The sequence below is a fragment of the Thiofilum sp. genome, assembly GCF_016711335.1.
GTDB lineage: Bacteria > Pseudomonadota > Gammaproteobacteria > Thiotrichales > Thiotrichaceae > Thiofilum.
The window spans coordinates 1,323,609-1,380,351 of the sequence record NZ_JADJTF010000001.1; the positions used below are offsets into that span (position 1 = coordinate 1,323,609).

At 43.9% G+C, this 56,743-nt stretch carries 61 protein-coding genes and 1 tRNA gene (2 of these 62 only partly in view); 40 read left to right on the top strand and 22 right to left on the bottom strand.

Translation table 11 applies throughout. The features are described from left to right. The 3 genes in view from dapF to xerC are tightly spaced (at most 2 nt apart) and all read left to right on the top strand, a layout consistent with a single transcriptional unit that may run on beyond the window. On the top strand, positions 1-46 hold the final stretch of the coding sequence (dapF, locus tag IPL34_RS06195) for a diaminopimelate epimerase (RefSeq protein WP_296839263.1). 794 nt of this gene lie to the left of the window's left edge; the window shows 46 of its 840 coding nt (coding positions 795-840); its start codon lies beyond the left edge, outside the window; the stop codon is at positions 44-46. Continuing rightward, complete coding sequence (locus IPL34_RS06200) at positions 43-771, top strand: DUF484 family protein (RefSeq protein WP_296839265.1); 729 nt, start codon at positions 43-45, stop codon at positions 769-771. Before dapF ends, IPL34_RS06200 begins: the two co-directional genes overlap by 4 nt. A gap of 2 nt (positions 772-773) precedes the next feature. Beyond that, positions 774-1,688: a tyrosine recombinase XerC gene (xerC, locus tag IPL34_RS06205; protein ID WP_296839267.1), complete on the top strand. Its 915-nt coding sequence runs from the start codon at positions 774-776 to the stop codon at positions 1,686-1,688. On the opposite strand, the gene IPL34_RS06210 is transcribed toward xerC, so the two are convergent. From IPL34_RS06210 to IPL34_RS06240, 7 genes are all read right to left on the bottom strand, one after another. Beyond that, positions 1,685-2,233, bottom strand: coding sequence for an ankyrin repeat domain-containing protein (locus tag IPL34_RS06210; RefSeq protein ID WP_296839269.1), 549 nt, complete (start codon positions 2,231-2,233; stop codon positions 1,685-1,687). The genes xerC and IPL34_RS06210 overlap by 4 nt on opposite strands. Before the next feature lie 54 nt (positions 2,234-2,287). Continuing rightward, positions 2,288-2,632 carry a hypothetical protein gene (locus tag IPL34_RS06215; RefSeq protein ID WP_296839271.1) on the bottom strand — a complete coding sequence of 115 codons (345 nt, stop codon included), beginning with the start codon at positions 2,630-2,632 and terminating at the stop codon, positions 2,288-2,290. Positions 2,633-2,746: 114 nt separating this feature from the next. After that, positions 2,747-3,886, bottom strand: a complete 1,140-nt coding sequence (locus IPL34_RS06220; RefSeq protein WP_296839273.1) for an IS4 family transposase — start codon at positions 3,884-3,886, stop codon at positions 2,747-2,749. Between the two features lie 113 nt (positions 3,887-3,999). Continuing rightward, complete coding sequence (locus IPL34_RS06225; protein ID WP_296839276.1) at positions 4,000-4,755, bottom strand: ATP-binding protein; 756 nt, start codon at positions 4,753-4,755, stop codon at positions 4,000-4,002. 166 nt (positions 4,756-4,921) lie between these two features. Next, a complete protein-coding gene (locus IPL34_RS06230; protein ID WP_296839278.1) occupies positions 4,922-5,701 on the bottom strand; it encodes a YdcF family protein in 780 nt (259 codons plus the stop codon). A 12-nt stretch (positions 5,702-5,713) separates the two neighbouring features. Next, complete coding sequence (gene lipA / locus IPL34_RS06235; RefSeq protein WP_296839280.1) at positions 5,714-6,658, bottom strand: lipoyl synthase; 945 nt, start codon at positions 6,656-6,658, stop codon at positions 5,714-5,716. Between the two features lie 90 nt (positions 6,659-6,748). Next, positions 6,749-8,122 (bottom strand): L-serine ammonia-lyase, encoded by a 1,374-nt coding sequence (locus tag IPL34_RS06240; protein WP_296839282.1) that lies wholly within the window; start codon positions 8,120-8,122, stop codon positions 6,749-6,751. A 228-nt stretch (positions 8,123-8,350) separates the two neighbouring features. Here IPL34_RS06240 and IPL34_RS06245 point away from each other — a divergent pair, with 228 nt between their 5' ends. Together IPL34_RS06245 and IPL34_RS06250 are read left to right on the top strand one after the other, a co-directional pair. Continuing rightward, positions 8,351-8,608: a type II toxin-antitoxin system Phd/YefM family antitoxin gene (locus tag IPL34_RS06245; protein WP_296839285.1), complete on the top strand. Its 258-nt coding sequence runs from the start codon at positions 8,351-8,353 to the stop codon at positions 8,606-8,608. A gap of 1 nt (position 8,609) precedes the next feature. Next, the gene (locus IPL34_RS06250; protein ID WP_296839287.1) at positions 8,610-9,020 is read left to right on the top strand and encodes a type II toxin-antitoxin system VapC family toxin; all 411 of its coding nucleotides are present in this window, start codon (positions 8,610-8,612) and stop codon (positions 9,018-9,020) included. Between the two features lie 41 nt (positions 9,021-9,061). Here IPL34_RS06250 and IPL34_RS06255 read toward each other — a convergent pair whose 3' ends face one another. Continuing rightward, positions 9,062-9,250 carry a DUF2283 domain-containing protein gene (locus IPL34_RS06255; protein WP_296843042.1) on the bottom strand — a complete coding sequence of 63 codons (189 nt, stop codon included), beginning with the start codon at positions 9,248-9,250 and terminating at the stop codon, positions 9,062-9,064. Positions 9,251-9,324: 74 nt separating this feature from the next. Then, a complete protein-coding gene (locus tag IPL34_RS06260; protein ID WP_296839290.1) occupies positions 9,325-10,158 on the bottom strand; it encodes a hypothetical protein in 834 nt (277 codons plus the stop codon). Positions 10,159-10,352: 194 nt separating this feature from the next. On the opposite strand from IPL34_RS06260, the gene yegQ reads away from it, so the two are divergent. Continuing rightward, positions 10,353-11,708 (top strand): tRNA 5-hydroxyuridine modification protein YegQ, encoded by a 1,356-nt coding sequence (gene yegQ, locus IPL34_RS06265; RefSeq protein WP_296839292.1) that lies wholly within the window; start codon positions 10,353-10,355, stop codon positions 11,706-11,708. An 82-nt stretch (positions 11,709-11,790) separates the two neighbouring features. Continuing rightward, positions 11,791-12,372 (top strand): GDP-mannose pyrophosphatase NudK, encoded by a 582-nt coding sequence (gene nudK, locus IPL34_RS06270; RefSeq protein WP_296839294.1) that lies wholly within the window; start codon positions 11,791-11,793, stop codon positions 12,370-12,372. 66 nt (positions 12,373-12,438) lie between these two features. On the opposite strand, the gene argH is transcribed toward nudK, so the two are convergent. Beyond that, positions 12,439-13,845, bottom strand: a complete 1,407-nt coding sequence (gene argH, locus IPL34_RS06275) for an argininosuccinate lyase (RefSeq protein WP_296839296.1) — start codon at positions 13,843-13,845, stop codon at positions 12,439-12,441. A 261-nt stretch (positions 13,846-14,106) separates the two neighbouring features. On the opposite strand from argH, the gene IPL34_RS06280 reads away from it, so the two are divergent. The 11 genes from IPL34_RS06280 (at position 14,107) to IPL34_RS06330 (ending at position 23,121) form a co-directional block, all read left to right on the top strand. Beyond that, on the top strand, positions 14,107-15,147 hold the full coding sequence (locus tag IPL34_RS06280; protein WP_296839299.1) for a histidine kinase: 1,041 nt from the start codon (positions 14,107-14,109) through the stop codon (positions 15,145-15,147). 16 nt (positions 15,148-15,163) lie between these two features. Next, complete coding sequence (locus IPL34_RS06285) at positions 15,164-15,907, top strand: LytTR family DNA-binding domain-containing protein (RefSeq protein ID WP_296839302.1); 744 nt, start codon at positions 15,164-15,166, stop codon at positions 15,905-15,907. A 234-nt stretch (positions 15,908-16,141) separates the two neighbouring features. Next, entirely contained in the window at positions 16,142-16,507 is a 366-nt protein-coding gene (locus tag IPL34_RS06290; RefSeq protein ID WP_296839305.1) for an ATP synthase subunit I, read from the top strand. A 39-nt stretch (positions 16,508-16,546) separates the two neighbouring features. Then, a complete protein-coding gene (atpB, locus tag IPL34_RS06295; RefSeq protein WP_296839308.1) occupies positions 16,547-17,422 on the top strand; it encodes a F0F1 ATP synthase subunit A in 876 nt (291 codons plus the stop codon). 61 nt (positions 17,423-17,483) lie between these two features. Then, the gene (gene atpE / locus IPL34_RS06300; RefSeq protein WP_296839312.1) at positions 17,484-17,771 is read left to right on the top strand and encodes a F0F1 ATP synthase subunit C; all 288 of its coding nucleotides are present in this window, start codon (positions 17,484-17,486) and stop codon (positions 17,769-17,771) included. A gap of 44 nt (positions 17,772-17,815) precedes the next feature. Then, a complete protein-coding gene (locus IPL34_RS06305) occupies positions 17,816-18,286 on the top strand; it encodes a F0F1 ATP synthase subunit B (protein ID WP_296839314.1) in 471 nt (156 codons plus the stop codon). Between the two features lie 10 nt (positions 18,287-18,296). Further along, positions 18,297-18,833, top strand: coding sequence for a F0F1 ATP synthase subunit delta (locus IPL34_RS06310; RefSeq protein WP_296839317.1), 537 nt, complete (start codon positions 18,297-18,299; stop codon positions 18,831-18,833). A gap of 13 nt (positions 18,834-18,846) precedes the next feature. Further along, positions 18,847-20,391 (top strand): F0F1 ATP synthase subunit alpha, encoded by a 1,545-nt coding sequence (atpA, locus tag IPL34_RS06315; protein WP_366931093.1) that lies wholly within the window; start codon positions 18,847-18,849, stop codon positions 20,389-20,391. 15 nt (positions 20,392-20,406) lie between these two features. After that, the gene (atpG, locus tag IPL34_RS06320; protein WP_296839322.1) at positions 20,407-21,261 is read left to right on the top strand and encodes a F0F1 ATP synthase subunit gamma; all 855 of its coding nucleotides are present in this window, start codon (positions 20,407-20,409) and stop codon (positions 21,259-21,261) included. 37 nt (positions 21,262-21,298) lie between these two features. Further along, positions 21,299-22,678: a F0F1 ATP synthase subunit beta gene (atpD, locus tag IPL34_RS06325; protein WP_296839323.1), complete on the top strand. Its 1,380-nt coding sequence runs from the start codon at positions 21,299-21,301 to the stop codon at positions 22,676-22,678. A gap of 17 nt (positions 22,679-22,695) precedes the next feature. Continuing rightward, positions 22,696-23,121, top strand: coding sequence for a F0F1 ATP synthase subunit epsilon (locus IPL34_RS06330; RefSeq protein WP_296839325.1), 426 nt, complete (start codon positions 22,696-22,698; stop codon positions 23,119-23,121). 57 nt (positions 23,122-23,178) lie between these two features. On the opposite strand, the gene IPL34_RS06335 is transcribed toward IPL34_RS06330, so the two are convergent. Continuing rightward, complete coding sequence (locus IPL34_RS06335) at positions 23,179-23,403, bottom strand: hypothetical protein (RefSeq protein WP_296839328.1); 225 nt, start codon at positions 23,401-23,403, stop codon at positions 23,179-23,181. Between the two features lie 240 nt (positions 23,404-23,643). Between IPL34_RS06335 and glmU the strand changes: the two genes are divergently transcribed. The 3 genes from glmU to sulP all read left to right on the top strand — a co-directional run bounded on the left by glmU (position 23,644) and on the right by sulP (position 28,726). Next, the gene (gene glmU / locus IPL34_RS06340; RefSeq protein ID WP_366931022.1) at positions 23,644-25,014 is read left to right on the top strand and encodes a bifunctional UDP-N-acetylglucosamine diphosphorylase/glucosamine-1-phosphate N-acetyltransferase GlmU; all 1,371 of its coding nucleotides are present in this window, start codon (positions 23,644-23,646) and stop codon (positions 25,012-25,014) included. Continuing rightward, positions 25,014-26,852 carry a glutamine--fructose-6-phosphate transaminase (isomerizing) gene (gene glmS / locus IPL34_RS06345; RefSeq protein ID WP_296839330.1) on the top strand — a complete coding sequence of 613 codons (1,839 nt, stop codon included), beginning with the start codon at positions 25,014-25,016 and terminating at the stop codon, positions 26,850-26,852. The genes glmU and glmS overlap by 1 nt, the downstream gene beginning before the upstream one ends. A 110-nt stretch (positions 26,853-26,962) precedes the next feature. Next, entirely contained in the window at positions 26,963-28,726 is a 1,764-nt protein-coding gene (sulP, locus tag IPL34_RS06350; protein ID WP_296839331.1) for a SulP family inorganic anion transporter, read from the top strand. A gap of 25 nt (positions 28,727-28,751) precedes the next feature. Here the strand turns inward: sulP and moaC are convergent, their stop codons facing one another. The 3 genes from moaC to IPL34_RS06365 all read right to left on the bottom strand — a co-directional run bounded on the left by moaC (position 28,752) and on the right by IPL34_RS06365 (position 32,117). Next, entirely contained in the window at positions 28,752-29,231 is a 480-nt protein-coding gene (moaC, locus tag IPL34_RS06355) for a cyclic pyranopterin monophosphate synthase MoaC (RefSeq protein ID WP_296839333.1), read from the bottom strand. After that, positions 29,231-30,688 carry a S41 family peptidase gene (locus IPL34_RS06360; protein ID WP_296839335.1) on the bottom strand — a complete coding sequence of 486 codons (1,458 nt, stop codon included), beginning with the start codon at positions 30,686-30,688 and terminating at the stop codon, positions 29,231-29,233. The genes moaC and IPL34_RS06360 overlap by 1 nt, the downstream gene beginning before the upstream one ends. Before the next feature lie 151 nt (positions 30,689-30,839). Then, positions 30,840-32,117, bottom strand: coding sequence for a peptidoglycan DD-metalloendopeptidase family protein (locus IPL34_RS06365; protein WP_296839337.1), 1,278 nt, complete (start codon positions 32,115-32,117; stop codon positions 30,840-30,842). 254 nt (positions 32,118-32,371) lie between these two features. Between IPL34_RS06365 and IPL34_RS06370 the strand changes: the two genes are divergently transcribed. The 13 genes from IPL34_RS06370 (at position 32,372) to IPL34_RS06430 (ending at position 42,638) form a co-directional block, all read left to right on the top strand. Then, positions 32,372-32,707, top strand: coding sequence for a metalloregulator ArsR/SmtB family transcription factor (locus IPL34_RS06370; protein WP_296839339.1), 336 nt, complete (start codon positions 32,372-32,374; stop codon positions 32,705-32,707). A 116-nt stretch (positions 32,708-32,823) separates the two neighbouring features. Next, positions 32,824-33,249 (top strand): rhodanese-like domain-containing protein, encoded by a 426-nt coding sequence (locus IPL34_RS06375; RefSeq protein WP_296839341.1) that lies wholly within the window; start codon positions 32,824-32,826, stop codon positions 33,247-33,249. Positions 33,250-33,257: 8 nt separating this feature from the next. After that, positions 33,258-33,521, top strand: a complete 264-nt coding sequence (grxC, locus tag IPL34_RS06380; protein WP_296843044.1) for a glutaredoxin 3 — start codon at positions 33,258-33,260, stop codon at positions 33,519-33,521. Beyond that, entirely contained in the window at positions 33,515-33,943 is a 429-nt protein-coding gene (gene trxC / locus IPL34_RS06385; protein ID WP_296839342.1) for a thioredoxin TrxC, read from the top strand. Before grxC ends, trxC begins: the two co-directional genes overlap by 7 nt. A gap of 39 nt (positions 33,944-33,982) precedes the next feature. Continuing rightward, positions 33,983-34,459: a protein-export chaperone SecB gene (gene secB / locus IPL34_RS06390; protein WP_296839343.1), complete on the top strand. Its 477-nt coding sequence runs from the start codon at positions 33,983-33,985 to the stop codon at positions 34,457-34,459. Between the two features lie 14 nt (positions 34,460-34,473). Then, positions 34,474-35,478, top strand: coding sequence for an NAD(P)H-dependent glycerol-3-phosphate dehydrogenase (locus IPL34_RS06395; RefSeq protein WP_296839345.1), 1,005 nt, complete (start codon positions 34,474-34,476; stop codon positions 35,476-35,478). Between the two features lie 12 nt (positions 35,479-35,490). After that, a complete protein-coding gene (gene gshB / locus IPL34_RS06400) occupies positions 35,491-36,471 on the top strand; it encodes a glutathione synthase (protein WP_296839347.1) in 981 nt (326 codons plus the stop codon). Further along, positions 36,468-36,887 (top strand): OsmC family protein, encoded by a 420-nt coding sequence (locus IPL34_RS06405; RefSeq protein WP_296839349.1) that lies wholly within the window; start codon positions 36,468-36,470, stop codon positions 36,885-36,887. Before gshB ends, IPL34_RS06405 begins: the two co-directional genes overlap by 4 nt. A 270-nt stretch (positions 36,888-37,157) precedes the next feature. After that, entirely contained in the window at positions 37,158-37,889 is a 732-nt protein-coding gene (locus IPL34_RS06410; protein WP_296839352.1) for a C40 family peptidase, read from the top strand. 301 nt (positions 37,890-38,190) lie between these two features. Next, complete coding sequence (locus IPL34_RS06415) at positions 38,191-38,610, top strand: rubrerythrin family protein (protein ID WP_296839357.1); 420 nt, start codon at positions 38,191-38,193, stop codon at positions 38,608-38,610. Positions 38,611-38,702: 92 nt separating this feature from the next. Then, positions 38,703-40,058, top strand: coding sequence for a heterodisulfide reductase-related iron-sulfur binding cluster (locus tag IPL34_RS06420; RefSeq protein WP_296839364.1), 1,356 nt, complete (start codon positions 38,703-38,705; stop codon positions 40,056-40,058). 10 nt (positions 40,059-40,068) lie between these two features. Then, a complete protein-coding gene (locus IPL34_RS06425) occupies positions 40,069-40,650 on the top strand; it encodes a DUF3501 family protein (RefSeq protein ID WP_296839368.1) in 582 nt (193 codons plus the stop codon). Between the two features lie 173 nt (positions 40,651-40,823). Further along, positions 40,824-42,638 (top strand): SUMF1/EgtB/PvdO family nonheme iron enzyme, encoded by a 1,815-nt coding sequence (locus tag IPL34_RS06430; protein ID WP_296839374.1) that lies wholly within the window; start codon positions 40,824-40,826, stop codon positions 42,636-42,638. 330 nt (positions 42,639-42,968) lie between these two features. Here IPL34_RS06430 and IPL34_RS06435 read toward each other — a convergent pair. Beyond that, positions 42,969-43,044: transfer RNA gene (locus tag IPL34_RS06435), tRNA-Asn, on the bottom strand. Positions 43,045-43,271: 227 nt separating this feature from the next. Between IPL34_RS06435 and IPL34_RS06440 the strand changes: the two genes are divergently transcribed. Next, the gene (locus tag IPL34_RS06440; RefSeq protein ID WP_296839379.1) at positions 43,272-44,165 is read left to right on the top strand and encodes a hypothetical protein; all 894 of its coding nucleotides are present in this window, start codon (positions 43,272-43,274) and stop codon (positions 44,163-44,165) included. Between the two features lie 156 nt (positions 44,166-44,321). On the opposite strand, the gene IPL34_RS06445 is transcribed toward IPL34_RS06440, so the two are convergent. Then, positions 44,322-44,933 (bottom strand): HAD-IA family hydrolase, encoded by a 612-nt coding sequence (locus tag IPL34_RS06445; RefSeq protein WP_296839384.1) that lies wholly within the window; start codon positions 44,931-44,933, stop codon positions 44,322-44,324. Between the two features lie 136 nt (positions 44,934-45,069). Between IPL34_RS06445 and IPL34_RS06450 the strand changes: the two genes are divergently transcribed. From IPL34_RS06450 to IPL34_RS06465, 4 genes are all read left to right on the top strand, one after another. Then, positions 45,070-45,435 carry a DUF971 domain-containing protein gene (locus tag IPL34_RS06450; protein ID WP_296839388.1) on the top strand — a complete coding sequence of 122 codons (366 nt, stop codon included), beginning with the start codon at positions 45,070-45,072 and terminating at the stop codon, positions 45,433-45,435. Then, on the top strand, positions 45,435-45,827 hold the full coding sequence (gene hisI / locus IPL34_RS06455; protein WP_296839391.1) for a phosphoribosyl-AMP cyclohydrolase: 393 nt from the start codon (positions 45,435-45,437) through the stop codon (positions 45,825-45,827). The genes IPL34_RS06450 and hisI overlap by 1 nt, the downstream gene beginning before the upstream one ends. After that, the gene (gene yidD / locus IPL34_RS06460; RefSeq protein ID WP_296839395.1) at positions 45,824-46,066 is read left to right on the top strand and encodes a membrane protein insertion efficiency factor YidD; all 243 of its coding nucleotides are present in this window, start codon (positions 45,824-45,826) and stop codon (positions 46,064-46,066) included. The genes hisI and yidD overlap by 4 nt, the downstream gene beginning before the upstream one ends. 188 nt (positions 46,067-46,254) lie before the next feature. Continuing rightward, the gene (locus IPL34_RS06465; RefSeq protein WP_296839398.1) at positions 46,255-47,934 is read left to right on the top strand and encodes a hypothetical protein; all 1,680 of its coding nucleotides are present in this window, start codon (positions 46,255-46,257) and stop codon (positions 47,932-47,934) included. A gap of 34 nt (positions 47,935-47,968) precedes the next feature. Here IPL34_RS06465 and IPL34_RS06470 read toward each other — a convergent pair whose 3' ends face one another. The 3 genes from IPL34_RS06470 to IPL34_RS06480 all read right to left on the bottom strand — a co-directional run bounded on the left by IPL34_RS06470 (position 47,969) and on the right by IPL34_RS06480 (position 51,370). Continuing rightward, entirely contained in the window at positions 47,969-48,418 is a 450-nt protein-coding gene (locus tag IPL34_RS06470) for a hypothetical protein (RefSeq protein ID WP_296839402.1), read from the bottom strand. Between the two features lie 103 nt (positions 48,419-48,521). Next, a complete protein-coding gene (locus tag IPL34_RS06475) occupies positions 48,522-49,133 on the bottom strand; it encodes a hypothetical protein (protein ID WP_296839404.1) in 612 nt (203 codons plus the stop codon). A gap of 170 nt (positions 49,134-49,303) precedes the next feature. Then, entirely contained in the window at positions 49,304-51,370 is a 2,067-nt protein-coding gene (locus IPL34_RS06480; RefSeq protein WP_296839406.1) for a M1 family aminopeptidase, read from the bottom strand. A 59-nt stretch (positions 51,371-51,429) separates the two neighbouring features. Between IPL34_RS06480 and IPL34_RS06485 the strand changes: the two genes are divergently transcribed. Further along, entirely contained in the window at positions 51,430-52,659 is a 1,230-nt protein-coding gene (locus IPL34_RS06485; protein ID WP_296839410.1) for a ChaN family lipoprotein, read from the top strand. Here the strand turns inward: IPL34_RS06485 and IPL34_RS06490 are convergent. From IPL34_RS06490 to IPL34_RS06500, 3 genes are all read right to left on the bottom strand, one after another. Next, positions 52,646-54,460: a SulP family inorganic anion transporter gene (locus IPL34_RS06490; protein WP_296839413.1), complete on the bottom strand. Its 1,815-nt coding sequence runs from the start codon at positions 54,458-54,460 to the stop codon at positions 52,646-52,648. The genes IPL34_RS06485 and IPL34_RS06490 overlap by 14 nt on opposite strands. A 128-nt stretch (positions 54,461-54,588) precedes the next feature. Beyond that, complete coding sequence (locus IPL34_RS06495; RefSeq protein ID WP_296839416.1) at positions 54,589-56,496, bottom strand: ATP-binding cassette domain-containing protein; 1,908 nt, start codon at positions 56,494-56,496, stop codon at positions 54,589-54,591. A 17-nt stretch (positions 56,497-56,513) separates the two neighbouring features. Then, positions 56,514-56,743, bottom strand: partial view of a hypothetical protein gene (locus IPL34_RS06500; RefSeq protein WP_296839419.1) — the 3' portion only. Its footprint extends 154 nt past the window's final position; the window shows 230 of its 384 coding nt (coding positions 155-384); its start codon lies beyond the right edge, outside the window; its stop codon occupies positions 56,514-56,516.

A 56,743-nucleotide genomic window follows, 5' to 3' on the forward strand; every position in this document is an offset into this window, starting at 1 on the left:
GACCGGTCCTGCCACCACTGTTTTTTCGGGTGTAATAACATTATGAGTGGAACAAGAGCGCCTCAGGCGAACTTGTCTGTGGAACCACAGCAAGTGGTTGAATTTTTACAGCAGCATCCTGATTTTTTCACCGAACATGAGGTGTTGCTTGATCAATTAGTGATTCCTCATCCTAGTACAGGGAATGTGGTGTCGCTGTTAGAGCGTTTAGTGCAACGTCAGCGGGCGCGTCAACAACAATTAGAGCAGCAATTAGAAACCCTAGTGCATGCGGCACGTGGCAGTGAACGTATGGTGGGCGGGCTACACGTTTTAGCAGTAGAGTTATTGGGCTGTCATAGTCTAGAGCAAGTAATTCAAGTTTGTAATCGCATTATTAAAAATGAATTTAAAGCTCATAGTGTCGTATTTCGTTTAATTGGGCAGGGGCAAGCACAAGAGGGTTTGAACTTTATTAGCCCTGAAGATCGAGCTTTAAAACAACTCTCGCATCTCTTTACCAAGCGTCAACCGGTATGCGGACGTTTAAGACCTAAGCAACAAGAGTTTTTATTCGGTACACAAGGAGCGGTTATTAAGTCAGCCGTATTAATACCCCTGTTTTCCCAATATGAATTAGGGGTTTTAGCTTTGGGGAGCGATGATGAAGGGCGCTTCTATCCCGGTATGGGAACTTTATTTATTAATCAACTAGGAGCTTTGGTATCGAGTGCCTTAGCGCGTCATGTCACACCCGTACCGCTTAGCTCAGTTGAGTCTACAGGACATTAAAGGTGTCAGTGATTCCTGATGAGTACCTACGTTATCTTAAGACTGAAAAGCGTTATGCGGTTTTAACCGTTAATGCTTATTGTATTGACCTTAATGAGTTTTTTAACTGGTTAGCTGAGCGGCGCATTGACTATATCAAAGTCCAGCCGGATCAGGTTAGACAATGGTCAGCTCATCTGCATCGAGGTGGATTAGATGGACGTAGTATTCAACGTAAACTCTCCTCCTTACGCCGCTTTTATCATTTCCTCTTACGTGAGCATCAAGTTAAGTTTAATCCTGCTATTGATATTCGTGCACCACGCTTTACCCTCAAGCTGCCAGCTACATTAACCGTTGACACTATTAATAACTTTCTAGATGTGCCCTCACACTCTTGGTTAGAAACGCGTGATTTGGCGATGATGGAGTTATTTTATTCTTCGGGTTTGCGCCTATCCGAGTTAGTGAGTGTGAATGTGCAAGATATTGATTGGTACACGCATCAAGTCAAAGTTTTAGGTAAGGGTAGTAAAGAAAGGATTGTTCCCATAGGCAGTAAAGCGATGCTTGCTTTGGAAAAGTGGCTACCGCTACGCTTAGGCTTAGTGGATGAAACAGAAGATGCGTTGTTTTTGAGCCAACGCGCTAAGCGTATTAATCCCCGTACTGTGCAAGTACGGCTAAAAGTCTGGCAGAAAAAACATACCCTGACGCAAAGGTTGCATCCGCATAAATTACGTCATTCGTTTGCCAGCCACATTCTGGAATCATCAGGTGATCTGAGGGCAGTGCAAGAGTTATTGGGACACTCGAATATTATTACTACCCAAATATATACGCACTTAGATTATCAGTCACTGGCTCAGGCGTATGACAATGCCCATCCTCGAGCACGTAAACGCCGTGAGCCAACCGATACAGATAGTTCGTCTTAACGCTGATTAGGGCGTGGACGATAGCCTAACATCATGGCTATATCGATATGATTACCATCAACCGCCATTTGCATCGGGGTTTTATTACCACGATCATTGGTGCGCATATGGGGAATAGCGCCCATTCTTAATAAATAACGTACCGCTTCACTGTGACCAAAGCGTGCTGCATGATGCAGCGGAGTCCAGCCTTTGGAGGTGCGGGCATTAACATTGCCACCGTGATTCGCCAAATAAATCAGTGGTTCTAAATGACCACGCGAAGCCGCCGCATGTAGCGCGGTTTCTCCAAAGCGCGTACCAAAACTAGGATCAGCACCTTGCTCGACTAAAGCCCGAATCCGTCCGGTATTGCCACCTAATGCGGCTAGCCATAGCTCCTCATTCTGATCACGTTGATTTTGCGCGGAATTAACCGGAGCATCAGTAGCAAATAACTCCATTGAGTCATTGCCTGCGGAACCATTGTTGGTTCCGGGGGCAGCTTGTAAGGGTAAGGTAGTGGCTAACAGGACAAATCCAAAAGCCAAGATCGTAGATTTCATAGCATCCATTCACTCTATGGGGGTTGTGAGAATGGATTTACCCGTTAACAGCGTTTAATTGGGGCTTTCGTAAAATACATACGAAGTAGAGTAATCGCTGATTTCAAAGTAAACCCGTTTTTCACCAGCATCAGCTACACCATTAAGATTGGCATCTAAGACACCATAGCCAAACCGATAGGGACGATCAGAATTGCTAGTAGTGCCGCTGGCGGTAGTTAGTTTATCAACTTTCAGGAAGCGTTTTGCTAATTTATCAGCAGCGTATACCTCTAAAACCCCATTAGTACCCGTCCAGTTTTGAATGGATCGACCAATTTGGTTTTGGGTCTCTTGAGTACACGCTGATAGTAGACCTAATGTGACTAATAGTGCGGCTGCTAGTTTAGTACCTTGCATGAAATTCTCCTTAGATTAAATCGAATCTGAGTATTGTTTGATGGCAGGACAGGACTAGAAAGGGCCCTTGTGCTGCTGAGCAATACTTCAAATCCTCTGTACACGACAATTCGCTTAACTCATTGAATCTTTTTCAAAAGAAAATCGCCTGAGTTTCATCCGTCCATCCTCGATCGCCATGAATTGTGGTGGACAAAGGAACAGAAGCAGCAGCCTAAGCCTATCCACTTTTTCCCGTACCCTTCCATTCAATAAATCGGTCAAGTAGTCCAAGCCGTAACGGAAGACACTTTGCTCTTTGCGTCCATGTTTTTTCGTCTTCAAAGGCTTGACGGCTTTTTCCTTCCATTCGCCGACTTTGTGCGCCCAACAGAAGCCAATGGCAAGCAACGCCATCATCTTTTTGATGCGAGGGGGTTTGGTGAAGTGAGTGGCTTCCATGTGAAAACCACGCCCTTTCAAGCATTGGAACAGGTTTTCAATTTCCCAACGTAGCCGATAAGTGCCAATGGGATCAGCCGTGTAGTGGTTGCTGGCGATAATCAACAACTCACCACTGGGCAGCTTTGAGCCACTGAGCCAAACCCATTCCCCGCTAACGTCGCGACGGTGACGGAGAACGCGCCGTTTACCCGGCTTGAGGTTGGCAAACAGCGAGCGGACATGCGCCTCTTTTTTGTGTTTGTCGGTCATCAACTGATTACCCTTGATACGAATCAAGTAGGGAATCTCTTTGGAAGACAACCACTTCCACCATTGACCACCAATAAACTCACGGTCAGCCAACACACCCAAGATGTTGTTGCGCCCGAATTGGCTGATAAATCGTTGCAGCAGGGCAATACGTTCACGTTGGTTAGAATTACCGCGTTTGTTCAACACCATCCAGTAAACGGGGATAGCCGCACCTTGGTAAACAACCGCCAAAGTCAGGAGATTGAGGTTGGATTTGCCCCATTTCCAGTTGGTTCTGTCGAGTGTGAGGTAGTATTGTTGACCACTAAAGGCGAACATTCCCATAAGAAAATGGGCAATGTCATTGTAATTAAAGAACACTTGGCTAAAAAAGCGTTGCATCCGTCGATAGCGGGAACCAATGTCGGTGTCAGAATCTATGTGTACCGCCAACAACGCCAAATTCATTTGTCGCGCACTCAGCAAAGTATGCAGCATTCCCACAAAACAATCCAAACGGGGCTTGCCCCAACTCAAGTGGGCTTTTAAACTGTCACGTAGTCCATCGCTCAGATCCATTTTGCTCTCCTGTGTGGTAACTAGAGAGTAAAACATAGGAGCGGTGGACTTTCACCATCTCCATGACAAACATGCTAAATCAATAAGTTAGTGGTTTTGTCGTGTACAGAGCTTCAAATCATACTGTGGTTATAAAATTGACGGGCAATCCGTCCACTCTTATCACCACGTTCGGTTGCAAAGCGCAATGCTTCCTCGTGTAATGTATTGGGATCAATACCGCGCCCTTTAAATAAACGATCTACTATTTGTAAGTAAACGGCTTCATCCATAGGCGCAAAGTTGAGGGTTAAGCCAAACCGATCCGCTAATGATAAACGCTCATCTTGGGCTTCGTCACATTTACCCGTGAGATTAGCAGTTACCCCTGTATTGGACATGAGATAACGCCGATTAGAGGTGGCATAAATCAGAATATTTGCGGGTGGTTTCTCTAGGTTACCCTCCATCATGCCTTTGAGTTGCCGATGATCACATTGCCCATCATCAAAAGATAAGTCATCACAAAAGACTATAAATTTATGTTGGTTATCATGTAGATCATCGGTAATGTCTTGGAGTAGGTGTAAATCATCCCTAGGAATTTGAATCATGCGTAGACCATAAACATGATAACGAGTCAGTACCGCCTTGATTAAGGATGATTTCCCCACACCCCGCGCTCCCCAAAGCAACACATGATTACTGGCTTTACCGCGTAAGAAATTTTCGGTGTTTTTATAAATAGCATTCTTTTGTTCTTCTATTCCTAATAGGCTTTCAGGGTCTACTAAATCTACATTGACTATGGGTTTTAAATAATGACGATTAGAACGCCACACGGCTGCCACGGTAGAGCGCCAATCAATGCCTGTTTTGCCAAATGCCATATTAGTTTCCGCTATTAATTAGGGTTTAAGTCATGCCTGTCGTGGAGCGCTAGCACAGGACTTAAACGAGTGGGTGGGATGTGTTATTTTCAGTTGGTATACAGTTTAAAACGAAGCTGAGTTTTTTTCATGCGCCAAATGCATTAAATGGCATCGATCTGTGCTCTTAATTTGAGACCTTGCGTTGCAGTGTATACCAAGCTAGACCGAAGTATTCATGCAAAGCGAGCACACTGCGCTCTAAAGCGCTAGATTGCGGTGTCCAATTAGTCAAACCATAGTGCCAAGCAATACTTCCGCCAAACGAACAAGATGCAGGAATATAGTTTACCTCACGCTTTTGAAAGGCTAATAAGGAGCGTGGCATATGCCAGCTTTGCGTCACCAGCCACGCAGACTTGATTTCAGCGTTTGCTAAGATTTGATCGGTGAACTCGGCATTTTGTAGCGTGGTATGGCTTTGGGTTTCTACCCAGCGCACAGGGACTTTAAATTCGTTCTCCAGCACTGAGCGCATCATTTCGGCTTCACTCAGTTTTTCGGGTTGAGGCGAGCCACCGCTAATTAAAATCGGTAATTGAGTTTCACGATGCAAGAGTGCGGCATAGCGCAAACGCTCTAATCCCGTATTGCTACTGGTTTCACCGCCATATTCCGATGCAAGCTCATTACGCCCCGCGCCTAAGACCACAATGGCTTCGGGGAGTGGTGTGGTTTTCCATAACTCCGCTTGGGCGGGATAACGGTTTTGTAGATCGCGTAACAACCACGCGGAAGTAGCAGGTGTCGCAAGTAGTATGATTTGCAGCCAGCCTAGCACGACTAAAGTCACTGCTAGGCGTGGACGTTTGAATAACCACAGCAATAAAGCCATGAGGGTAATCAAAAGCAGATTACCCGGTGGCAAGATTAAAAACTCAAAAGAGCGTACCCAAAGAATCGACATAAAGGATAGGTACTAATTAATCACATGGGCGGCTTGTTGGTCGGCATGATAAGACGAGCGCACCATAGGGCCACTCGCCACATGCGAGAACCCCATTTCCATCCCTAAACGAGCGAGTTCAGCAAATTCGTCAGGATGTACAAAGCGCACGACAGGTAAATGATCACGGCTGGGTTGTAAATATTGCCCTAAAGTCAACATATCACAGTTATGAGCACGTAAATCGCGCATCACGGCTAGTACTTCATCCATTTCCTCACCTAAGCCCAGCATTAAACCGGATTTAGTCGGTACATGAGGAAATAAGGCTTTGAATTCCTTAATCAGCGTCAAGGAGTATTGATAATCTGAGCCCGGACGAGCCTTTTTGTATAAACGCGGTACTGTTTCGAGATTATGATTAAACACATCAGGAGGTGCTTTTTTCATAATATCTAAGGCTATCTCCATCCGTCCGCGAAAGTCTGGGGTCAGAATCTCGATTTGAATAGTCGGAGAGAGGGCGCGGGTCTGCTCAATACACTTCACAAAATGCTCAGCACCCCCATCGCGTAAGTCATCACGATCTACCGAGGTAATCACCACATAGCGTAAGCCCATCGCTTTAATGGTTTGCGCCATATTCAGGGGTTCGTCTTCATCTAGCGGTTGGGGGCGACCGTGAGCCACATCACAAAACGGGCAACGACGGGTGCAAATATCGCCCATAATCATAAAAGTCGCTGTGCCTTTGGTGAAGCACTCACCCAAGTTGGGGCAAGCCGCTTCCTCGCACACGGTATGCAGCTTTTGCTCACGTAAAATTTGCTTAAGATTTCTGACTTGCGGACTAGTGGGGGCTTGGGCTTTGATCCAACTAGGCTTGCGTTTAAATTCGGTGGTAGGCTCGACTTTAATGGGAATACGCGAGACTTTATCGGCGCCGCGTTGTTTGACGCCTACTTCTTTGGTTGACATATCCTAGGTATCTCACTCTGGTGAAGGCGTCATTATAGGCGCAATTGTGAGTTAGTTGCACGATTTGCGCTAAGTACTAGGGACAAGTAATCAACATTCAATCACATTTACCGCTAAGCCACCGCGTGCCGTTTCCTTATATTTAGTTTTCATATCCGCTCCGGTGTCACGCATAGTTTTAATCACTTTATCGAGTGAGACAAAATGACTACCATCACCACGTAATGCCATGCGTGCGGCATTAATCGCTTTCACCGCGCCCATCGCATTACGTTCAATACAAGGTACTTGCACTAAACCACCAATCGGGTCACAGGTAAGCCCCAGATTATGCTCCATACCGATTTCAGCCGCATTTTCGACTTGGGCGGGAGTGCCTCCCAATACCTCAGTTAAAGCGCCCGCAGCCATTGAGCAAGCGGCTCCCACCTCGCCCTGACAACCTACTTCTGCACCGGAAATCGAGGCATTTTCCTTGTATAAAATGGCAATCGCGCCTGCGGTGAGTAGAAAACGCATCACGCCTTCCTCATTCGCGCCGTGAATAAATTTGGTGTAATAGTGCAATACGGCGGGAATGACACCTGCTGCTCCATTGGTCGGCGCTGTTACCACACGTCCGCCAGCGGCATTTTCCTCATTCACGGCTAGTGCAAATAGATTGACCCAATCCATAGTCCCTAAGGGAGCGTTATGTAAGTTGGTATCGAGTTGCAGTTGGCGATAGAGCAAGGGAGCGCGGCGTTTGACCTTTAAGCCGCCGGGGAGAATACCCTCGGTATGACAACCTGTATGAACACACTCCTGCATTACTGCCCAAATTTTGAGTAGTTCGGCACGAGTTACAGCCTCATCACGCCAGCTTTTTTCATTAGCCAACATCAAGGAGCTGATACATAAACCTGTGTCATGGCAGAGCTTGAGTAGTTCGCGTCCGGTTTTAAACGGGTAGGGGAGTACGGTTTGATCCTCAACAATGCGCTCTACACCCTGTGCGTCGGGATTCACCACAAAGCCGCCACCGACCGAGTAATAGGTGTTGGTTTTGAGCAGGGTTTCATCAGCATAGGCATAAAAAATCATCCCATTGGCATGATAGGGTAGGGCTTGGCGCTTAAATAAAATCAGGTCGGTGTCCGTATTAAAGGCTATGGGTTGGCGTTGCAGGAGTTTGAGCGTGTGAGTGGTTTGAATCATAGCGACGCGTTGGGCTAGGGTTTTGGTGTCGATGGTGGCGGGATCATCGCCTTCTAAGCCCATGAGTACTGCTTTATCCGAGCCGTGTCCTTTGCCTGTTGCGCCGAGGGAGCCATAGAGTTCGACTTTGATACGGATGGTTTGAGTAAGTAAGCCTTCACGCTCTAAGCCCTGAGCAAACCATAAAGCGGCTCGCATCGGGCCTACGGTATGGGAGCTGGACGGTCCAACACCGATTTTAAAAATATCCAGTACACTGATAGCCATAAGTACTCCTGAACGTTTTGAGGTAGGGGTAAACCTATGTGTTTACCCTCTTTATAGGTGTGTAGAGTACCTGCGGATAAGAGGGTAAATACGTAGGTTTACCCCTACAAGGATACTGCGTTGGATTAATGAGTACGAATTCACTATAAAAGCGATTGGGTTTGAGTTGTTATTTCAGATATTCAATACTAGACTGGTCAGATAACCAGTCATTAGAGGGTTTTTAGGATGCAAACATGGGCAGTACAAGACGCGAAGGCGCGGTTTAGTGAGTTTTTGGATGCGTGTTTGGCACAAGGACCGCAAATGGTGAGTCGACGGGGTACTGAGGCAGCGGTACTGGTTCCCGTAGAATTGTGGCGACGTTTGCAAATTACGTCTAAGCCTTCATTGAAGGACTTATTATTATCCGATAAAGGTCGCGGTGATTTGGTATTGCCACCACGCGGACAGGCACGTCGTCGACCCGTTCAAGAGGTTTTGTAAAATGTATCTTTTGGATACTAATGTAGTTTCTGAATTACGCAGAAAAAAACCTCATGGGGCTGTTTTGGCATGGCTGGAGTCAGTCGATGATAAGGATTTGTATTTGTCAACGGTGACATTGGCTGAAATTCAGGCGGGTATCGAGTTGACTCGTGACCAAAACCCTGAAAGAGCGGAGGAGTTAGAGGAATGGTTGGATGCGGTAGCAGCGACTTATAATATTTTGGTATTGGATGGTGTGGCTTTTAGGGCATGGGCAAGGCTGATGCATAAAAAATCAGATACCTTATATGAGGATGCGATGATTGCAGCCATTGCCCAAGTACATAAACTGACAGTAGTTACTAGAAATGTAACGGATTTTGAGTCTTTTGATGTCAAGTTATTCAATCCGTTTGAATATAAGGGGTAATTTTGACGTGAACCCCTTATATTGTTTAAACGCTTGTAAAGTTAGGCTGCGGCTTTCATAGGAATAATGGGGTATAGCCCTTTTTCTTTGGCTTCTAGTATAACAATTTGCACAATGTTGTTGTCTTTGTCGTAGCTAATATTGATATTCCAGCCTTGCGAAACTTCTCGAACAATAGGGTTGTTGCTAAAGCGCTGTACTAGAATATCATCATCTTCGTAGTATTTAATGTTCGCCGTTTAAAAAATTTTTAGTGAATATCATAAATTTAACAATCAACCAAAATTGATAGAGCGGCTGTTTATCAAGCAAGAACTATATTTACGTTAAACCTTTTGCCATTAATTTCTTGTGTAGAGGAAAGTTTTTCAAAAGCTTCTGCATCTCTTAGGTCAGCAGAGTTATATATTAAGTAAATTAAACTCTTTAGTGGAGACCATTGAGCATATAAAACTAAATCTTGTGAATATTCCTCAAACAGACGCTTTTGATCTTCGGGCTTAGATACATACTTAATTTCAATAAGTACCCCTAGCTCCTCTATTGATATATCTACTCTACTAGACTTTGCTCCAGCAACTTTGGGTAATGTATCCTCCTGAACCGAATATTTTAAATAACCTCTAAGCAAAGCATGTAATAAATCTTGGACATCATATTCATCAGAAATTGTATAACCCGACTTTCCTACGCGAGAGCGTATTGCTAAAACACGCGCTGCTTGTGGAAGTCTTTTGCAAAGTTGCTCGATTAACTTTATATCTGGCTCAAGATTTGCTTCTTGTACCCCTGAGAATAATAGATCATATGTATAATCTGTTCCTTTATCTACGGGTAGCAAACTACGATTTGTAACATAGTCTCCTATGCCTTGTTCTGCCATGCGTTGATTATGGGATTCGACATAAAACAAGCGATTGTATTCAGTATGACTTATTTTAATAGACTCAACGGCGTCACTAGAGCGAATTAACCTGCCTGATATGGTAAATGTTTTTCCCAACTTCCATGGATTAATGATTTTTTGTTCTAATTCTTGAAAGGTAAGATCATTAACAATGGAGTATTCTTGTTGATTAACAAACTTTACAGCACAGTGCCAAAATTTTTCAGGAAATAATATAGAGTTAGTGGTCATAGTAGGAGTATTTACTCAAATAGTTAGCCTACTAACTATACTATCTCCTTACTAAAGATCACAGTAAGTTTTATTTGTTTTATTAGAAAGCACCTTACTGATTATTTATTCTGGTCACCCCCCCCCATCCCTAGTACAATCCCCCTTCACATTTTTTAACACCTCTCGATCTGCAATCGGGTTTAGGAGTCACCATGAAAAAGCCAGAATTACTCGCGCCTGCGGGTAGTCTCAAAATGATGCGCTATGCGCTCGCCTACGGAGCCGATGCGGTCTACGCCGGACAGCCGCGCTATAGCCTTCGAGTACGCAATAATGATTTCCAAAACGACGTACTCGCGCAGGGCATTAACGAAGCGCACGCAATGGGCAAACAGTTTTTCGTCGCCGCGAATACCATGCCGCACAATAGTAAAGTCAAAACCTTCATTCGTGACCTCGAACCTGTAGTCCAAATGAAACCGGATGCCTTTATTATGGCCGATCCGGGGCTAATTATGATGGCACGCGAAACATGGCCAGATTTAACGATTCATTTATCGGTACAAATGAATACGGTTAATTATGCCAGCGTGAAGTTTTGGCAAAAAATGGGAGTAAAACGCATTATATTATCGCGTGAATTATCTCTGGATGAAATTGCTGAAATTCGCCAAGAGTGTCCTGAAATGGAATTAGAAGTATTTGTGCACGGTGCACTCTGTATTGCTTATTCTGGGCGTTGTTTATTGTCTGGTTATTTTAATCACCGCGATCCCAATCAAGGAACTTGTACTAACTCCTGCCGTTGGGATTATAAAACGACGGCGGCGGCTGAAACCCCCGATGGTACTTATGTCCCTACTGAAGCCATTTTATCTATGGATGCCTTTAATCAAATGGCGAGTACTGCCGATTGTGGTAATCAACAACGTCATCCATTAGCCGACCGCGTGTATTTCTTGGAAGAGGCGAATCGTCCGGGCGAGTTAATGCCTGTTATGGAGGATGAGCACGGTACTTATATTATGAACTCCAAGGATTTACGTGCCGTCGAGCATGTGCAGCGTTTATGCGAAATTGGCGTGGATAGTTTAAAAATCGAAGGGCGCACTAAATCACATTATTATGCCGCCCGTACTGCTCAAGCTTATCGTCAAGCGATTGATGATGCCGCTGAGGGTCGTCCATTTGATCCTAAGTTATTAGGGATTCTAGAGAATCTAGCTAATCGCGGTTATACCGATGGGTTTTATGAGCGTCACCATACGCATGAATATCAAAATTATATTCACGGTTCGTCACAAAGCCATCAGCAGCAATTTGTAGGTGAAATGCTGTCTTATGATGCAGCAAGTGGCTGGATGGATGTAGAGGTGAAAAACCGTTTTGGCGTGGGTGATCGTTTAGAATTAATTATTCCCGATGCACAAAATCGTGAAATTACCGTGGAAGCACTACGTAATAAACGCAATGAACCGATTGAGGTAGCCCCCGGCAGTGGTCATCATGTACGCATTCCTGTGCCCGATTTAAAAGCTGATAAAGTATTAATTAGTCGGTTTTTATAATCGCCATTTTTGAAATCGGTAGGTAACTAAGGGTTTTATACTGACTCTTAGTTACCTCTCTTATTGCTTAACAAGGATAATTATGAATCAGCGCGTTAAAATCCACAGTTTCGAGGTGCTCTCAGATAATTGGTATATCTTGCGCAAAGCCACATTTGACTATTTACGCAATAATGGTGAATGGCAAACCCAAACCCGTGAAGTTTATGACCGAGGTAATGGGGCGACGATTTTACTGTATAACCTTGAACAACAAACGGTGATTTTAACGCGTCAATTTCGTTTTCCTACTTATATTAATGGTTTGGCGGATGGTTTATTAATTGAGACCGCAGCGGGATTATTAGATCAGGCTAGCCCTGAAGAGCGGATTCGGCTGGAGGCAGAAGAGGAAACGGGTTACACAGTACAAACGATTCAGAAAGTGTTTGAAGCCTATATGAGTCCGGGGTCAGTTACTGAAAAGCTGTATTTTTATATAGCCGAATATCAGTCCAAAGATAAGCTTACTACAGGCGGTGGTATTGAAAGTGAAGGGGAAGATATTGAAGTGCTTGAGTTACCGTTTCAGCAGGCTATGCAGATGATTACGACGGGTGAGATTCAAGATGGTAAAACGATTATGCTCTTACAGCATGCAGCTTTAACGGTCTTTAAGTGTTGAGTTGTAGGGTGGGGGGGCACGGTTTGTGAGTATTAGGGTAGACACTTAGGTCTACCCCTACAGCTACTATTGATTAATCAAGGTCTTAGCCAGCGCAATTTGTTTGCGTACTTGCTCAGGGGCAGTACCCCCCAAATGATTACGAGCGGCTACTGAACCTTCTAGTGTCAGTACCGCAAAGACATCTTCACTAATTATCTCTGAAAAGCTTTGTAACTCTTGCAGGCTCATTTCGCTTAAATCACGTCCGGTTTGTACCCCTAGACCTACCGCTTTACCGACCACTTCGTGTGCATCGCGGAAGGGTAAACCTTTACGTACCAAATAATCGGCTAAATCGGTTGCGGTTGAAAAGCCCTGCATTGCCGCTTTACGCATTTTCTCCGGTTTGGTTTGTACATGTGGCATCATATCGCCAAAAGCACGTAAGCAACCGAGCACGGTATCGACCGTATCAAACAGCGGCTCTTTGTCCTCTTGATTATCTTTATTATAAGCCAGTGGTTGCCCTTTCATTAATGTGAGTAGCCCCATTAAGTGACCAAACACACGCCCACTTTTACCACGCACTAACTCAGGTACATCGGGATTTTTTTTCTGCGGCATGATGGAAGAACCCGTGCAAAACCGATCCGGCAAGCGAATAAAATCAAATTGGGCTGAGGTCCAAAGAATTAATTCTTCGGAAAAACGGGATAGGTGCATCAAGAGCAGTGAAGCAAATCCGGCAAATTCAATCGCAAAATCCCGATCACTGACCGCATCTAGTGAATTACGTGCAGGGCGTTCAAAGCCTAATAACTCAGCCGTGTAATCACGTTCAATAGGGTAGGTCGTACCTGCCAGTGCAGCCGCACCCAAAGGCATAATATTGACGCGCTTACGACAATCTAATAAGCGCTCATAGTCACGTTGCAGCATTTCAAACCATGCCAGCATATGATGACCAAAGGTAATCGGCTGCGCGACTTGTAGATGGGTAAAGCCCGGCAGAATCGTATCGGCTTCGCGCTCAGCCACACTCACTAAGCCCGTTTGTAGGCGGCGAATTTCATGGGCAATGTGATCGATCTGATCTCGCAGCCATAAACGAATATCAGTAGCCACCTGATCATTACGCGAGCGCCCCGTATGTAAACGTTTGCCTGCAATGCCAATGCGGTCGGTTAAGCGTGCCTCAACGTTCATATGTATATCTTCTAAGGACACTTTCCAATCAAAGTTGCCTGCTTCAATGTCAGCTTCGATTTGGTTAAGACCGTTTAGAATCGCTTCTACATCGGTGGAGTTTAAAAGACCTACTTTACCCAGCATACGGGCGTGGGCGCGTGAACCAGCAATATCATGTTTGTAAAGACGCTGATCGAATTGAATGGAAGCAGTAAATTGCTCCACAAAGGCGTCGGTGGATTCGGTAAAACGACCACCCCAAGATTGATTTTTGCTCTCACTATTAGACTGTGAAGTACTCAACGGTTAACCCTCGTTTGCATTAAGTTGGGAGTATTTTAAACAAATTTATGCCATAAATACTAAAAAAGTTGCGTTATATAATGGCATCGTGTAAGAATCAATTAAATGCTTTTATAATTGAGCAGTAATTAATATAATAAATAATTAAGCAGCTCGGTTGTGTAGTTCACACCATAAAAAATAACAATAACGTTTAACTGAACTAAACTATCATTCAAACACTCTAGATTTTCTGGGTTTGATAGGTAATGAGCTAAAACAATGTCACAATCCCATACAAATACTTTAGGTTATATGCCTAATATCTGTTCACCACAAGCGCTTTTACGTTCAGTAATTGCTGCGTTGATATTGGGTTCGATATTAGCTATATCAGTAGCCTCTGATTTAAAACAATTACCTTGGCTTTTAGGGTCACATACGTTATTTACTGCGTGGGTAGTGTTAATAGGTGTCTTTGCCATATGCTTAATAAGTCGCCTAGTGGAAAATGCTTCTAGCCAAAAAACCACCATTATTGTGATGAGTGTGAGTGTTATTCTGACTATTATTGCCTCTTTTATTGGCATGGCGGTGATTAAAACAGCAGGTCAGGAAGGCTTTATTTTTGATGGTTTGTTTTTATTTAAAAATATTTTAATTAGTGTAGTAGTGACAGCGGTTTTATTACGTTATTTCTTTATTCAAAAACGTTGGCAGCAAACGGTAGAAGCCGATACCTCAGCTAAGTATGATGCACTACAATCAAGGATGAGACCGCATTTTTTATTTAATAGTTTAAATACGGTGGCTCATTTAGTACATAAAGATCCTAATCGTGCTGAGGAGGCGATTTTAGATCTTGCCGATATTATGCGCACCACTCTAGATAAGCGTACAAGAATTACTTTACAAGAAGAAATTGATTTAACCATGCGCTATTTAAGAATGGAAAGTCTACGTTTAGGTAAGCGCCGATTAACGGTTTTGTGGGATATGGATAAGAATACCTTGCCGTTTAACATGAATATTTTACCTTTGATCTTACAGCCTGTTGTTGAAAACGCCATTTATCATGGAATACAACCTCGTAAAGACGGCGGAACCCTAAGTATTGGGTTATATGATGCTGGTGACCATTTAAAAGTTTCGGTAACGAATCCTTTACCACCTTCTGATGCTAACCCCCATCAAAAGGGTAATCATATTGCCCAAGAAAATATGAAAAATCGTTTGAAACTAGCCTATGGAGAACGCGCTAATCTGCTAATTATAAAAACAGATCAGCAATATCGTGTCAGTTTCTCCATACCAAAAGAGTAAAGAAGAGAGAGTATCAATGGCTATCAAAGTTTTAGTTGTAGATGATGAAGAATATGCCCGCGAAAGAATTTTGGGCCTATTGAATAAAACCTCAGATTATGAAGTTTGTGCTGAAGCCGAAAACGGGGCTGAGGCTATTTCCTTGGTCGAGAGACTTCAACCGGAGATTGTGTTAATGGACATTTCAATGCCCGGCATGGACGGGCTTGAAGCGGCTCGTTATCTGTCTACGTTGGAGAATCCGCCCGCCGTCATATTTACCACAGCGTATGGTGAATATGCCTTAGAAGCATTTTCAACAAAAGCAACAGGTTATCTCATGAAACCAATAAGACAAGAACAATTATTACAAAGTCTGGAACAAGCCCGTTCGCTAAACCGTGTACAACGCTTAGAAATGTTGGAGCAACGTGAGGGCGTTAAGTCTAATCGTCGCCATATTTGTGCACGCATGAGGGGTAATTTAGAGTTAATTCCTATTGAGGATGTTGTCTACTTCCAAGCCGATCAGAAGTATGTGACAGTGCGCCATAACAAAGGTGTGGTGATTATTGAGGAGTCGTTAAAGTCACTAGAAAATGATTTAGCGGATCGTTTTATTCGTATTCACCGTAATGCTTTAGTGGCTAAAAGCTGTATTACGGGTCTAACCAAGTCAGATATGGGGCGCACTCAGGTGACTCTAGATCGCATTACTGATCAGTTAGAGGTTAGTCGGCGTCATTTGGCGGAAGTACGGCGTTTTGTGCGCGGTCGTTAGTGAGTTTTAAGCTCTAGAACCTCGTCTGACAGTTAAAAGCCCAAGGAGCAAACCTTGGGCTTTTTTTATGCTTCTCAATTGTAACGTTCCAATTCATAGTGTCGGTTTCTCTCTCTCCTAGGTTTCATAGAATATTCACTTAGCTCTATGGTTTGTGGTTGACCGTATATTCGACTGTCTCTATACTCCAAGGTCAATTTTGGAAGGCACATCCCCATATAGCGCGGTGGGTTAATGAATAGGTTATTTTATATCCAAGTTGTGTTAGTACTCTTGGGTGTTGTTATAGTTTGGGTTACGTTAGGTGAGAATGCTATCACCGCTACGTTATATGGAGGAGCAGTTGCATTAGTCAACACAGCATTGCTTTCTCTACGGATGAATAAAAAGAGTGAATTAACACCATCCGATCCTCACACCACAGTTATATTACTTTATGTTAGTGCCGTTGGCCGTTTTGTGCTGGTATTAGTGGCTCTATCAATCGGTTTAGGTGTGTTAAAGCTAGCACCCCAACCCTTGTTAGGTATGTTCATTGCTGCACAATTGGCTTATTACCTTGCGGCTTTAGGTTCACGTAAACAGATTGAACCAACATGAAGTCTACAGATTTTATTAACTTTATTTACGGGGTGAATTGTGAGCGAAGCAAATGCGCCAGCAATTTCTAATCCTGTTGAGTATATCCAACACCATCTGACCAATTGGAGTATTGGCACTGAGCACGGTGAAGCAGTCAAAATTATTGACTTCAGTGTGTTCCATGTTGACGTATTCTTATTCAGCGTGTTACTCGCAGGTTTATTTGCATATATAGCATGGAAAGTCGGTAAGAATTTAAGTGCTGACACGCCATCAGGTACGCAAAATGTCATTGAGACCGTGGTTGAATTTGTCAATCAACAGATTCAAGATATTTTCCCTAATGCAGATCGCTTAGTAGGGCCGTTAGCACTTACTATTTTTGTCTGGGTGTTCTTAATGAATGCGATGGATCTACTTCCTGTAGACTTAATTCCTGCCTTATGGAGTGGTCTCTACGGGTTATTTGGTGGTGATCCTCATCATGCTTATATTAAAGTAGTGCCTACTACTAATCTTGACACTACCTTCGCTTTAGCCTTAACCGTATTTGCATTAATCATTTATTACAATATCAAGAGTAAGGGTCTAGTAGGTTATTTAACTTCCTTCTTCTTTCATCCTTTCTCTGCCAAAAACATAGTAGTGAAGATTATTCTTGCCCCGATTAATTTCCTCATGACACTCATCGAAGAAGTCGCTAAGCCCGTAAGTCTTGGTCTACGGCTATTCGGTAATATGTTTGCAGGCGAGTTATTATTCTTATTAATTGCTTTATTAGCCTTCTCAGTGTGGGCTATGCCAGCACAAATTGTTTTAGGTTCATTATGGGCGATTTTCCATATTCTAGTTATTACCCTACAAGCATTCATTTTCATGCTGTTGACCGTAGTATATCTAGGATTGGCTAGCCAACATGGTGAGCATCATTAAATAACTGAATTTTGGTTCAATTTTTACTTTTTAACTTTTAATTTTCTCTGGAGATTCCACGATGGATGCACAAAGTATTGCAATGATCTATTCCTACACAGCTATAGGTGTGGGTATTATTCTGGCGGCTGCGGGTTTAGGTTCTGCATTAGGTTGGGGTTTAATCTGCTCTAAGTTCTTAGAAGGTATCGCTCGTCAACCTGAAATGCGTGCTCAATTAACCGGTCAAATGCTATTCACTGGCGGTTTGATGGAAGCGTTCCCGATGATCGTTCTCGGTATTTCTATGTGGTTCATTTTTGCTAACCCCTTCATCGGTGCAGCAAAAGCGGCCTTAGGTGCTGGTTAATACTCCCGATTGTTAAACGTTGTTAGTAACACTCGGAGGTTAACATGAATGTAACACTAACGCTGATCGGTCAAGTGATCGTATTCTCGATCCTGATTTGGTTCATCAAGGGTGTACTATGGGAACCGATGCTTAAAGTGCTTAATGACCGTAAGCAGCGTATTGCTGATGGTCTAGCCGCCGCTGAAAAGGGTAAGCACGAAGAAGAGTTGGCTCGCCAAAAAGCACTCGAAGAACTGAAGAAAGCCAAAGTTGAAGCTGCAGAAATTATTGCTCAAGCACAACGTCGTGCTGGTGAGATTGTAGATGAAGCTAAAAACGCTGCTTTAGATGAAGCAGGTCGTGTGAAGCAAGCAGCTCAATCTGAAATCGAGCAAGAAGTTTCGCGTGCACGTGAAGGTTTGCGTGCTCAGGTAGCTCAATTGGCTGTAGCAGGCGCTGAGAAAATTCTTGGCAAAGAAATCGATGCTGCTGCACATGCAAAAGCACTGGATGAATTAGCCGCACAAATTTAGGTGGTGAACAATGTCTGAATTGACAACCGCTGCACGTCCTTACGCAAAAGCTGTGTTCGAGATGGCACAAGAATCAGGCAACCTCGCGGGTTGGTCTGAGCAACTTGCTGCTTTAGCACAGGTAATCAGTACTGAGGATTCAGCGGCGCTGCTGAATAATCCACGCCTTTCTCAAGACCAAAAGATTCAAGTTTTAACCGAAGTACTCGGTTCAACTGTGAAAGATGATGGCAGTAATTTGCTTAAGGTTTTGGGTGAAAACAATCGCTTTGTGTTAGTGCCTGAAATTTCTCGTTTATATGAGGAATTAAAAGCACAAGCAGAGGGAGCGATTGAGGCTGAATTAACATCTGCTATGGAATTAACAGCAGATCAGCAAAACGCCATTGCTGCGGCGCTCCAGAAGCGTTTGGGACGTGAAGTCAAACTGGTCGCTAAAGTAGATCCCTCACTGATGGCGGGTGCTGTCGTGCGAGCAGGTGATTTAGTGATAGATGGTTCGATTCAAAGTCGTCTGAATGAATTGAAGGCGGCGTTGAGCCGATAATTGAGGAATTAGCATTATGCAACTAAACCCAACTGAAATCAGCGATCTGATCAAGAAGCGTATTGCAAGCTTCGACGCCAGCGCTGAAGCACGTACAGAGGGTACTGTTGTTTCCGTTATGGACGGTATCGTCCGCATCCACGGTCTTGGCGATGTTATGTCCGGTGAGATGATTGAGTTTTCTAACGGAACCTTCGGTTTAGCGCTCAACCTTGAGCGTGACTCTGTGGGTGCGGTTGTTCTAGGTGATTACAAAGGTATCACCGAGGGCAACACTGTAAAATGTACTGGTCGTATTTTAGAAGTACCTGTTGGACGTGGCTTATTAGGTCGCGTAGTCAACGCTCTGGGTACGCCTATTGATGGTAAAGGTGCGGTTGAAAACGACGGTTATGCTCCAGTAGAGCGTATTGCCCCCGGCGTTATCGATCGTAAATCAGTTGATCAACCGCTAGAAACCGGTATCAAAGCACTCGATGCGATGGTTCCAGTCGGTCGTGGTCAACGGGAATTAATCATCGGTGACCGCCAAACGGGTAAAACAGCGGTAGCTATCGATGCGATCCTGAACCAAAAAGGCAAAGATGTTAAATGTATCTACGTTGCAGTAGGTCAAAAAGCATCTTCTGTGGCTGGTGTAGTACGCAAACTCGAAGAGCACGGTGCAATGGAGTATACCATTGTAGTCGCTGCTAATGCTGCTGACCCAGCGTCCATGCAGTTCTTGGCTCCCTATGCGGGCTGCGCTATGGGCGAGTACTTCCGTGATCGCGGCGAAGATGCGTTAATCGTATACGATGACTTAACCAAGCAAGCTTGGGCGTATCGTCAAGTATCACTATTACTACGCCGTCCTCCCGGACGTGAAGCTTACCCCGGTGACGTATTCTATTTACACTCACGTCTATTAGAGCGTGCTTCACGCGTTAATGCTGAGTATGTAGAGCGTTATACCAATGGTGCAGTAACCGGTAAAACGGGTTCTTTAACCGCTCTGCCTATTATCGAGACTCAAGAGGGTGACGTTTCGGCCTTCGTTCCGACTAACGTTATCTCTATTACCGACGGTCAAATCTTCTTAGAAACCGATCTTTTCAACTCTGGTATTCGTCCTGCGATTAACGCGGGTCTGTCAGTATCACGGGTAGGTGGATCTGCACAAACTAAGATCATCAAAAAGCTCGGTGGTGGTGTACGTCTTGACCTTGCACAATATCGTGAATTAGCGGCATTCTCTCAGTTTGCTTCTGATTTAGATGAGTCTACTCGTAAGCAATTACAACGCGGTCAACGTGTTACTGAGCTTATGAAACAGCCTCAATACTCTCCAATGTCAACTGCTGAAATCGGTTTTGCTCTGTTTGCAGCAAACAATGGTTTTATAGACGATGTTGAAGTAACTAAAGTCGTTGATTTCCAAGCGGCATTATTAAGCTACTTACGTTCAGAGCAATCTGAGCTATTAGCAAAAATCAATAATGGCGGTAAGTTTGACGACGACATCGCAGCAGCGATGACTCAGGCTTTAAAAACGTTCAAATCCAAAAACACCTGGTAATGGGAGGTAAGTCCCATGGCAGGCGCTAAGGAAATTAAGACTCAGATCAAGAGTATTAAGAACACTAAGAAGATCACTAAAGCAATGGAGATGGTGGCAGCCTCCAAAATGCGCCGTGCGCAAGAGCGTATGATTGCTACCCGCCCTTATGCAGAGAAAATGCGTCAGGTCGTCAGTCACATTGCCAATGGTCAATTAGAGTATCGTCACCCTTTTACCCAAGAGCGTGATGTGAAGCGTGTAGGCTATATTATTATTTCTACGGATCGTGGCTTGTGCGGTGGTTTGAATGTGAACTTATTCAAAACCGCTTTACAAGATATTGCTAAGTGGAAGCAACAAAACGTTGAAGTGGATCTTGCTGTCTTTGGTACTAAAGCAGCCAATGCCTTTCGTCGTTATGGCTTAGTCGCTGAAAAAACTCACTTAGGTGACGCTCCTCAATTGGCTGATTTAATCGGTACGATTAAGGTGATGCTTGATGCTTATGAAGAGGGTCGTATTGATCGTCTCTATTTGGCTGAGAACGAATTCGTTAACAGCATGACCCAAAAGCCTAAAGTAACTCAACTGATACCTTTGGTAGCGGCTGAAGAAAAGGATATTAAGTATCACTGGGATTACCTCTATGAGCCAGACGCTAAAGAAGTAATTGATTTAGTGATGCAACGTTATATCGAGTCTCTCATCTATCAAGGTGTGGTTGAAAACGTGGCCTCTGAAATGGCGTCGCGGATGGTAGCAATGAAAAGTGCTTCTGATAATGCCGGTAATCTCATTCATGAGTTACAACTGGTGTATAACAAAGCACGTCAAGCTGCGATTACGCAAGAGATTTCAGAAATTGTCGCGGGTGCGGCAGCGGTATAAGCTGTTTGGAAAGTAAAATTTAAGAGGTACTGTTTTAATGAGTACTGGACACATCGTTCAAGTAATCGGTGCGGTTGTTGACGTGGAATTCCCGCGTGACTCTGTGCCGAAAGTATACGATGCCCTATCCGTTGCCGATCAAGGTGGTTTGACCTTAGAAGTTCAAACCCAGCTAGGTGATGGTGTAGTACGTGCGATTGCCATGGGTGCGTCCGATGGTCTTCGTCGTGGTATGGGTGTTGCAAATACTGGTGCACCAATTTCTGTACCAGTAGGTAGAGGCACTTTAGGTCGTATCATGGACGTATTGGGCACTCCAATCGACATGAAAGGCGACGTTGAAGCTACTGAAAAATGGCCTATTCACCGTGCTCCTCCTAGCTACGAAGAGCAAGCGAGTGGGGTTTCAATTTTAGAGACGGGTATTAAAGTTGTTGACTTAATTATGCCTATCTCTAAGGGTGGTAAAGTAGGTCTGTTCGGGGGGGCGGGTGTAGGTAAAACCGTTACTCTGATGGAACTGATCAACAATATCGCTAAAGCACACTCTGGTTTATCCGTATTCGCTGGGGTAGGTGAGCGTACTCGTGAGGGTAACGACTTCTATCACGAAATGGCCGAAGGTGGCGTTCTGGACAAAGTAGCCCTAGTCTACGGTCAGATGAATGAACCTCCTGGAAACCGTTTACGGGTGGCTTTAACGGGTTTGACTATGGCGGAGTTCTTCCGTGACGAAGGTCGTGACGTATTATTGTTCGTTGACAATATTTATCGCTATACCTTAGCGGGTACTGAAGTATCAGCTCTCTTGGGGCGTATGCCTTCTGCGGTAGGTTATCAACCTACACTAGCTGAAGAGATGGGTGCGTTACAAGAGCGTATTACTTCTACCAAGATTGGCTCTATTACGTCTTTCCAAGCGGTATACGTACCAGCAGACGACTTAACAGACCCATCACCTGCTACTACCTTCGCTCACTTAGACGCGACACTCGTATTGTCACGTAATATCGCTGAGTTAGGTATTTACCCTGCGGTTGACCCATTGGCCTCTACTTCGCGTTTATTAGATCCTCTAGTAATCGGTGAAGAGCATTATAATGTGGCTCGCGGTGTACAAGGTGTTCTGCAACGTTATAAAGAATTACAAGACATTATCGCCATTCTAGGTATGGATGAATTGTCTGATGAAGATAAGAAAGTGGTAGGACGTGCGCGTCGTATTCAACGTTTCTTATCTCAACCTTTCCACGTTGCGGAAGTATTTACAGGTTCTCCGGGTAAATACGTAACCTTGAAAGAAACGATTGCAGGCTTTAAGGCGATTCTGAGCGGTGAGCATGATGCTCTACCAGAACAATCGTTCTATATGGTCGGTAGCATCGAAGAGGCTATAGAAAAGGCCAAGAAACTCTAATCTGAGGAGGTATTCTTATGGCAATGACTATACGTCTTGATGTAGTAAGTGCGGAAAAAAAGCTATTTTCTGGTAGCGTTTACGAAGTCAGTGTGCCGGGTGTTATGGGTGAGTTAGGTATTCACCCCCGCCATGCACAATTGATTTCGCCACTGCGCCCCGGTGAGTTACGTTATAAGCCGGAAAATGGTGATGCTGCGTCTTTGTTCGTTTCAGGTGGTGTTGTTGAGGTTCAACCCTACGTGGTCACAGTATTAGCTGATACGGCGATTCGTGCGGATGATCTTGATGAAAAAGCCGCTTTAGAGGCGAAAAAACGTGCTGAAGATGCGTTAGCAGGTAAAGATCCCGAAGATCTTAACTATGAAGCGCTCCAAGCCGAACTAGAAGCAGCCAAAGCACAAATTGAAATGCTACAGCGTATTAGTAAAAACCGTCGTTAATCTGATAGGTGCTACTAAATTAAAAAGCGACCCTTGGGTCGCTTTTTAGTTATCAGGCTATTTAGTTTTCTCGCTAGCCCAAAATTCTTTATCACATTCCATACATAAAAAACGTTTGCGACTAGGAAAGAATAGCCGTTGCCACCAGCTACGATGTACACGAGCAACATAACCACCTTTCGTATTACAATGAGGGCAAGTTACTGACGCCTGTTGTACTTGTTGAGCATGATCAGCCATTGCGGTGTTGCCATAAAGTAGTTGTAATCGATAATCGGACATAGCGTCTTCCTTCTATTTAGCACACACAAAAATGATTGCAGAAAATTATTCCTGAATAAGTTCAAACAATAGGGATGATTCCGACAGGTGGTAATTTACCGGGAGTAAGCTGAATAGAGTGCTATATAATTCGCATTTATTAAGCTACAAATCTACTACAATGACAGCAGCATAGGGCCTAGCCTAATTTTAGTATTATTATCTTTAACTCATTTATTCATTAAGCGCTGACTATAATCCATGATGAAGTTATTTCCTATTATTCTTGCGGCGGGTCAAGGGACTCGTATGCGTTCTGCTTTGCCTAAAGTATTGCATCCTATTGCGGGTAAACCGATGTTGCAGCATGTGATTGATGCTTGTGAGCAATTAACGGTGACTAAAATAGCAGTTGTCTACGGACATGGAGGCGAACAAGTTAAACAACAAGTAGTAGGAAAACAGCTATTATGGGCGCTACAAGCTGAGCAAAAAGGTACAGGTCACGCTGTGCAGCAAGCTATTGATTTAGCTGAGGATAGTGATCTAGTGCTCATCGCTTATGGTGATGTTCCGCTGATTCGTGCCGAAACCTTAAATAAGTTATGTCTAGGCTTAGGGCAAGCGACCTTATGCGTCCTAACTACTAAAGTACCTCATCCTAAAGGCTATGGACGGATTGTGCGCGATGCACAGGGCAAGGTAAAAGCCATTGTTGAGGAAAAGGATACGAATGACGAGCAGCGTTTAATTAATGAGATTAATACGGGTTTTATGGCGGCACGAGCGAGCGATTGGAAGCGTTGGCTGAAACAACTTACGCCTCAAAATGCTCAAGGTGAGTATTATCTAACCGATTGTGTAGGTTTAGCCGTTGCAGAAGGTTGGGTAGTCAGTAGCGTGTTATGTGAGGACTCCCAAGAGGTTGAGGGCGTAAATAATCGTATTCAGCTTGCCCAATTAGAACGTGTAGCGCAAAAGCGTCAAGTAGAGCAATTAATGCTAAATGGCGTCACTATTGTAGATCCAGCTCGTCTGGATATTCGTGGCAAAGTAAGCGCACAAATCGATACTTATATCGATGTCAATGTGGTACTGCAAGGAGAGGTGGTACTAGGAAAGAATGTCGTCATTGAACCCAATTGCATTATTAAAGACTCTACTATTGGTGATTTTTGCCATATTAAAGCCAATAGCCTGATTGAATCAGCAGTGATTGCACGCGATTGTGATATTGGGCCTTTTGCACGGGTACGTCCGGGTACGGTCTTAGAGCCGGAGGCTAAAATTGGCAATTTCGTGGAAACTAAAAAAGCTTATATTGGTTCTGGCAGTAAAGTGAGTCACTTAAGCTATATTGGCGATGCGACAGTAGGTGCGAATGTTAATATAGGTGCAGGTACGATTACCTGCAATTACGATGGTGTTAATAAGCATCAAACCATTATTGGAGATGATGCGTTTATTGGTTCATGTACCCAATTAGTAGCCCCAGTGAAAGTGGGCGAGGGTGCGACGATTGGTGCGGGTTCTACAATTACTAAAGATACCCCACCTCATCAATTAACACTCACTCGCGCCCCACAAAAAACGATTGAAAACTGGCAACGCCCAGTTAAGGAGCCAAAGTAATGTGTGGAATTGTTGGTGCAGTTGCGCAACGTCCCGTCACTGAAATCCTACTTGAAGGATTACGTCGCCTTGAATATCGTGGTTATGATTCCGCAGGTTTAGCGGTGATTGATCAACAAGGTAAGTTAGTGCGTAGTCGGGCTTTAGGTCGAGTAGCCCGCTTACAAGAGCGCCTCCAATCTGAACCTATTGAAGGACATATCGGCATTGCTCATACGCGCTGGGCCACTCATGGCGTACCTGCCGAGCATAATGCACACCCGCATTTTAGTACCGAGCGTGTCGGCTTAGTCCATAACGGTATTGTGGAAAATCATGCAGAGCTAAGAGCTGAGCTTAAGTCACAAGGTTATGTGTTTACCTCCGAAACCGATACTGAGGTAGTAGCACATTTACTCAATCGTTGCTTAGAAAAGGGCGATGACGTACTGCAAGCAATGCTTAATACGCGCTCTCAATTAACGGGAGCCTATAGTTTTGCCGTCATCGCGCATGATGATCCCGAAACCTTAATCGTCGCGCGTCAAGGCAGTCCGTTGGTTATAGGTTTAGGTTTGGGCGAAAATTTTGTTGGCTCCGATATTCAAGCCTTATTACCAGTGACTTCGCGCTTTATCTATTTAGAAAATGGCGATGTAGCGCGGGTAAAGCGTTATGGCATTGAAATTTTTGATAGTAATAATGAGCCAGTAGAGCGTCCGGTTAAGCAATCTAATGTCAGCTCATTTGCGTCTGATTTGGGTGAATATCGCCACTTTATGCTCAAAGAAATTTTTGAGCAGCCTAGTGCATTGGCGGCTACTTTAGAGGGGCGGATTGGGGCGAATGGGATTGAGTGGAGTGCTATTAAAGGGCAGCAAGTACAAGAGCGTCTGGCTCAGGTAGAGTCGATCCAGATCATTGCATGCGGTACTAGCTTTCATGCGGGTTTAGTAGGGCGTTATTGGATTGAAGCCTTAACTGATATTCCTTGCCAAATTGAGGTAGCTAGTGAGTATCGCTATCGTCGCCAAGCACCGCGTAAAAATCAATTAGTCATTACCATCTCTCAATCCGGCGAGACCGCCGATACTTTAGCCGCACTAGAAAAAATTAAACAAGAGCAAAGTTGCCTAGCCTCGCTGACTATTTGCAATGTACCTGAGAGTTCACTGACACGGGAATCTGATTGGTCTTTAATGACGATAGCAGGACCTGAAATTGGGGTGGCTTCAACAAAAGCTTTTACTACTCAATTAGCAGCTTTGCAATTATTGGTAGGACTGCTAATTCAAGCTAAGGGTGGCGATACTGGTAAAGTAGAGCAATTAAGTAATGAATTACGCCAGCTACCTCTATTAATTGAGCAAACCTTAAATCTGAATGATGCGATTGAGCAATTAGCCGAGCGCTTTTTAGAAAAGCACCATGCCTTATTTTTAGGGCGCGGTGAAATGTATCCCATTGCTATGGAAGGGGCATTAAAGCTTAAGGAAATTTCTTATATTCATGCCGAAGCTTACCCAGCGGGTGAGTTAAAGCATGGTCCGCTGGCTTTAGTCGATAGTGAAATGCCTATTGTAACGGTAGCGCCTAATACCGTTTTATTAGAGAAATTAAAGTCTAATTTAGAGGAAGTGCGTTCGCGTGGTGGTGAGCTGTATGTGTTTGCGGATAAAGAGGCGCATATTCAAGCATTGAGTAATTTACACGTACTAGAAATGCCGCATGTGCCGGAATTACTAACCCCGATTGTTTATACCATTCCCTTGCAGTTATTGTCCTATCACGTAGCTGTACTGAAAGGAACCGATGTCGATAAACCACGTAACTTAGCGAAATCGGTGACAGTAGAGTAAGTTACCTATCTTTAAAGTGATACTGACAGTTGTGAGGTAAGTGCTAATATAGCTCCAACTCAATAGCCTCTTTTAGAGGCTATTTTTATATGAGATGGAGGAGATTTCCTTTGGCTTGGCTATATCAGTTATTTAAAGATATACCGTTGCGGTTCACCCCTTTTTTAAGCTGGATTGGTGAGCTAAAGCAATTCAGTGTGCTAAAAGCGGATGCCTTAGCAGGTTTAAGTGTTGCTCTAGTACTCATTCCGCAGTCGATGGCGTATGCCTCGCTGGCGGGTTTGCCTGCTCAAGTAGGGCTGTACGCTTCGTTTTTACCCGTCATTATTGCAGCAGTATTGGGTTCCTCACGCCATTTAGCGACCGGTCCGGTGGCGGTGGTATCATTAATGTCGGCTGCTGCTTTGCAGGGAGTGTTGGGGTCAAATCCTGATCCTACTACCTTTATTGCTTATTCAGCCTTTTTAGCTCTTATTGTCGGCGTTATCCAACTCTCACTGGGGCTGTTGAGGTTAGGCGTATTGGTCGACTTCTTATCACATCCAGTAATTGTCGGTTTTACCAATGCCGCTGCGCTGATTATTGCTTCCTCACAATTAAGCAAATTATTTGGCTTAAAAATCCCCGACCTTGAGCATCAGTATGAGGTGGTATGGCACACGATTAAATCATTAGGTCATTCCCACTGGCCGACCGTAGCGATGGCGGGATTTTCTTTATTTACACTGCTAGTGTTACGGCGCTATGCCCCTAAATTACCCAATATTCTTATTACAGTAGTGATAGCAACTGTATTAGCGATGTTGACAGGTTATGAAGAAATGGGGGGTAAAGTGGTGGGTAAAATCGCCGCTGGTTTACCAGAACTTAGTATTCCTAGCATTTCTGCGCATCATTTAGTGCAATTAATTGCCTCTGGTCTTGTTATTGCTTTGGTAGGCTTTGTGGAGGCTATCTCTATTGCTAAGTCTATTGCTGCGCAAACTCGCCATCCACTATCGGCTAATCAAGAGTTAGTGGGGCAGGGGTTGGCTAATATGGTGTCAGGTATTTTTCAAGGTTATGCCGTTTCTGGTTCCTTCTCGCGCACGGCGGTCAATTATGCTTCCAAAGCACGTACCGGATTTTCATCGGTAGTCACAGGGTTATTAGTGGCTTTAACGTTATTATTTTTTGTTGACTGGTTATACCACTTACCTCAAGCGACCTTAGCGGCTGTCATTATGATTGCGGTACTAGGGTTGATTAAGTTTGAGCCATTACGTCATGCATGGAAGGTGACTTATCATGATGGAATCGTGGGTATTGTCACGTTTATTACGACCTTAGTGGTAGCGCCACATCTAGAGTATGGGATTATGGCTGGGGTGTTATTGTCACTAGGGCTATTCTTATATCGCACTATGAGTCCGCATTTTGCTGAAGTATCACGGCATCCAGACGGCTCTTTACGAGATATTAATCGCCATAACTTAGTTAGTAGTGAGACGGTAGGTATTTATCGTTTTGATGGGGATCTATATTTCGCTAATTCAGGCTATTTAGAAGGGAAACTACTCAATAGTGTCGCCCAGAAGCCGAAAATGAAAGTGTTAGTGCTCGATATGGAATCAGTCGATCAGGTGGATTCAACTGGAGAGGAAATGCTCATTCGTGTTGCTGACCGTTTAAAAGGCTTGGGCATAGAGTTTTACTTAGCACGGGTAAAAATGCCAGTGTGTAAAGCGTTCCAGCGCTCTGGTTTAACGGCTCATATTGGTGAAGAGCGCTTTTTCCGCGAGCGCACCGAAGCGGTGTGTCATGCTAAAGAAGTGTTGGGAGATGCGATTGATATTACGCCCATTTTATTCTACACCCAGCCTAAGACGGCTTAGTGTTTAATGTGCGTTTACTAGAGACTCAGGTTGCTTGCCAGTGACCTGAGCGCCCGCCTTGTTTTTCTACCAGACGAATATTGCTCAATATCATCCCCTTATCCACGGCTTTACACATATCATAAATAGTCAATAAAGCGACATTCACGGCGGTGAGAGCTTCCATTTCAACGCCTGTTTGTCCTGTCGTTTCTACTTGCACCGAACAGGATACTCGCGTGTGGGGACTACTTTCAGGAATAAAATCGATATGAATATGGGTCAAAGCGAGAGGATGGCAGAGGGGAATGAGTTCAGCCGTCCGTTTCGCCGCCATAATGCCTGCAATGCGGGCAATGCCTAAGACATCGCCTTTTTTATGCTCACCTGCCAAAATTTTATCTAAGGTGGTAGGTTGCATATGGATTTCGCCCTTGGCAATCGCTATACGGTGGGTCGCTGCTTTAGCACCGACATCCACCATATGAGCTTCGCCTTGAGCATTGAAATGGGTTAAATCACTCATTAAAGCGTCTTAGCGGGGGGCGTAGCGTCTTTATTGCGTTTAGTAGCAAGATCAATACCTTTTAGGATATTAAGTGCTTCAAATAACTGGTAATCGGTCTCCGCTAAGGGCTTATCCTGATCCGCTTTAGAGGCATCAGTCTGAGGCTGGCTCGTTTCTTTATCCGTAGTACTGCCGGTAGTTTTATCCTTGGTAGGCTCAGCCGGTTTGTTCTTTGCCTCTTCTTCTTTTAAAGCCTCATCGGCTTCCTTAGCGGCTTTTAACGTAGGGTTACTTAAATGCTTGCTTAAATCGGCTTCGCTTAAGAGATCCAAGTCTTCATTGGCATTAGTATCAGCACTGACCTTGAGCGCTTTCAATTCAATATCAGGTTTAATGCCTTCTGCTTGAATGGAGCGTCCTAGGGGGGTGAAGTATCGTGCGGTAGTGATTTTAATCGCGGTCTTTTCGTCTAAAGGTAATACAGTTTGGACTGAACCTTTACCAAAGGTTTTTTGCCCAACGATGACAGCACGCTTATGATCCTGAAGTGCACCAGACACAATCTCAGAAGCCGAGGCTGAACCACGGTTGACCAGTACCACAATGGGCGAGCCATTAAGAATATCGCCCTTTTGAGCGCTGTATTCCATTTTGGCATCTTCAACACGCCCTTCGGTGTAGACAATTTTACCTGCATCCAAGAAGGCATCGGATACACCCACCGCCGCATTTAATACGCCACCCGGATTATTCCGTAAGTCCAATATCAGACCACGTAAAGCACCTTTATTATCTTTTTGTAAAGCAGCAATAGCCTCATTCAGTGAGTCAGTGGTTTTAGATTGGAAGCTACTGATGCGCACATAGCCGTAGCCGGGTTCTAATACCCGTTGTTTAACACTATTTACCTTGATAACGGCACGAGTAATAGTGACTTTAAAGGGTTTAGGTTTACCTTCTCGCACTATTAATAAATTAATATCGGTATTAGGCTTGCCACGCATGATTTTGACTGCATCATTCAGTGACATGCCTTTAACAGGTTTGTCATCGAGCCGAATAATTAAATCGCCTGCCTCAAGACCTGCTTTCTGAGCCGGGGTATCATCAATAGGGGAAATGACCTTAACAAAGCCATCCTCCATACCGACCTCAATCCCTAAACCACCAAACTCACCCGTCGTGCCGACTTGAAGCTCTTTATATTCTTCTTCATTGAGATAGTCAGAGTGAGGATCTAAACCGGTTAACATGCCACGAATCGCATTCCCGATAAGTTCTTTGTCTTTGACGGGTTCGACGTAATCTTCTTTAACGCGGCTATACACTTCGGTGAATTTTTTGAGGTCGTCTAGCGGCATAACCGCAGCATCGTCTGCACTTTGTTTAAAGGCAAATACATTGATACTTACCGTTGCGGTCACACCTAATAAGACGCCTATTAAAGTGCCGAGGACGAGACGTTGTGATTGCATAAATTTAATTCTCTCTAAGGGGCGCTAGCCACCCACCCTTGTCTGTTATTAATAGTAGCAGCTCTGCTATTCAATAATGGATTTAAAGTACAGGATAGTTTACTAAATCTAAAGCTGCTTAAGTAAGTTCAGTTATCATACTCGCAAGTGCTTAGCGACACCAAATAGCCGGATTCATTGGGGTCACCCCTTTGCGAATTTCAAAGTAAAGACCATTTTGGTTTTGTCCCCCTGAGTTCCCTACGGCGGCAATCACTTCATTGGCTTTAATCAGGCTACCTTCCTTTTTATAAAGTACGCGATTATAACCGTAGAGACTCATGTAGTTACGATCATGTTCAACCATAATCACATGCCCATAACCCGGACGCCAATCCGCAAAAATGACTTTACCCGCTGCTATGCTGCGTACAGGTGCGCCGCCCTCTGCTTTGATCACTACACCATTCCATTGTAGTTTTTCATTTCGTCTAGAACGATAGGCGTGCAGAATGCGCCCACTGGTGGGCCAAGCCAATTTACCTTTCAGTTGGGTAAAAGGGCGATTATTACTATAACTCACTGTCTCAGCATTAGTTTGAGTGCGTTTGGGAGTAGGTGTTGGTGTTGCTGCCCCCATCAAGGTTTCTAGGGTTGCTTTAGTGGTTTGTTTGACCGAAGTAGGGGGGGGAGCAGCTTTAGCGGCTGCTTGAGCAGCTAATGCGGCTTGTTCGCGTTGTTCGGCAAGACGCTCGATAGTGCGTTGCAGTTGAGCTTCTTCTGCTTGAAGTTTAGCTAATTGGCGCGACTGGGTGCGCATATCACTCTTAAGTGTAGTTAATTTGCCTTCTCGCTCATTGAGTGTGGCTTGGAGTTGTAGTTGTTGGTTTTTAAGTGTACTAGACAATTCGGCTAGTGTTTGTTGTTCTGTATGGGCGGTTTCACGTAAGGTTAAAAGCTCAGCGCGAGTCTTGTGTAGGCGTTCAATGCGCTCCATACGATATTCATTAAGATAGTTAAAATAACGTAAATTGCGGCTAATATCGGAGGGGGCATCTTCACGCAACAGCAGACGCAGATGGGATTGTCCGCCGGTGGTGTACATCGCTTGTAATTGTTCGGCTAGAGCGGCCTTTTGTTCATCTAAGTCACGGTCTAGAGCTGCGCTTTTAGTATTCGCTTCTTGTAAGCGTTGTTGAGCAGCCTCAATTTTAAGCTCAGTTTTGCGGTAGTTAGTGGCAATATCACTGAGTTTTTTCTCTAATTGAGTGACTTCATCCGTCAGATTTTGATAGCGATCTTTGGTATTATCTAAAGTAACCTCTAGTTGTCGAATATCGCGCTGAATAGACTGTGTATCCGTAGGGGCAGCAGTCGCCATAAACGGATAGGCTACTAAAGGTAATAAGATGATGTTGAGTACTAGCAAACGTTGTAAATAAATGTTCACGGCTGGTCACAGTTAATAATTGGTGTGATGTTATACGATCAGCAGTCGCATTTTGCATAATAAGTAGCTTCTAGTGCTTTGTCTAGCCTTAGCAAGTTTTAAAAACATCTATTCCTATCTGGTATTCCCCCATTATTTTACTGGTAAAATCTAAGTTTTCTTATTAGGTTATGTTAATATTGGATCATAGTAATATTCTGATGCTAGACAAGAAGTAATTTTAAATTATCCACCTCTTTTAAAGATTAAGTACCATGATGCAGGAAGATTATAGTTTACCATTCGATATGTTAGGCAAGGATGAGGATATTGATCGTGCATCGCGCTCACTCAAGGCTATTTCTCATCCTTTGCGCCTCAAAATTTTATGTGTCCTAGGTGAGGATGAAGTCAACGTCCAAGATATTGTTGAGAATGTGGGCACTTCGCAGAGTAATATCTCACAACATTTAGCCATTTTGCGTGATAAAGGTATTCTAACCTCGCGCAAGGACGCTAATAAAGTGTTTTATAAGGTCGGTGATTACCGTACTTTACGTTTAATTAGTATGATGCAAGAGGTGTTCTGCACCCCAGCGGTTAAACGTTAAACTCAGTATTAGCATTCAGGTATCGCATAGTAATTACAGGCTAAAGTATTGTTATGCTTTACCATGAGCGCGGGTATGTATATCTTTAGGGACATTTTAGCTAACAGGATAGTGTTGTGAACGAGTACGTAGCATTTGTGCAAAATCATTTACTACTGGTGGTAGGGTTTGTTGGGGTCTTGGGGTTTACCATTTGGTTAGAGTTTAATCGCTTGACTCGCAAATATAAGCAATTAGACACCACACAGGCGGTACGCCTACTCAATGATGATAATACTATTGTCATTGATGTGCGTGAGGGTAATGAAGTAAGTGCTGGCAAAATTAAAGGTGCACGTCATATTCCGCTAGGGCAAGTAGCTACTCGCGTGGGCGAACTGGAAAAATTCAAAGATCAACCTATATTAGTATATTGTCGTTCCGGTAATCGTTCAGCCATGGCTGCCAATACCTTGACTAAGAAAGGCTTTACCAATGTCAATAATTTGGCAGGAGGTATTACGTCTTGGGAGAGTGCCAATTTGCCTGTGAGTAAGAAGTAATGAGTACACTGCCTGCGGTTAAAATGTATGCTACCCGTTTCTGCCCTTACTGCATGCGGGCGCGATCCTTATTAAACCGTAAGCAAGTACCTTTTACTGAGATTAATGTGGGTAATGATGGCGAGCTATGGGCTGAAATGGAAGCGCTTAGCGGACGCAATACCGTTCCACAAATCTTTATCGGTGAGCGTTCTATTGGTGGTTATGATGATATGGCTGCCTTAGAGCGCTCAGGTGAACTCGATCAATTATTAGGATTAACATCATGTTAGTGGTATGTCCGCATTGTCAAAAAACCAATCGCCTACCCAGTGATAAACCCGCCGATCAAGCTTTATGCGGCTCTTGTGGGCAAGTATTATTGACGGGCACGCCCATAGAGCTAGATTTTGCGCAATTACAAAAGCACATTAGTCGCAATGAAATGCCCGTTTTAGTGGATTTTTGGGCGCCTTGGTGTGCGCCTTGCCGCATGATGGCCCCCGCTTTTGCCGAAGCCGCCGCGCAATTATCACCCCATGTACGTTTAGCGAAAGTCGATACCGAAGCCCATCAACAAGCAGGTGCTATGTTTGGTATTCGTAGTATTCCGACTATGGTGCTGTTTGTGGGCGGGCAAGAAAAGGCGCGGGTTTCAGGCGCGATGAATACTTCACAGATTAAGGCATGGGTTAATCAAGCCCTTGCATCATGATTTAATTTAACAACAATGACTACACTCAGGGTTTACAACATGAGCGATACCAATACTGCCGCCGCACAAGAAGAACAACAATTTATTATTCAGCGCATCTATTTAAAAGATGTGTCTTTTGAAGCACCTAGCTCGCCTAGCGTCTTTACCGAGACTTGGGACCCTGATACCGATTTAGATCTCAATACTCATGTTAATACCTTGCAAAACAATAATTACGAAGTAGAGCTAATGCTGACTATTACCGTAAAAAGTAATGGCAGACCTGCTTTCTTAGTCGAAGTTAAACAAGCAGGTGTATTTTTTATTACCGGATATGCTCCTGAACATTTGAATCACTTATTAGCCGCTTATTGCCCGAATACTTTATTCCCCTATGCGCGTGAAGTGATCGCAGGCTTAGTCTCTAAAGGTAGTTTCCCTGAATTACATCTTTCACCGATTAACTTCGATGCTTTATATGTACGTCGTTTGCAAGAGCAAATGGAGCGTACTACTGAAGCTCAACCAGCTTAATTATTTGACGCTAAGTGGATATTATTCAATCAATCGCAGTGTATGGTGCAGGCTCTTGGGGTACTGCACTGGCACTCCAATTAGCGCGTAATCAGATTGCAGTACAATTATGGGATATTAGTCCAGAGCATATCCAAGTACTGCAAACTGAAAAAGAAAATAAGCGCTATCTTCCCACTATTCCTTTGCCTTCCTATCTCACACCTAATGCTGATTTAGCCAAGGTTGCGAAGTCTAGTCATTACCATTTAATCGTAGTACCGAGTCATGGCATGCGTTCTTTATTACAACGCTTAAAGCCCTTATTGACTGACCAAGATGCGATTATTTGGGCTACGAAAGGGATTGAGCTAGACACAGGTAAGCTACTCCACGAAGTTGTAATAGAAGAGTTACCCTTTTGCCAACATTATGCAGTCGTTTCCGGTCCTACCTTTGCCGCTGAGGTGGCGAGTGGTTTACCTACCGCGATGACCGTGGCCGCTAACTCGCAAGTACTTGCAAAAACCATTGCTAAAGCCTTTAGTGCTAATAACTATCGTGTTTATACCAGTACCGATGTTATAGGTGTGGAGCTAGGGGGCGCGATTAAAAATGTGTTGGCGATTGCAGCGGGTATTTCCGATGGTTTGGGCTATGGTGCGAATGCACGCGCTGCCATTATTACTCGTGGTTTAGCCGAAATTAAACGCCTGAGTGAAGTACTCGGCGCTCAACCAGAAACCTTAATGGGATTAGCCGGTTTAGGCGATCTAGTACTTACTTGCACCGATAATCAATCGCGTAATCGACGCTTAGGTCTAGCCTTGGGGCAAGGTAAAGATTTAGAGACGGCCATCGCTGAAATTGGTCAAGCAGTAGAGGGCGCTAAATCGGCGCATTCGATTGGCTTATTAGCCGAACGCGCTGGCGTGGAAATGCCCATTTGTCAGCAAGTGTATCGTATTTTATATCAAGGTTTAGCGCCTGCGGATGCAGTCAAAGCCTTAATCACGCGTGATCTTAAAGCAGAATTCTAGGAGTAGTGTCTGATGAGTACTGGTACTTTAAAGTACTCGGTCGCCATTGTGATGGACCCGATTCAAAGTCTAAATATTAAAAAAGACACGACTATAGCCATGATGCGCGAGGCTCAAGCACGCGGTTTGACGCTGTATTATTGTCAACCGCGTGATTTATTCGTGCGTGAGGGAGTGGTGTATGCCGAGCTTACGCCCTTTAGCATTGATTTAACCGCTAGCCCTTTTTATAGCTTAGGTGAGCCTATTACTGTGCCACTACACACTATTGATGTAGTGCTGATGCGCAAAGACCCGCCTTTCGATATGGAGTATGTGTATAGCACTTACTTACTTGAAATGGCTGCTCGCAAAGGAGCTTTAGTGGTCAATCGCCCTGATAGTATTAGAGCGGCGAATGAAAAATTATTTGCGACTTGGTTTGCTGAGTTTTGCCCACCGACTCTAGTCACCCGTGATATGAAACGTATTAAAGCGTTTATTGCGGAGCAGCAATTTATTGTGGTGAAACCTTTAGATGGCATGGGTGGCTCACAGGTATTTCAAATCAAGGCGGGTGATCCCAACCAAAATGTGATCCTTGAAACTATTACTCACTACGGGCAACGTACTGTAATGGCGCAACGCTTTTTACCCGAATACAAGCAAGGCGATAAGCGTATTTTGATCATTAACGGCAAACCCTATCCACATGCGTTGGCACGTATTCCCGCCGAAGGTGAAGCGCGTGCGAATTTAGCTGCTGGAGGCAAAGGGGTTGGAGTCGATTTAACTGCGCGTGAGTATGCGATTTGTAATGCTATTGCACCTACTTTGATTGAGATGGGATTAATGTTCGTGGGCTTAGATGTGATTGGTGACTATGTGACTGAAATTAATGTCACCAGCCCTACGGGAGTGCGCGAATTAGAAGCGCAATATGGGGATAATATTACCGCTTTAATGTGGGATGCCATTGAGCAAACCTTACAGCAACGAGGAGCAACAGTATGAAAGCACGCGTCAAATGGCTAGACCATATGAGTTTTGTTGGGGAGTCTGAAAGCGGTCATTCGGTGGTTATGGATGCTGCACCTGAAGTAGGGGGGCGCAATTTAGGGGTGCGCCCGATGGAGATGTTGCTACTAGGTTTGGGGGGGTGCTCCTCCATTGATGTACTAATGATTTTACAAAAGTCCCGTCAGCAAGTGACGGATTGTCATGTAGAATTATCCGCAGAACGTGCGAGTTCCGACCCCAAGGTCTTCACTAAGATGCACCTACATTTTGTAGTCACAGGCAAAAATCTAAGCCCTGAAAAAGTCGAGCGTGCGATTAAGCTGTCGGCTGAAAAATATTGCTCCGCCTCTATCATGTTTAGTAAAACGGCTGAAGTGACGCACGACTTTGAAATCATTGAAGTGGCATAACCTGATAAGGATTTTTTAGTCTAAAAATAGCCCTGTTTTTATAGAGCAGTGATTAAATGAGGCTTAGCAATAAAACATCGGTGGTTTAGTGGTAAGAAACTAATCAGATAGGTGATGGATTTAGCTATTAGACTGGTTAGGTAATAAATACCGCCAATTTTCCATTTTTATATTGTATGGGCTAGGGAAAAGCGGTAATTTTGGGCATGCAGGAATAGCGTAACAACTAAGTGAGAAAGGATTTCTCCCGTGTTCTGAGGAATTCAGTTAATGAGTAGTGTTTGTTCTCATGTGAATAAGCTCCTAGCGATGGGGCTGATCATAGCAGGGGGCTTAAGTGGGGTAAGCTACGCGGCTAGTGTGCATCATAGTGTGAAAGTACAAGCCAGTTTCCAACAAGCTTCCCGTTTAGGTACTCTCAAAAGTAATAACTTTGCTTCACATCGTTATGGCTCAGTGCTTAATACGCTTAGCCAGTATGTACCATCATCTCAGCAGCCAGTAGCCAATAGTGCTAGTGCTGAAACACGTCGTTTTGTTCAAACCGGCCGTTATGTCGCCAGAGCTAGAACGGCTCCCGCCCCACGTGGGCATATCGATCCCGCTGAGCGTGTGATTCAGGTGGGTAGTAATCAGATTGGCAAAAAATATCGCTGGGGAGGAGAAAGTCCTTTAAATGGCTTTGATTGTAGTGGTTTAGTACAGTATTCAATGAAAACCGGAGCAGGCGTGGTACTCCCCCGTACTGCTGCTGATCAGTATGCTATTTCTACTAAAGTACCACCTAATCGAGCGATGCGCGGTGATTTAGTGTTTTTTAATACCTCAAAGCGTAGACGCATTAGTCATGTGGGCATTTATTTAGGCAGTAATAAATTTCTCCATGCGCCGCGAGCGGGCAAGCGTATTGAGCGTGCTGAAATTAAAGGCTATTGGCGTAATCGTTTAATTGGATTTGGTCGTATTCCGGGGGCTTGTAAGATTCCCGCTTATTACGGCTAACTTTAGGCTCTATGTTGTTTACGATTTAAGCCTAAGCATGCTCTGCTTAGGCTTATTTTGGGTTCAAAACTTTTATATTAGTCCTTTCTTATTTTTGTAAAATAGATCATTGCATCCAATATATTCTATTGGATTTCATTGGCTAGAATGCTTACAGTCCTACTAGCTAATAGACCACTGCTTAATCCTATATATTTCAATTTTAAGTAGACTTGAAAGCTTAATTCATTTTTACTCACTTAAAGCTTTCAATAGGCATTAGCGCCCGCTTTGCATAATCGCTAACAAGAGGAGATTCATTATGGAACTGAAAGGTAGCCGTACCGAACAACATTTGAAAGATGCTTTCGCAGGCGAATCCCAAGCCAACCGCCGTTATCTCTACTTTGCTAACAAAGCCGACGTTGAAGGCTATAACGATGTCTCCACTGTATTCCGTTCTACCGCTGAAGGTGAAACTGGACATGCTCATGGTCATCTAGAGTACCTAGAAGCCGTGGGTGATCCTGCAACAGGTTTACCTATTGGTGGAACAGCAGATAATCTGCGCTCCGCTATTGCGGGTGAAACGCATGAATACAGCGATATGTACCCCGGCATGGCAAAAGATGCGCGTGAAGAGGGTTTTGATGAAATTGCTGATTGGTTTGAAACGCTAGCTAAAGCCGAGCGTTCACATGCTAATCGCTTCCAAAAAGCGCTAGATGCTCTAGACGCCTAAGCATCGTGCTCTCTAAGGGTTATAGCACTGGCTATAACCCTCTCTAAACGAGTCTAACACTCGCCTATCACGCGTCAGCAGGAGTATGTTGTATGGCTATAAGCAAACGCGAAGGTAGTCTAGAAGCCCCTACCCGTCATCCCTTAGATTGGAAAAATCCCGACTTCTATAATGAAGACTCTTTAAATAAAGAATTAGAGCGGGTATTCGATATTTGCCACGGTTGTCGGCGCTGTGTCAGCCTGTGTAATTCATTCCCTACTTTATTCGATTTAGTCGATAATTCCAGCACTATGGAAGTGGATGGAGTGGCTAAGTCGGACTATATGAAAGTCGTCGATCACTGCTATTTATGTGATCTGTGCTATATGACTAAATGCCCCTATGTGCCACCCCATGAATGGAATTTAGATTTCCCGCACTTAATGCTAAGGGCCAAAGCGGTGAAATTCAAAAAGGGTGAAACCAGCACACGCGATAAAATTCTCAGCTCCACCGATTTAATGGGGACATTTGCAGGCATACCCATTGTGTCTCAGGTAGTGAATGCGACTAATAAAAATCCTACCTTCCGCAAAGGTTTAGCCAAAGTGCTGGGCGTGCATGTGAATGCTAAAATTCCCAGTTACCACAGTAAAAAAGGGCGTCATTACGTCAAAGCTTTGAGGGATACCTCATTACCTGTGACACCCGCTGGACGTACTACGGGCAAAGTAGCTATTTTCACCACTTGCTACGGTAATTATAACGAACCCCATATCATCGAAGATTTAGCCAAAGTCTTTCAACATAATCAAATTCCGGTCACTTTACTCAATAAAGAGCAATGCTGCGGTATGCCTAAACTTGAGTTAGGCGATTTAGAGGCGGTGGCTAAGGCGAAAGAAGTCAATATTCCTGCGATGATGCAGCTTATTAACGATGGCTGGGATATTGTCGCTCCTGTGCCCTCGTGTGTGCTGATGTTTAAGCAAGAACTACCCCTAATGTTCCCGCATGATGCTGATGTGCAGTTAGTGAAAACGCGCATCTTTGACCCGTTTGAATATCTGATGCTGCGCCATAAAGACGGACAACTAAAGACTGAATTTAAACAATCCTTAGGTAAGGTCAGTTATCACGCTTCTTGTCATCTACGGGTACAGAATTTGGGGTATAAAACGCGTGAATTATTAGAATTAGTGCCGAATACCAAATTTGATTTAATTGAGCGTTGTTCAGGGCATGATGGAACCTATGCAGTGAAACAAGAGTTCCATGAAACGGCGATGAAAATCTGTCGTCCGGTAGTGACTAAGGTACAACAAGCCAAAGCGGATTATTACGCCAGTGATTGCCCGATGGCAGGGCATCATATTGAAAATGGTCTACAACAAAAAGAACCTGACACTACCGCGAAAGCCCCCACGCATCCCTTAACTATGTTACGCATTGCGTATGGTTTATAGGAGAATAGCTATGCAAGCCTTATCTCGTGCGGATTTAATGAGCTTAGAACAGTATTCAGTAGCGCGTCCGTCCTTTAGAAAGCAGGTGTTAGAGCATAAAGCGGCGCGTAAAGTGCATCTAGGGGCTAATGCTACCTTGTATTTTGAAGATCGCTTAACCATTCAATACCAGATTCAAGAGATGCTGCGTATTGAGCGTATTTTTGAAGCGGAAGGGATTCAGGATGAGTTAGCGGCTTATAATCCTTTGATTCCCGATGGCTCGAATTGGAAAGCTACCTTTATGCTGGAGTTTCCTAATCCTGAAGAACGCAAGCGTCAGCTCGGACAGTTGATTGGGATTGAGCGCCAGATGTGGGTGCAGATCGAGGGCTTTGACAAGGTGATTGCCATTGCTAATGAAGATCTACCGCGTGAAACGGATGAAAAAACCGCTGCGGTGCACTTTTTGCGCTTTGAGCTAAGTCAGGGTATGCGCCAAGCGGCATTGAATGGTGCAGCAATTCATATGGGTGTGGATCATGCTAATTACACTCACTCGATTACGGTGAGTGAGGCAACCCGCCAGTCCTTAGTAGCTGATTTAGTTTAATCACTTCAAAAGTAGTACTTACTCGCTTGCCAACAGTCTTAGAGTAGGTACTGCTTTCTAGCATAATCATTGTTATCAGTCCTGTTCTTTAATTCTATAACTCAAAATACCTACCCCTATTGAGTTAAAAATTCGGTATCATTCCTCTCGTCACCCCTAATCGACCGCTTGCTATGACCGATATTTTTATTAGCTACAGCCATAAAGACGAAGCGTGGAAAGATGCGCTGCGTCAGCAATTGCAGGTGTTGCAACTGCATACTGAATTTGCCATTTGGGATGATCGTCAGATTGAGGTGGGGGCGAGTTGGTTGCCTGCGATTGAAAATGCGATAGCGCAAGCACGGGTAGCGATTTTGTTGGTGAGCAGTGATTTTTTGGCTTCGGAGTTTGTGACGCGCCAAGAGATTCCTAAATTTTTGCAGCGTCGTGAGCAGGAAGGGTTGCGCATTGTTCCGGTGATTGTGCGTCCGTGTGCGTGGAAAACCGTGCCGTGGTTGGCGAGTTTGCAGGGGGCGGTGAAGGATAATAAGCCACTGTCTGCTTATCCTTTGGGTTCGTTTGAGCTGGAGGAGGCGTTTAGTGCGATTACTGAAAAGGTACATGCGCTATTAATGGCAGCGAAGCATGAGGATGAGGTGAAGCGGATTGAGGCTGAGCGTGTGGAGCGGGAGCGTTTGGCGCGTGAGGCTGAGCAGCGGCGTTTGGAAGAGGAACGGGCAAGGCAAGAGGCAGAGGCTAAACGGATAGCTGAGGCAAAAGCTGCACAGGAGCGGGAGACTCAACGCTTGGCGGCTGAACAGGCACAACGAGAAGCAGCGTTAAAGCGCGAGGCGGAGTTGAAACGTCAGGCTAAGATCAATGCACAAGAGTTAGAGTCTCGACAGCAAGCTATTAATCAACAACGCATTGCTATTCTGAGTGAGAAGTTAAGCAAGCTGTATTTGCAACGCGATACGGAAACGCGGGTGGAGGAGAAATTTCGCCTTGATGCTTTGATTCAAGAGACGGAAGGTGAGTTGGCAGGTTTGGGGGTGAGTACTTCACATACTCCACCGCCTAAGAAGTTAGAAGTGGTTAAAGCTGATGCGGGCGGCTTGAATAAATGGCTTTTAAGTGGTGTAGGTGTGGTGGTATTAGCGAGCGCAGGATGGGTGTTCATCAATAGAGATAAACCCGCGCCTATGCCTTCTGTACCAGCAGTGCAAAGTAATCCAGCAGCAGTTGAAGCACCTGCACCCGTAGTAGTCACTAAACCACCTACTGAGCCAATAAAACCAGAGCGTTTACCCTTTGAGCCAGAAATGGTCACTATTCCCGCTGGCACATTTACGATGGGTTGTGTGCCAAAGCGCGATCTCGTAGAGGGCTTAAAAGAATGTCCTAGTGATGAATTGCCCGCTCGTGAGGTCAAAGTAGACGTTTTTCAAATCGGCAAATACGAGGTCACCTTTGATGAATGGGATGCGTGTGAACAGGCTAAGGTTTGCCCTCATGCTGAAGATGAAGGCTGGGGGCGGGGCAAGCGTCCAGTGATTAATGTGAGCTGGGATGATATACAGGTTTATTTAAAGTGGCTCAATGAGAAGACGGGTAAAAATTATCGCTTACCGACCGAAGCCGAGTGGGAATATGCTGCACGGGGTGGCAAGAATTCTGCCTACTCTTGGGGGACTAACAAGATTGCTTGCACTCAAGCACGTTATGGCAAATGGGGTGATGAGTGCAAAGATTCTGATAAGACTGTCACCATAGGCTCTTATGCCGCTAATGGTTATGGTCTATATGACACCGCTGGTAATGTATGGGAATGGACAGCCAGCAACTACAGTGACAACTACCTCGCTGCGGAGCAGAAAACGTATCGTGTGTTGCGCGGTGGTTCGTGGTACTACAGCGGCTGGTACTGCCGTTCTGCTAACCGCTACAGGAGCACGCCCGACGACCGTGACTACTTCGTGGGTTTTCGTTTTGCCCTAGGTCAGTGAGCTAAACAGGTCAGGTCAGCGGAGCGCAGTAGCCGCGCAGGGGGTTACGGGCTGGCGGGCGCGTCGCGGAGCAGCGCCTGACCGACCGTGACACACTGCGCAGCGGTCAAAGCCCTCACCCTAAATGCCTCTCATGGTATCGCAGTATTAATATCTCAGAGGTTTGCCCAAGCAGATAAACAGATACAAATAAGTAGGGTAATCACTGGTTGGCTACCCCTAGCACCTCAAGATAATATTTTTGAGGGAGTCAAAATGCCAAAAGTACACCGTAAAACGCCAAAAGCAAAAAAGGGCTGCAAGTATGTGCTTGCAACCCTTTGAATTTGTTGGCTCCTCGAACTGGACTCGAACCAGTGACCCAATGATTAACAGTCATTTGCTCTACCGACTGAGCTATCGAGGAACTGCTAAATGTGGGGCGTATAATATAGATCGTTTTTCTGAGAGTCAACTATTTTTTTAGTCTATCAAACTAATTTTTACTCCAAGGTAAGTTTACAGCATAAAATAGAATTAACTTAGGAGCGAGGGTTTATTAAGCACCTCGTTCTCATGAGGTGAGTAAAGGATGCCCCACCATTGACCACCTCGGCTGTTATACTTAATACACCTCACTCCAGAGTACTGGTCATGGCTGAAAAAGATATTGTTAGTAAAGACGTACTCCAACTCTTAGCGGCTGATATTGCTAATATTCTGCTGCATTTGGATGTGGATAGAAATTCGGTAGAACTCTTACAAACTGAGCAACAACGCATTGAAGTACGCCGTGCCGATATGGTTGCGCGTATGAAAAAACGTGAGTCGGGTGAGTCGTTTATCCTGCACGTTGAGATTCAAAACGCTAATGACTCCACTATGTCGGTGCGTATGTTGCGTTATGCCAGTGATATTTTAATGGCATATCCTGACGAGCCGATTTATCAATATTTGGTCTATATTGGTAAACAGCGGCTGACTATGCCCAATACCTTAGTACTGCCTCAATTTACCTACCACTATGCAACACTCGATATGCACACGGTGGATTGTGGAGTGTTGATTGCTCAAGACACACCCGAAGCGTTAATCCTTGCCATCTTATGCGATTTTAAGCAACGTCCTGCACAAGAGGTGGTCAATTATATTGTGACCCGTTTAAAGCAATTATCCGGTGAGGATGAACAACGCTTCCGCAATTATTATGAAATGTTAGAAACTTTAGCGGATAATCGAGACTTACATGCTCAACTGTTGGAGGCAAAAAATATGCTAACTCAAGTAGATTACAAACGCTTCTCAACTTATCAATGGGGGCTAGAGGATGGGATTAATGAAGGAATAACTAAAACTCGTAGTGAGTTAGAGCCTTTATTAAATGAAAAAGACGAGGCGCTTAGGCAAGAAAAACAACGTATTCACAACGCAGTAAAACAATTAATCGCTTTAAATGCCATGTCTTATCAAGCTATTGCTGATTTATTTAAGCTCACCCTTGAAGAGGTGGAAAAGATAGCTCAGGACATTGAGCCTACTCAGCACTGATAAGCAGCGCTTAGCTCCATTATTTACCGAAACAGCCGTAAAGCCCCTTCCTTTAACTGACTTGTGTAGATACCTATGCCTTTAGGGCGAGGAGGATGTCAAAAACGCTTCTCAACTTATCAATGGGGGTTAGAGGATGAGATTAATCAGGCAAAATTAGAACGGGAACCTTTGTACTAGCTCACCTAAACGTTTAATGGTATAGATTGGCTCAAAAGGATAATCATCTTTTTCTCGTGCATAGTGAATCGTGGTCATACCCAGCTCCGCTGCGACGGCTAAGTTTTCTAGTCGATCATCAACAAAAGCAATTTGCTCACCTGCAAGCTTACTAGCCGCTATTAAACACTGATAAATAGCAGGTTCGGGCTTTTGGCAGCCGACCGTACCACTAATAATGCGCGGCTCAAACGGGGCGCTAAACTGCAAGCGTTGCTCTAATAATTGATACCACTCCCAACCGAGATTGGAGAGAATGCCTAAACGATAATAGTGCCCAAGCTTTTGGGTGACTAGCTCTAAATCCTCATCTAATTCAAATACATCTAAAAAGTGCTGGCGTATTTGTGATTCAATTGAAAGGTCAATACCTTGCCAAAAAGCGGCTTCTGAGATATGCCCGCTAGTATAGGCATCATAGAAAGGTTTAACTTGCGCTTTGCTAGTAGTAGCAGGTAAATGAGGCATTAAACCGTGTGATACCAAATGACCATCGGTAATAATCACACCAAATACATCAAAGGCAATGAGCTGAATAGTAGGGAGCATAGAGTTAGATAAGAGCTGTATTCAAAGCCGTATCATGCGAAGTTATCGCTCTAAAGCCAAGTACTCCTTAAGGAAACTAGCGTTTGAGTATTAAATCATTATGATACCGAGTACTTTGTAGTCTATGAGGTAGACCATGACTCCGACCGATATTACCTTGAATCAACTGTCCCGCGAACTGGTACTCACTTGGCCAACGGGTGAAGAGCATACCTTGAGCTGTGAGTATCTACGGGTATATTCGCCCTCTGCTGAGGTACGTGGTCATGGCCCTGGGCAAGAGCGTCTACAAATTGGCAAAGAGAATGTGAATATCACGGCTATCGAGCCAGTCGGCATGTATGCGGTGAAATTAGTATTCGATGACAATCACGACAGTGGGCTTTACGACTGGAATTTACTCTATGATTTGGGTAAAAATCACGCCACCTATTGGCAACAGTATTTAGATAAACTGGCTGCTAAAGGTTATACCCGTAAAACTGCCGGACAAGTGATTTAATGAGTGCACTGAGTCAAAGCCTAGATACCTTAAAATACAATCAAGAGGGTCTAATCCCTGCCATTGCCCAACAATACGATACGCATGAAGTATTGATGATGGCGTGGATGAATCGGGCGAGTATTGAAGAAACTTTAAACACAGGTCGGGTTTGTTATTGGTCACGTTCGCGGCAAAAATTTTGGCGCAAAGGTGAAGAGTCAGGGCAAGTCCAACTTTTAAAAGAACTGCGCTTTGATTGCGATGCCGATACGATTTTAGTCGTGGTAGATCAAACCGGACCAGCTTGTCATACCGGACGGCGTTCGTGTTTTTATCATAAAGTGGAAGGCGAGCAAGTCATTATTGATAGCGAGCCTATGATTGACCCTAGTAAGCTCTATCACTCATGAAACGGGTACTGATGGCTATTATTCGGGGGTATCAATTAGTGCTTAGTCCTTTAATGGGCAATAATTGCCGTTTTTACCCCACCTGCTCGCACTACACCATGGAAGCGATTGAAAAGCATGGTGCACTTAAGGGGAGTTGGTTGGGGCTTAAACGCATTGGGCGCTGTCATCCGTGGAGTGAGGGCGGGGTAGATCTAGTGCCCGAACCTAAAAAAACCTGTGATCACTCTCATCATTGACCGATTGTAGGTTAGACATTGCCAAAGTTCAGCAGCCCTTTATAATTTCAACTACATAACATAGGATGATAACCAAAAAGGTTAATAATTATCCTAATGAAAATGGTGTTAATCCAGTCAGTAATTCTACGGGTTAATCAGAGTCTCAGCATATTGCTATTAATAATAATAATTTAACTAGGCTGATTATGTCTCAACTACCAGCGCAGCTCTATGATTTGGTCGTTACAGGTCATACCTCAGAACTAAAAGTCGCGGATTTAGTGCAACAATTAATGACGATTTTGGGTAAAAAAAGTGCTCAACTAGAGTTCAAATTATCCGAAGCATTAATTTTTGAACAAAATTCTAATACTGCTTTAGAAGGGGTCAGCCTTGAAGTCGCCGAACATTTTCAAAAAGAATTTGGCAAAGCGCTAGTCACTACTGAAATACGTCCCACTATTCAAATTGTTGAATTAGAAATAGAAGATGACACACCTAAGGTGTATCGTTGTCCCGCTTGTGGTCACGAACAGCCTTCGGTGAAAGATCGCCTTGATATGTGTGATGTGTGTGGGGTAATTGGTCAGCGTTATAGCAGTAATTCACGTCTCAAAATGGTGATGGAGGATGAGCGTAGACGCTTAGCACAAGAGCAGGCACAAAAAGTCCGTGAGTCCCTAGCCAAAGCCGAATATCAAGAGCGTGTTAAATTACGGCGCACCGCTCTCAAGCAGTTAGGTGTTAAAGAAAAAAAACAATGGCCTATTTGGGTAGCAATGATCGTAGGGGTTATGGCAGTGGGGGGTGGTACTTATTGGGGGTATTTATATTTGAATCCTCCGACTGAGGATACGGTAGTAGCGGATAGTGAGCAGGCAAGTGATACTAATAAAACCTTCACTATTAATCCCGCACTCTTACAGGGTAATAGTAATGCAAAAATTTCTATGACGGATCAAGCGATTGCTTTATTAGATAATGGTTTATTACCCGATGCACCGGCTATTACGATTGCCAATCCAGAAGCCTTAACTCATTCACCTACGCTCAATAGTGCTGGGGTCAGCAATGGAGTCAATGCTTCTAGTACATTAAATAGTACTGTCCCTCAATTTAATGCGACGACTCCAACAGTGGTTGAGGCGACCACGCTTAATATAGCTAACACACCGTTATTAAAAACGCATAATGGGCGTGGGTTTGAAATACTGATGAAGCTGGAGGAATTAGGTTTAGCTGATCCGCGTTTCAAGCGCTCTACCGCTCAGCATTTAGTAGATAAAGATTACTTAGATCAATTACTTAGTGGTAATCAGTGGGGTATGGGCAAAGTCTTTATCGATACCCTAACGGATAGTTATGAACAGGCTGCTATGTATACTTATGCCTTATTAACAAGACCTGATCTAGTCAATGCGCAAAGTATTAGTGAAAAATTACAAGTAGTTCTGCAACCTCTGCCTCCACGGGATGAACAACGTTTATTATTACAGGGTGCATTAGCGGTGGTACAAACGACAGAAGCTAAAACCTCTCCTATCAGTCTTAATGAAACAACCGCTTTTAAACAACTTCTAGGGCAAGTAGTTAATATTCCTGATCCAGAGCAGCGTATTCCCTTATTAATGCGTTTAGCTAATGAGCAATATTTATTTAATCAGCGTTTAGGAGCACAACAATTATTACAATTAGCTGAGCAAGAATTACCTTCAATAACAGTTGAAAAGCGCGAAGCTTTAGCGGCGCATATTGCTGCTAGTTATTTTATTATTGAAGATGAGCCGAGTATGTTAAGGGTCAGTGAGCAGGTGAATGAAGCTAGCTTAAGAGAACGTTTGTTTCAAGGTATGGAGCAAATTCGTCCTTTGGTAAAGCCATTATAAGCATCACTGACAATAGCCCTCTTGCTCAAGAGGGCTAGTCAATGGCATAAGTATGCATCTGTTTGCTAAGCATAAAGCGCCTTAAATTATGAGCAAAACCTAAACCTAAAGACGCACCAATAATATGTTCACTTTGTGGCCAAATAAGATAGCCATAGAGATCAAAAGGTTGATAGGTAAAAAACCATAAAAATAAAGCCACCCCAATAGGACCTGAAACTAAACCTGCTGTATAAAACAAGGGCAGGCGTTTTAATTTTTTAAAGAGTACTAATAGAGGCGTGGTAATAACAATTAATTGAATAGCCGCAAAAATAACGGTCAAAATCCATAGCGCATGCCAGTCTCCTTGCCACCACTCACCTGTCCGCATCCAGCTTTCAAACAACCACATACCAAAAGCAATAGAGCCTAAGATGATGATTTGTTTTAAATAAAATAGGAAAACCTGTTGCAGAGGTAAGGATTTTAACATAGTAGTCATGCCACAGCTTAAGGCTAGTTAGAGTTGTTTAGACTTAGATAATTACCAATACTGAGCTTAATGGGGGATGAAAGCTAAGAGTAAGTATTTCATCTTTATAGATTTATTTAAACTCAGTTTGATAGGGTTTTATGCTGATAGGTAAAGTATTTTTTTGTATACCCATACTACTAGGGGTCAACCAATCAACACGTATAGTATGCAGTTTAGGGGCTAGGACTGTAAATAATCCTACGTCGATAGAGGTAGTATTTTTTAGATCTGGGCAATTCATTAACCAGTTAATGGACGTTTCCGCTAAAAGGTGAGTTGAGCTAATTTGCGGTGGCATTAACTGTTTAACCTCATACTGTTGTAGCTTACAACTATTACTAGGATGGAATTTAAATAAATTTGACCATAATGATAGCCCATTCGCTTGCGCTTTTAATTGCTCGGAATTAAAGGTAGTAAGCTCTTTACTAGGGAGCACTAGATTAAATTGAGCAAATTTCAATTCAGGATTGAGTTGAATACTGAGCGATCCATGACCTGATTGAGCTTGATTATAAGTTTTTGCCGCTGTCAAATCGTCAGTGCCTTGGGTCATATCATAGGCTATATCCATTTCTTGCTGGCTGGCTTTAGCGGGCAAGGGGAGGGTATCGATTTCAGCTATACTGCTCGTATTTAAACACATAAGGGCAATAGCCCCAGCATAAAGCAAATAATTCATGGGGAAGCATCCAAATCCTGTGAGTCAAGTGTAGCTAGGCTAGAGGAGTGATTCAGCCTAGGCTCAGTTTGACACAGTTTAAGCGCTTTATATCAAGGTGTTAATTCTACAGCGCTTAGTGGCATAGATGCTCTTTATAGTAGGTTAGATCCGAACGATTAGAGCCGATTTTAAGGTTGCAATACCTTCATCAGCGGTGAGTCCAATACCTCCCATTGTCCTTTAGCGATATTAGCTCCATCCGTACTATTAAACAGCGCATAACTATAAGAGCCGTAATGCGGTAGTTTCGCCATTAATCTAGTTAACCCTACGACGTGATCAGCACTTAAGGCTAATACATAGCGATCCTTTAGGCGTAGGGTTAGTGCTAGGGTATGTAGACCGCACAGGTAGTTTTCTCGTCCTAATAAGTCATTCGCTTGATTAAGCTGTGCATAGCTTTGTGTTTGCTCCACTAAGCGCGGTAGTGCATCACTTTCACCCCCTAGTATGATCACATCACCGTCAGGCAAAGGTTGGTTATCCAGTTGAATTTTCCAATCGGGATGTTGGCTTTGCAATTGTTGCGCTACTTGTTGCCATGCTTGTAGCATTTCGGGGCGAGCTTGGTGTGCAATGAGAATGGTTTTTTTACCTGTATTAGCGCTATTAAAATAATCCAAAGTGGGCGGTATTTCTTCTGCTAAAGGGAGCCGTAAACTATCAAAATAAGGATCTAGGGCTATAGTTTGTGCGGGGTATTGAGTGGCTAAAACAAAGCGTTGTTCAGCAGCACTCAGGGTAATGCTTGACTCCTCTGGGTGTGTGCTTTGGCTATTAATGACCACAGGCAAGGTGATATAGCCTTTAAAGTCTGGATTAGTTTGCCTAACGGTTAAGGCTACTTGCTGAGGGGAGAGCAGCTTAGCTTCCACCCATTCTAGTTGAGGTATCGCACTTTGATCGCGCCACTGTTGGAAGAAAGTGCTTAAATCTCGTTGTCCTACTTCGCTAAACACTTGTTCTAATTGTTTAAAATTAGCACTTTTGAATGCATAACGCTGATAAAAAGTTTGTAGAGCCTTAAGAAAGGTCGCCTCACCCAACGTTTTATTGAGCATATGAAATAGCAGGGTGCTTTTACTATAGCCGAGTGCTTGACTCGTATTATCGTGGCGGCTAGTAAAGGTATTAAGGGTTTGGTTAGGGTGATCTTTTAGATAAGTGCTGAGCTTAATTAATTGATTGCGCCGATAATTAACATCCTCACCCTTGAGAGCACTTTGAGCATGATCGGCTACATAGGCGGTTAAGCCCTCTGCCCAATTACCATAGCGACTGTCGATATAAACACTATTCCCCCACCAGTTATGCGCAATTTCATGGGGTAAAGACGTATCCAAGATAAAAGGTAAGCGCAATACTCTTGAACCTAGGAGAGTAAACGAGGGCATACCCCAACCCGTTTCCCAAAAGCTCTCCACCACCGCAAATTTAGTATAAGGATACTGACCTAAGAGTGTTTCTAAAGTGGTTAAATGCTTAATGCTAGCGTCTAAATAGCGCTCGGCTAGTGCAGGGTCTGCTTGTTTAAGATAAACACTATATTCAATGTTTGCGTGAGTTTTGTGATAGTGCTTAAAGGGAGCGGCTATTAAGTAAATACCAGTCTGTGGATGTAATTCTTGCCAAGTATTTGCTTGATTTATACCTTGGCTTAGGCTTAACCAGTCTTTAGGTAATTGCACCGTCATTTTAAAGGTGTGCAATACCTCGCTATTACTCAGATACCACTCACTAGCAGGATCAAGATATAAACCTTGGCTATTAAGCATCAGACAGGATTCTTGCAGCCAATTGCAATCAGGGGTGGAGTTTAATTTACCTTGGTATTCTACGACTAAAGGCTTAGAGTGCTCAGTCAGCGTAAACTGATAAACTGCCTTATTAGCCTCACGGGTGAGGGCTACTAATGCTTGAGAGCTATGGGTAATAACTAGGTTTGGATTGAGGTTAACCTTAAGCACTGCTCCCAAAGTATCAGGCAGCGTTATGGTATCGCGAATAGTTAAGTGACCTTGCGTTAAATCAGGTAGCACCACTAATTCATGTTGTAATACTAAAGGTGAGGCAGGCGTATTTGCCGCTAGCGCGTTGTAGCCCACCAGACAGCTTAAGAGTACTACTAGCCATTTGAGTATGAGTGGATAATAAGTGCTGAACGCTTGCGCTAGCGAATTCGTCAGAGTACTCATGGACTACTTTACCCTCGTTGGTAACATATTGTTGGCTTAACACGAGACCGTTTCTAATCATGTACAAATTTATTCTAGGTTTATTTATTGCCCCTATCAGCAAACTCAACTCTCTGATTGTATTAGTCATCATGAGTGCGAGCCTAGGATTAGTGCCTGTTTCTGCGGCTACTTTAAACCATCGCTCTCCTGCTGATGTGATGCAGTTTTTACGAACTTATCAGCCCAATGCCTTAATGGGCAAACAAACCATCGCCTTTAATGAATTAATTCAACGTCTACTCAGTAAGCGTGTGATCTTAGTCGGAGAAATTCATGATCGCTATGATCATCACCTGAATCAATTAGCGCTACTGAAGGCTTTGCATGCACAAGATCCCAATATTGGTATTGGGGTAGAGTGGTTTCAGCAGCCTTTTCAGCCAGTACTAGATGCCTATTTAGCGGGGCGAATTGACGAGGCTGAAATGCTCAAACGCAGCGGTTACTATGAGCGTTGGCGTTATGATTATCGTATGTTACGCCCTATTTTAGTGTTCGCTAAAGAGCATCGCATTCCTGTGTTAGCGTTGAATGCTCCCGTAGAGTTGACGCAAAAGGTAGCACAAGGAGGATTAGAAGCACTAAGTGAGGCAGAGCGTGCACAATTACCCAAGCATATTAACCCACCGGAAGGCTCCTATCTCCAACGCTTACGTAAAGTATTTACCAGTCATGGTGCACATGGGGCCAGCGAAGGTCGCTTTGAAAACTTTGCTTTAGTGCAGCGTATCTGGGATGAAACGATGGCAGCTAATGCGGTGGAGTTTTTGCAGGCTAATCCACGTTATCGCCTGATGGTGTTTGCTGGAACAGGGCACATTAGTGATCGTATGGGTATTCCGAGTGATATAGCGCGTACCATTCCCGCGCAACAATTAGCTACCGTTATGACTAATACGGTGGGGGATACGCCGATGGGGCAATATGATTATTGGGTGTTAAGTCCGCAGCCGCATAATTTACCTCCCACCGGTAAACTAGGTGCGTGGTTTGAAATGGATCCGCGTGGTTTACAGGTGATCAAATTGGCTAGTAATGGAGCAGCGGAGCGCTCAGGTTTGATGAAGGGGGATCGTTTAGTAAAACTGAATCAGACCCCCATTCGTACTATGAGTGATTTATTAAGAATCTTAGCGGGCTTTAATGTAGGTGATACGGTACAGGTCACCTTAGAGCGTGACCGTTTAGCTCCTAAAGGCGAGCTAAACGCGCCACTGCTGATGACGGTAGCGATTAAGCTCCAATAGATTTCACAAACTGAAGCGGCTGTTCCGCTAAGAGTGGAGCCGCATCACACTCATGAAAGACCCGTTTAGTACAGGTATGGCAAATGGAGTGATCCAGTGCAATCGTGGTGATTTTATGAATCGCTTGCTTCTTCTCCTCGAAAAAGTATTCATGCCCAATGTGATCCATAAAATGACCCTTACGGATAAACTCACACACTTTTGATTTGATTTCAGCAAAGTATAATCCTCCGTCTTCATCTTTCAGGCGGTCGGATTCATGCTCTAGCATTTCTGCTCCTGTTAGGTCAATAAAATTAATACTACTGCCTAGTATTAAAATATGCTTATGTCCACGGCTGCTGATTTTGTGTAATTGGTTTTGAATATGATTAGCTGAGCCAAAGTAAATAGACATATCAATACGAATAATTTTTAACTGAGGGCATTCCTCTAAATGATTCAGGTCTGCATTTTTAACCAAGGTCTTTTTATTGGTTTCGGGATCAAAGTCTGGAGCCATGCTAATAACATCTGGCATAGAGGTACGTGCTAAGAACATAATCAGCGACAACAACACCCCCATATAAATGGCAAACTCTAATTCTAAAAATAAGGTGGCAAAAAACGTTGTTAATAAAATAGCAGTTTCGGTTTTACTGGTGGTAAGAATTTTCTTGATTTGCTCAATATCAATCAAATTATATGCAACTATTAAAATGACTCCCCCCATAGCTGCTATCGGTAAATAAGCAATTAGAGGGCCAATCTGCAATACAATAATAGCTAGGAAAATAGCAGCAAAAATAGCGGATAAGGGGGTTTGTGCTCCGACACTATAATTTACCCCAGAGCGTGTAAACGAACCTGATCCAGCATAACTAGAAAAGAAGCTACCGATAATATTAGACATGCCCTGCCCAAAAAACTCCTGATTACTATCAATACGTTGGTGTGATTTGGTGGCAATAGCGCGACTGATGGAAACGGCTTCAATTAAACCTAATAAAGCAATCGCAAAGGCTTGTGGAGCCAATTGTTTTAACGTGCTTAAGGAAAAATCGGGCCATGAAAAGGGAGGCAAGGAACCATTAATTGTGCCAATCAATTTAACATTACTGCTAGGAGTTGCAATCAAATAAGCAACAACACTACCCACAATCATAGCAATGAGCATATGCGGTAGCTTAGGTAAATAGCGTTTAAGTGTAAGGCTAGCCAGTATAGTAATCACCGCAATTAATAATACAGTCTTATTCGTCTCAGTAATTTGAGTAACTATTAAATACCATGTGTGAATAAAAGTATCACCTGAAGGTATTTTAATCCCTAGCACATTTTTAATTTGGCTAGTGGCAATTAAAATCGCTGCCCCCGCCGTAAAGCCTATCACGACCGTATGCGAAACAAAATTAACTAATACCCCTAATCGAGCCAAAGCAAAGACTAATTGATATACGCCCGCTAAGAAGGTAATCGTTAAAGCGGCCTCAATAAATTCGGGGGTAGTAGGTTCAGCAAAATTACTCACTGTCGAAAACACGACTATCGAAATAGCGGTGGTAGGACCGGATACTAAATGCAGTGAGGAGCCAAAAAGAGCAGCCACAATCGGCGTGACCATAGCCGTATATAAACCATATTCTGGAGGCAAACCTGCAATAGTCGCAAAGGCAACCCCTTGTGGAAGTACAATAACCGCCCCTGTTAGCCCAGCGATTAAATCTGCTTTGATAGTATTTTTATTAATCAGTCTAAACCAAGTAAGAAAAGGCAAGAAGAAATGCAGGATAGGATGATGTGCTTGGTGAGATGTGTGCATACAATGAGTCCTGTGAGAACTTTAGATTTTGAATGCGTGCCAATATTAAAGCATTAGCATGTGCTAATCTACGTCTTTTCCTGCATAGGGCCTCAGACTCTCCCTTTGGGAATAAGTAGGGACTCATGTTAAGCGCTTTCTAATGCTTCCCAACGGGCAAAAGCTGCTTCGAGTTCGGCTGCTAAACGCTCATATTGTGCTTGGCTGTGTGCCATGCTCTCAGCACCTTGCTGATAGAAATCGGACGCACTCATTTTAGTTTGTAACTCAGCCATAGCGCTCTCAAGTTGCTCAATTTTTTGCGGTAACAAATCTAGCTCACGCTGATCTTTATAGCTGAGTTTTTTAGCTTTGGTAGCAATAGGTGTCGCAGGTGAGGGTGTAGTGGTATTTTCCTTTGCAGGCGTTTTTTTCTCTATGGGAGCTTCAAGCGTTGGACTAGGACGCTGCATTAACCAATCATCATAGCCCCCCGCATATTCGCCAATATGAGCGCTGCCTTCAAAGACTAAGGAGCGTGTCACCACCTGATTGAGGAAACTACGATCATGGCTAATGAGTAAAATCGTGCCTTGATAATCAATCAATAACTCTTCCAATAATTCTAAGGTTTCCGCATCAAGGTCATTGGTAGGCTCATCCATTACTAATAAATTAGAAGGCTTAGCAAATAAACGCGCCAGCAGTAAACGATTACGCTCACCCCCAGACAATACTTTGACGGGTTTTTGGATTTGTAGCGGTGTGAATAGAAAATCCTGTAGATAGCTGATCACATGCTTGCGTTGACCGTTCACCTCAACAAAATCAGCATCTTTAATTAAGTTATCGCGTAGATTAGCTTCTTCATCAAACTGGTCACGATATTGATCGAAATAGGCTAATTCAATTTTAGTGCCTAAGGTAACTTTACCAGCAGTCGGTTGTAACTGACCGAGGATGAGTTTAATTAACGTGGTTTTACCCACTCCATTTGGACCAATAATGCCAATCTTGTCGTTACGTAAAATAGTGGTGCTAAAGTCTCTAATTAAATAGTCACTATTATCAAGCTGATAACTGAGGTTATTAATTTCGGCGACTAATTTACCGGATTTAGAGGCTTGCTCAATTTGGGCTTTAGTTTTGCCTTGTACAGTGCGCCGTGCAGCATATTCTAAGCGTAAGGCTTCTAAACGGCGTACTCGACCTTCATTGCGGGTGCGTCGTGCTTTAATGCCTTGGCGAATCCACACTTCTTCTTGAGCCAGTTTTTTATCAAATAAGGCATTTTGCGTGGCTTCTGCGTCTAGTGCGGCTTGTTTACTCACTTGGTATTTTTGAAAGTCTCCCATCCAACTCGTTAATTGACCGCGATCTAATTCAATAATACGCGTCGCCAATTTATGCACAAAAGAGCGATCATGGCTAACAAATAGCAGCGTGCCTTTAAAATTCAATAGATAGCTTTCTAGCCATTCAATAGCCGGAATATCTAAATGGTTAGTAGGTTCATCTAGTAATAATAAATCCGGTTCGGCTACCAAAGCGCGAGCGAGTAACGCCCGACGTTTCCAGCCGCCCGACAAAGCACTAAAAAAAGCCTCTGCATCTAAATCAAGGCGTGAAATCACGGTTTCAACCCGCTGATTAAGCTGCCAACCATTGAGGTCATCGATCTGCTGCTGCACTTCATGTAGTTCGTGGAGTAGGTCAGGGTTGGAGTCAGTGGCTATCTGATGACTCAGGGTATGATAGCGCTGGAGTAATACCGCCGCTTCGCCTAAGCCTTCGGCGACTAAATCAAACACGCTAATCTCACTGCCTTCTGGCACATCCTGTTGTAGGCGAGCAATCCGTACATTGCCCGCTACAATAAACTCACCATCATCGGGTAATACTTCCCGACAGAGTAGTTTCATCAAAGTGGATTTGCCTGTCCCATTCCGCCCTACTAAACACAGACGCTCGCCTGCTTCAATTTGGAGATCAATATGGTCAAAAAGACGATTATCACCGTTTTCTAACAGGATATTACGCAGGTTAAGTAGAGCCATGTAGTTATCAGTAGGAGTTAATTAATATTCAGTTGTTCGGCTTTGGGATCAGGTTTTTCCACAATCTCGTCATTCACCAAGGTTTCGGAGTCTGTGGGAGTCGCAGGCTCTGTTTCGGAGGTGGCAGTGTCGGAGGCTGTGGTGTCGGTATCCGCAAAAGGTAAAGGTTCCGGCATAGACTCGGTGAGATCGGTCATACTGGAGAGGCAATTACTATACTCGCTTTCAGTAATAGTGCCGTCTTGAA

Excerpts from the sequence above, each read along its gene's own strand:
- IPL34_RS06200 (WP_296839265.1), top strand. The coding sequence starts at position 43 with ATGAGTGGAACAAGAGCGCCTCAGGCGAACTTGTCTGTGGAACCACAG.
- IPL34_RS06210 (WP_296839269.1), bottom strand. The coding sequence starts at position 2,233 with ATGAAATCTACGATCTTGGCTTTTGGATTTGTCCTGTTAGCCACTACC.
- IPL34_RS06215 (WP_296839271.1), bottom strand. The coding sequence starts at position 2,632 with ATGCAAGGTACTAAACTAGCAGCCGCACTATTAGTCACATTAGGTCTA.
- IPL34_RS06220 (WP_296839273.1), bottom strand. The coding sequence starts at position 3,886 with ATGGATCTGAGCGATGGACTACGTGACAGTTTAAAAGCCCACTTGAGT.
- IPL34_RS06225 (WP_296839276.1), bottom strand. The coding sequence starts at position 4,755 with ATGGCATTTGGCAAAACAGGCATTGATTGGCGCTCTACCGTGGCAGCC.
- IPL34_RS06230 (WP_296839278.1), bottom strand. The coding sequence starts at position 5,701 with ATGTCGATTCTTTGGGTACGCTCTTTTGAGTTTTTAATCTTGCCACCG.
- lipA (WP_296839280.1), bottom strand. The coding sequence starts at position 6,658 with ATGTCAACCAAAGAAGTAGGCGTCAAACAACGCGGCGCCGATAAAGTC.
- IPL34_RS06240 (WP_296839282.1), bottom strand. The coding sequence starts at position 8,122 with ATGGCTATCAGTGTACTGGATATTTTTAAAATCGGTGTTGGACCGTCC.
- IPL34_RS06245 (WP_296839285.1), top strand. The coding sequence starts at position 8,351 with ATGCAAACATGGGCAGTACAAGACGCGAAGGCGCGGTTTAGTGAGTTT.
- IPL34_RS06250 (WP_296839287.1), top strand. The coding sequence starts at position 8,610 with ATGTATCTTTTGGATACTAATGTAGTTTCTGAATTACGCAGAAAAAAA.
- IPL34_RS06260 (WP_296839290.1), bottom strand. The coding sequence starts at position 10,158 with ATGACCACTAACTCTATATTATTTCCTGAAAAATTTTGGCACTGTGCT.
- yegQ (WP_296839292.1), top strand. The coding sequence starts at position 10,353 with ATGAAAAAGCCAGAATTACTCGCGCCTGCGGGTAGTCTCAAAATGATG.
- nudK (WP_296839294.1), top strand. The coding sequence starts at position 11,791 with ATGAATCAGCGCGTTAAAATCCACAGTTTCGAGGTGCTCTCAGATAAT.
- IPL34_RS06280 (WP_296839299.1), top strand. The coding sequence starts at position 14,107 with ATGTCACAATCCCATACAAATACTTTAGGTTATATGCCTAATATCTGT.
- IPL34_RS06285 (WP_296839302.1), top strand. The coding sequence starts at position 15,164 with ATGGCTATCAAAGTTTTAGTTGTAGATGATGAAGAATATGCCCGCGAA.
- IPL34_RS06290 (WP_296839305.1), top strand. The coding sequence starts at position 16,142 with ATGAATAGGTTATTTTATATCCAAGTTGTGTTAGTACTCTTGGGTGTT.
- atpE (WP_296839312.1), top strand. The coding sequence starts at position 17,484 with ATGGATGCACAAAGTATTGCAATGATCTATTCCTACACAGCTATAGGT.
- IPL34_RS06305 (WP_296839314.1), top strand. The coding sequence starts at position 17,816 with ATGAATGTAACACTAACGCTGATCGGTCAAGTGATCGTATTCTCGATC.
- IPL34_RS06310 (WP_296839317.1), top strand. The coding sequence starts at position 18,297 with ATGTCTGAATTGACAACCGCTGCACGTCCTTACGCAAAAGCTGTGTTC.
- atpG (WP_296839322.1), top strand. The coding sequence starts at position 20,407 with ATGGCAGGCGCTAAGGAAATTAAGACTCAGATCAAGAGTATTAAGAAC.
- atpD (WP_296839323.1), top strand. The coding sequence starts at position 21,299 with ATGAGTACTGGACACATCGTTCAAGTAATCGGTGCGGTTGTTGACGTG.
- IPL34_RS06330 (WP_296839325.1), top strand. The coding sequence starts at position 22,696 with ATGGCAATGACTATACGTCTTGATGTAGTAAGTGCGGAAAAAAAGCTA.
- IPL34_RS06335 (WP_296839328.1), bottom strand. The coding sequence starts at position 23,403 with ATGTCCGATTATCGATTACAACTACTTTATGGCAACACCGCAATGGCT.
- glmU (WP_366931022.1), top strand. The coding sequence starts at position 23,644 with ATGATGAAGTTATTTCCTATTATTCTTGCGGCGGGTCAAGGGACTCGT.
- glmS (WP_296839330.1), top strand. The coding sequence starts at position 25,014 with ATGTGTGGAATTGTTGGTGCAGTTGCGCAACGTCCCGTCACTGAAATC.
- moaC (WP_296839333.1), bottom strand. The coding sequence starts at position 29,231 with ATGAGTGATTTAACCCATTTCAATGCTCAAGGCGAAGCTCATATGGTG.
- IPL34_RS06360 (WP_296839335.1), bottom strand. The coding sequence starts at position 30,688 with ATGCAATCACAACGTCTCGTCCTCGGCACTTTAATAGGCGTCTTATTA.
- IPL34_RS06370 (WP_296839339.1), top strand. The coding sequence starts at position 32,372 with ATGATGCAGGAAGATTATAGTTTACCATTCGATATGTTAGGCAAGGAT.
- trxC (WP_296839342.1), top strand. The coding sequence starts at position 33,515 with ATGTTAGTGGTATGTCCGCATTGTCAAAAAACCAATCGCCTACCCAGT.
- secB (WP_296839343.1), top strand. The coding sequence starts at position 33,983 with ATGAGCGATACCAATACTGCCGCCGCACAAGAAGAACAACAATTTATT.
- gshB (WP_296839347.1), top strand. The coding sequence starts at position 35,491 with ATGAGTACTGGTACTTTAAAGTACTCGGTCGCCATTGTGATGGACCCG.
- IPL34_RS06405 (WP_296839349.1), top strand. The coding sequence starts at position 36,468 with ATGAAAGCACGCGTCAAATGGCTAGACCATATGAGTTTTGTTGGGGAG.
- IPL34_RS06410 (WP_296839352.1), top strand. The coding sequence starts at position 37,158 with ATGAGTAGTGTTTGTTCTCATGTGAATAAGCTCCTAGCGATGGGGCTG.
- IPL34_RS06415 (WP_296839357.1), top strand. The coding sequence starts at position 38,191 with ATGGAACTGAAAGGTAGCCGTACCGAACAACATTTGAAAGATGCTTTC.
- IPL34_RS06420 (WP_296839364.1), top strand. The coding sequence starts at position 38,703 with ATGGCTATAAGCAAACGCGAAGGTAGTCTAGAAGCCCCTACCCGTCAT.
- IPL34_RS06425 (WP_296839368.1), top strand. The coding sequence starts at position 40,069 with ATGCAAGCCTTATCTCGTGCGGATTTAATGAGCTTAGAACAGTATTCA.
- IPL34_RS06430 (WP_296839374.1), top strand. The coding sequence starts at position 40,824 with ATGACCGATATTTTTATTAGCTACAGCCATAAAGACGAAGCGTGGAAA.
- IPL34_RS06440 (WP_296839379.1), top strand. The coding sequence starts at position 43,272 with ATGGCTGAAAAAGATATTGTTAGTAAAGACGTACTCCAACTCTTAGCG.
- IPL34_RS06445 (WP_296839384.1), bottom strand. The coding sequence starts at position 44,933 with ATGCTCCCTACTATTCAGCTCATTGCCTTTGATGTATTTGGTGTGATT.
- IPL34_RS06450 (WP_296839388.1), top strand. The coding sequence starts at position 45,070 with ATGACTCCGACCGATATTACCTTGAATCAACTGTCCCGCGAACTGGTA.
- hisI (WP_296839391.1), top strand. The coding sequence starts at position 45,435 with ATGAGTGCACTGAGTCAAAGCCTAGATACCTTAAAATACAATCAAGAG.
- yidD (WP_296839395.1), top strand. The coding sequence starts at position 45,824 with ATGAAACGGGTACTGATGGCTATTATTCGGGGGTATCAATTAGTGCTT.
- IPL34_RS06465 (WP_296839398.1), top strand. The coding sequence starts at position 46,255 with ATGTCTCAACTACCAGCGCAGCTCTATGATTTGGTCGTTACAGGTCAT.
- IPL34_RS06470 (WP_296839402.1), bottom strand. The coding sequence starts at position 48,418 with ATGACTACTATGTTAAAATCCTTACCTCTGCAACAGGTTTTCCTATTT.
- IPL34_RS06475 (WP_296839404.1), bottom strand. The coding sequence starts at position 49,133 with ATGAATTATTTGCTTTATGCTGGGGCTATTGCCCTTATGTGTTTAAAT.
- IPL34_RS06480 (WP_296839406.1), bottom strand. The coding sequence starts at position 51,370 with ATGAGTACTCTGACGAATTCGCTAGCGCAAGCGTTCAGCACTTATTAT.
- IPL34_RS06485 (WP_296839410.1), top strand. The coding sequence starts at position 51,430 with ATGTACAAATTTATTCTAGGTTTATTTATTGCCCCTATCAGCAAACTC.
- IPL34_RS06490 (WP_296839413.1), bottom strand. The coding sequence starts at position 54,460 with ATGCACACATCTCACCAAGCACATCATCCTATCCTGCATTTCTTCTTG.
- IPL34_RS06495 (WP_296839416.1), bottom strand. The coding sequence starts at position 56,496 with ATGGCTCTACTTAACCTGCGTAATATCCTGTTAGAAAACGGTGATAAT.